This window comes from Bradyrhizobium hereditatis, from assembly GCF_020329435.1.
Taxonomy (GTDB): Bacteria; Pseudomonadota; Alphaproteobacteria; order Rhizobiales; family Xanthobacteraceae; genus Bradyrhizobium; species Bradyrhizobium hereditatis.
On record NZ_JAGKJK010000020.1, the window covers coordinates 57672 to 115342 of the forward strand.

The following is a 57671-nucleotide window of genomic DNA, read 5'->3' on the forward strand; positions in this document are numbered from 1 at the left end:
TTCGACGATCACAAGCTGCAGGGCATGCTGCATCTCAAGGTGCTGCGCAGCCCACACGCCCATGCGCGCCTGCGCCGTATTGATACGATGGAAGCAGAACGTTCGCCCGGCGTACGGCGCATCATTCGCGGGGCCGACGTGCCACGAAATCTCAATACGCTGCTCAGCCTGATCAATTTCGGCAAGGACGACGAGCCGTCGCTCGCCGTCGACAAGGTGCGCTACAAGGGTGAACCGATCGTCGCCATCGTCGCCGATAGCCCGCGGGAAGCTTTTGAGGCGATGGCGAAAGTGCGCGTCGACTACGAACCGCTGCCTGCGGTGTTCGATGTCGAGGAAGCGATCAAACCGGGCGCGCCCGTCGTCAACGAGGTCTACCCCAAGAACACCTTCATCTATCACGACGTCTACGATCACCAGAAGCTGCGCTTTGGTGACGTGGAGCGCGGTTTCGCCGAGGCCGACCATGTCCTCGAACAGCGCTACCAGATGTCGCCGATCGAGCACGCGCCGACCGAAACCAACGGCTCGATCGCGGCCCCCGACACCAACGGCCGCTACGTCGTCTACACCTCGACGCAGGCGCTGTTCTTCTCGCTCGACACCTGCGCCAAAATTCTCGATGTCCCGTCCAACACCTTCCATTTCATCGGCGGCACGGTCGGCGGCGGTTTTGGCGGCAAGGTCGATACGCTGACCGAGCCGCTCGCGATTCTCGGCGCGATGCTGACCGGACGTCCGGTGCGCTATCAGCTCGGGCGCGAGGAGGAGATGCAATTCGGCTCGCCGCGCGGGGCGGAACGCATTTATATCAAGGACGGCGTGATGCGCGACGGGCGCATCGTCGCCCGCAAGATCCGAGCCTATTTCGACAGCGGCGCCTATACACGGCTTTCAAGCTACGCCGTCGTCAAATGCGTGGCCCACCTGCCCGGCCCCTACACGATTCCGAACGTCCATGGCGACGTCTATTGCGTCTTCACCAACCGGACGCCGGCAACCGCCATGCGCGGCTTCGGCGTCACGGCGATGGATTTTGCGCTCGAATGCCAGATGGACAAACTCGCCCATCTGGTCGGGATCGATCCGATGGAGTTCCGCATCCTCAATGCCTATCGCGACGGCGACATGAAGGCACACCGGCGCGAGGCCAAGAACACCGCACTAATCGAATGCGTCCAGGTCGCCGCCGAAAAAGCCAAATGGCCGCTTCGCGAGGAGATGAAGCGCATGTCCTCGCGCAAGGATGGCGGTGGCAGCCGCGCGGCGATACCCGCAACGCCGCTCGAAGCCGTAGCGCAACGCGCCGCGGTGTCGCAGCAGCGTACCACCTATGATCGCGCGCAGCCAGCGACGATTCAGCAACCGCCACCGCTTACGCCGACGCCGCCTCCTCCGCGACCGCCGGCTCCGTCGCCATCGCATGGCGCAACCCGCTTCTCATCCGTCTTCGGCACCAGGAGGCGCTGACCATGGCCAAACATCGCGGACGCGGCATCGCCTCGATCAACTACCCCATCGGCATGAATCTCGGCGGCGATCCCAGCCAGGCACTGGTTCATTCCAACCCCAGCGGCAAGTTCACGGTCTCGATGTCCTCGATCGATCTCGGCCAGGGCATGAAGTCGGTGACGCGGCAGATCTGCGCGGAGACGCTCGGCGTGCCGGTCGAAGACGTCTATGTCGACACCGCCGACTCCGACACCGGGCCGCATTGCATGGGCTCGTTTGCCTCGCGCGGCACGCACCGCGTCGGCAATGCGGTGATGGCGGCGGCCAGGGAGGCGCGCGGCGTCATGATGGAAGCCGCCGCCGAAGAGCTGGAGGTCAACGCCGCTGACTTAGAGACCGACGGGCGCGGCAACATTCACGTCAAAGGCGCGCCGCACCGCTCGATCTCGACCAAGGATGTCGCCATCGCCGCGCAGTTCAAGCAGGGCAAGACGATCTCGGGACGCGGCATCTTTCTGGTGCCGCTTTCCGAGGTCAATCCCGAGACCGGCGAGATGTCGCCGGCTACCTGTTACGCGCATGCCTGCCTCGTCGCCGAAGTTGAGGTCGATGACGAGACCGGCGAAGTCGCGATGGTGCGCATGGACAGCGCGTATGAGCTCGGCCGCGCGCTCAATCCACGGCTGGTGGAGCAGCAGCTCGTCGGCGGCGCGTGGATGGGTATCAGTCACGCGTTGTTTGAAACGCCCGAGCCTTACTATCCAAATCCGGCGCACGGCCCACGCGACTTCGTCGAATATCTGATGCCCGGCCCCGGCGACATCTGCCCCCATGATATCGCGGTGCTGGAACGCCCTGCCGCCGACGGGCCGTTCGGTGCCAAGGGCCCCGGCGAAATGTGCGCCAACCCGGTGCTTCCTGCCGTCGCCAACGCGATCTTCAATGCCGTCGGCGTGCGGATGGATGAACTGCCGATCACCCCGGAAAAAGTCCTACGGGCGATCAAGGCGCAGGGCGGCGCGCGGCCGCAGGCGCGGCGCTGAGGTCTTTCGATGACGGTCCGCTCCAACATCGCCGGCATCGATAGCCCCGAGGCACTCGAACGTGCCTTGCGGACGGCGTATTACCTTGCCGATGAGGGCCTCGCCACCGCTGCCTATCTGGCGCTGGCGCTCGGCAAGCCGCTGCTCTTAGAAGGCGCACCGGGCGTTGGCAAGACGGAAGCCGCCAAGGCGATCGCCGCCGTGCTCGGCCGCCGTCTGATCCGCCTGCAATGCTATGAGGGCATCGACGCGTCAGCCGCGCTCTATGAGTGGAACTATCCGCGCCAGATGCTCGCAATCCGCCAGGCCGGCGAGGAAAGCATCGACATCTATGGCGAGACTTTTCTGATCGAACGGCCGATGCTGGCCGCCCTGCGCGCGCCCGATTCCACCGTGCTGCTGATCGACGAAATCGATCGCGCCGACCAGGAATTCGAGGCGTTCCTGCTCGAATTCCTCTCCGACTTCCAGATTTCGATTCCGGAGCGCGGCACGGTGCGCGCGATGGAACGTCCCGTCGTCGTGCTGACCTCGAACCGCACGCGCGATCTGCACGAGGCGCTGCGCCGCCGCTGCGTCTATCACTGGATCGATTACCCAACCGCCGAGCGCGAGGCGCGTATCGTGATGATGCGGGCATCGAGCGTTGCCGAATCCACCGCACGCGCCGTCGTAGCCGCCGTCGGCAAGCTGCGGCGCGAGCCGCTCAGCAAAGCGCCGGGCATCGCTGAAGCCGTGGACTGGGCCGAAGCCGCCACGCTGCTGCACGCACGCGACGCGCGCTGGCCCGATGCCTTCAAGCGATCGATTGGCGTTGCGCTGAAGGACGAGGAGGATCTCACCTTCATCTCCGGGCGGCTCGATGCGCTGATTGCGGAGGCTGCCGCGTGAGCGACCAGCTTCAACTGCCGCATCCGGTCCGCGTCTTCGTGTCCTTTGTGGCGTTGCTGCGCGCCAACGGCTTTGCGGTGGCGCCGGAACAGACCACGGCATTTCTCGCGGCAATCGAGCTGCTCGGACCGCGGAGCATTGAAACCGTCCGCCAGGCAGGGCTGGCAACGCTTGCGCCGCCACCCGAGCGGCGCGCGACTTACGACCGGCTGTTCGATCTCCATTTCCTCGGCAGCGAAGCGATCGATCAGCTCGGAGCTGAAGACGAGGAGATCGTTCGCCTGCAAGAGGAAGGCCGCGGAGAGGACGAAACGCTGCTGGCTGATGAAGCCAACGAGTCCGGCCTTGTCGCAGCGCGTGCAGAGGCGCTGGTCGAGCGCCGCTTTGCACCGGGCGCGATCAGCGATGCGCTACGCCGGCTTTCGCGCGAGGCTCCTGCCCGGTTGCCGCGACGTCGCGGCCATCGCCGCATGCGCGCGCGCCGCGGGCCGTGGGCGGATCTGCGCCGCACTTTGCGCGAGAGCGTGCGCAACGATGGCGAAGTGCTGCGGCTCGGGCGGCTGAAGCGACGCACCCGCCCGCGCAAGGTGTTGCTCCTGATCGACGTTTCCGGATCGATGAAGGGTCGCACCGACGACAACATGAAGCTCGCCCACGCCGTGGTGCATGCAGCCCCCAACGTCGAGGTGTTCACCTTCGGCACCCGCCTCACCCGCGTCACCCGCGCGCTCCGTCTCAAGCGCCGCGAGCAGGCGCTGTCGGCCGCCGCCCATCTGGTCAGCGATTGGGACGGCGGCACACGGATCGGCGATGCGCTACAGGCGTTCCTCGCGGTGCCCCGATTCGGCGGCTATGCGCGCGGCGCCGCGGTCGTCATTCTCTCCGATGGCCTCGAACGCGGCGATCCCGCTGCCTTGCGCGATGCCGTCGCCAACCTTTCCCGGCGCGCTTGGCGCCTGAGCTGGCTGACGCCGCTGGCGTCAGGGCCCGGCTTTCAGCCGCAGACCGAAGCGCTGATCGCGATCCGCCGATTCGTGGATGATCTCGTTGACGGCGGATCAGCCGCCGCGATCGTTTCGCATGTGCTCTCGCTCGGACAAAGGAAAGCCGCGTGACCGAAATCGTCGATGCCCATCATCATATCTGGCGTCAGGCCGACCTGCCCTGGCTGATCGGCCCGATGCAGCCACGCATCTTCGGCCCCTACGAGCCGATCCGTCGCGACTATCCGATCGAAGAGTATCTCGCTGACCTCGCAGGCTCCGGCGTCACGCGCTCAGTCTATGTGCAGACCAACTGGGCCAATGATCGCTTCGAGGACGAAACCGCCTGGGTTCAGGGAACAGCAAAGGATCACGGCTGGCCGCACGCCATCGTCGCCTACGCCGATTTCAACGTTGATGACGTCCGCCCGCAGCTTGACCGTCTCGCGCACTATCCCCTTGTGCGCGGCGTACGCATGCAACTGCACTGGCACGAGAATCCGCTCTATCGTTTTGCGGCGCGACCTGATCTCTGCGCCGATCCAAAAATCAGGCGCAACATCGCTTGTCTCGCCGACTATGGCTTCAGCTTCGACCTGCAGGTATTCGCGCCGCAGATGGAAGATGCCGCCAGCCTCGCCGAATCCTGTCCCGATGTCACCTTCGTTCTGCAACACGCCGGCATGCTGGAAGACCTTTCGCCCCAAGGCCGTTCGGCGTGGCTCGATGGCATGACCCGGCTCGCCGCCTGCCCGAACATCGTCTCCAAACTTTCCGGCCTCGGTACTTTCATTCACCGCAACGATCCCGCGCACATCGCCTCCATTCTTACCGATACCGTGGCGATCTTCGGCGCCGATCGCTGCCTGTTCGGCTCCAATTTTCCGATCGAAAAACTATGGACAAGCTATCGCGAACTGATCGACGCCTATCTTGCCGCGACAGCCACGCTAAGAGCGGATCAGCGCGACGCCGTTCTGCGAAAGACGGCTTTACGCGTCTACCGGCTCGACCGATGACGGCGCACGCCAATGAAAAGAATATGGGAGGGACCAGATGCCGCTTGAGATCAAGATCCTGGACTATGGGGATATCGAACTGGAATCGAGCTTTCTCGTGCTCGGCCGCGATTGCGGCCGCACCCGCCGTGTCCTGACGCTCGGCTTCCTCATCGTTGGCGGCCCTTATCCGGTGGTGATCGACACCGGCTACCGCTCCAACCAGATCATGGAAACGCTGGGCATGCGCGGCCTGCAGTATCATGAAAACATGATCGAGAACCAACTTGCGCGCCATGGCGTGCGCATGGGCGACGTCCGCTTTGTCTGCCACACGCACTTGCATATCGATCACGCCGGCAAGGACGACCTGTTTCCGATGAACACGACGGTCGTGCTCAACCGCAAGGAGCTGGAATATTCCGTCTCCGGTCTTATGCATCCGCAATATCCGGCGCCCGATATCAAGCATTTGATCGACCGCCTGCACACCAAGAGCGCACTGCGTTTCCTCGATCTCGAAGTGACCGGCCCGATCGAGCTGATGCCGGGCGTCTATTGCGAGGCCGCCAACGCCCATACCGAAGGCTCGATGAACATCCATGTTCATACCGCCGACGGCATCGCCACCATCTGCGGCGACGTGATCTACGATTTCAACGACCAGATCGTGAATCCCTTCAACGAAATCCATGACTGGGAGCCGCGCACCACAGGCAATCACGGCACCAGCAAGCGTGCGGAAAAGGCCGCGATCAAGAAGCTGCTGAGCAATTCGCGCTACCTGCTCCCGGTGCACGACCGGCCGGCCAAGATCGAAGGCGGCATGGTGGTCGGCCGCTTGCACGATCAGGTGCCCGGCCCGATCGTTCAGAGCCTGCCGCAGCGCCATTGGTTTCCGGCTTGAAGCGCTGAGAGGACTGACCGATGACGCACGTCACGCTGCGCCCGGAATTCGAAACCCTGATCGATCCCTATGCGCCGGTCGGCCAGGTCGGCACCGGTTTTGAATTCACGGAAGGGCCGATCTGGCATCCGGTCCACCACTTCCTGCTGTTTTCGGATATGCCGGCCGACGTACGGCGGCGATGGGATGCCAGGCGCGGCGTCGTCGAGGTCAAGCGTCCCTCGAACAAGTGCAACGGCATGACTTATGATGCCGAGCTCAATCTGATCGTCTGCGAGCACGCCACCTCGTCCTTGATCCGCGAACGTCCCGATGGAAGGCGCGAGGTCATCGCCTCGCATTTCGAGAACCAGGAGCTCAACAGCCCGAATGATGTCTGCGTGCATTCGAGCGGCGCGATCTATTTCAGCGATCCCTGGTACGGCCGCATGCCGGTCTATGGCGTCGAGCGGCCGCGCCAGCTCGGATTCCAGGGCGTCTATCGCGTTCCACCCGGCGGCGGCCCACCAAAACTCGTCGTCGATCGCCATTTGTTCGATCAGCCCAACGGGCTCTGCTTCTCGCCCGACGAGCGCCTGCTCTATGTCAACGACACCACGCAGGCGCTGATCCGTGCCTTCGATGTCGAGGCCGATGGCTCGCTCTCCAATGCACGCGTCTTCGCCAGCGGCATCCGTTCCGAGCTCGAGCCCGGCCTGCCCGATGGCATGAAATGCGATCAGCGCGGCAGTGTCTGGGTCACCGCGCCCGGCGGCGTCTGGGTCTATTCGCCGGCTGGCGAGTTACTCGGCAAGGTGCGCGTGCCCGAACTGGTCGCCAATCTCGCCTGGGGCGGCGCTGATTTTCGCACGCTCTATCTCACCGCAACCCATTCGGTCTATGCAATCCCGGTCAAGGCGGGACCGCGCCACGAGCCCTATATGAGTGGGCGGATTTCGACCGGGCCGGACACCGGCTCCGCGCAGCCGGCCGTGCCGCAACTGGCTGCCGGTGACATGCAGCTCGATCCGCGGCGCTGCGCGATGATCATCCAGGATCTGCAGAACGACGTCATCATGGAAGGCGGCGCATTCGCCGATTCCGGCTCGCCCGCGCATGCACGCCAGCAGCGGGTCGTCGACAATGTCCGCCGCCTCGCGGAGGCGGCGCGGGCGCGCGGCGTCGTCATCATCCATGTCTGGTTCATCGTCGAGCCGGGCGCGCCCGGCGTCACGCTCAATGCGCCACTGTTCGAAGGGTTGGTCGACAGCGGCGCGATGGTGCGCGGAAGCTGGGGCGCTGCGCCGGTGCCGGGGCTCGAGCCGCGCGCCGGCGATTTCATCGTCGAGAAGATGCGGATGAGCGCCTGGGAAGGCACACGCCTGGAAACCATCCTGAAGGCGACCGGTCGCGACATGATCATCAACACTGGCGCCTGGACTAACATGTCGATCGAGCACACCGCCCGCACTGGCGCCGACAAAGGCTACTTCATGATCGTGCCTGAAGACTGCTGCTCGACCATGAACGCCGACTGGCACAACGCCTCTATCAATTTCGCGATGCAGAACGTCGCCGTCGTCACCAACGCGGATGCCGTCATCAGGGGGCTGGGATGACCAGGGCCCGGCCATGCCCAAGCTCTTTCACCTGAGCTGCTCGCCGCGCGCGGACTCTGAATCTTCAGCCGGCGCGCGGGTCTTCATTGAGCGGTTCCGCGAGGCACGGCCGGACTGGGACATCGACGTGATGAACCTGTGGCAGGATCACCTTCCGGAATTCGAAGGCTATGTGCTGGAAGCAAAATATGCCCGCATCAACGGACGAGCCTTCACGGATTCGCAGCGCGATGCCTTCGCCGTCGCCGAGCGCATCGCGATCCGTTTCGCGCTCGCCGATCGCGTGTTGATTTCGACGCCGATGTGGAATTTCGGCATTCCTTATAAGCTGAAGCAATGGATCGACGTGATCACGCAGCCCGGGCTGGCGTTCCGCTACGATCCGGCGCAAGGATATCTGCCGCTGTTCAAGGACAGACCGACGGTTGTCATCTTGGCCAGTGGCAGTGATTTCGTCACCGGCATGAATCGCGGCCGCATCGACATGGCAACACCCTATCTGCGCGAGGCGCTGCGCTTTATCGGCGTCAGCAACGTCCGCTTCGTGCCAATTGGACCCACAACCGGACCGGCGGAGCCGATCCGCACCGCACGCGAAAGCGCGCATCGTCGGCTGGCCGAAATAGCTGCGAGATTCTGACGCCGGCATGCTGGCGGCGCCGGAACCTTTGCGGCAATATAGCGCTTACCCGACTGAGCCGAAGGAGATTCCGTTGAAGTGCTACGAGCTACAGGGACCGGGCGGAATCGATGGGCTCGCCCTCGTGGACAAGCCGGTGCCGGAGCCCGGCGAGGGCCAGGTATTGGTGCGGCTGAAAGCAGCCACGCTGAACTATCGCGATCTTCTCACCGTCAAGGGCGGCTACGGCTCGCGCCAGAAATTTCCGCTGGTGCCCGTTTCGGACGGCTCGGGCGTTGTCGAGCGGGTCGGTCCCGGCGTGCGGGAATTCGCAGCCGGCGATCGCGTCATCGGCAGCTTCTTTGAAAGCTGGATCGCCGGCGAACCCAGCGAAGCCAAGATGCGCGCGGCCCTCGGTGGCTCCGTGGACGGCGTCCTGACGCAGTACCGGATCTTTCCAAAGCACGCGCTGGTCAGAACGCCGGAGCACCTCAGCGACATCGAAGCCGCCGCGCTCCCCTGCGCCGGCGTCACGGCCTGGAGCGCCGTCGTCAAGCTCGGCGGCATCAAACCCGGCCAGATCGTTCTGACACAAGGCACCGGAGGTGTTTCTCTCTTCGCCCTTCAGTTTACGAAAATGTGCGGCGCGCGTGTCATCGCAACTTCCTCGAGCGATGCCAAGATCGAGCGTCTCAAGCAGTTCGGCGCAGATCTTACCTTGAACTACAAGGCGACACCCGACTGGGGAAAGAAGGCCCGCGAATGGAGCGGTCAGGGCGTCGACCTCGTCGTCGAGGTGGGCGGGGTCGGTACGCTGAACGAATCGATTAGAGCGACCAGGATCGGCGGCACGATCGCCTTCATCGGCGTGCTCGCCGGACCGCCACCGTCAGACCTGCGGCTGCCCTTGATGGTGATGCAGCAGCAGCGGCTGCAGGGCGTCACCGTCGGATCGGTCGAGGATCTCAGGGCGATGGTCGAGGCAATCGCCGTTCACCGGATGAAGCCGGCGATCGACAAGACGTTTCCGTTCGATCAGGCGAAGCAGGCGTTTTTCCATATGGAGAGCGGCGCACATTTGGGGAAAGTGGCGATCGAGATCGACTGACCGCGACATTTCGCCATGCTGGCGCGAGTCACGATGGGTCGTCACGGCCTCAGATTGGTCGCCGACGCTGGCTCCTGCGACAGGTTCCACTGTAGGATTTACCCAGTTTTGAGCGTACTGGGCGTCGAAGATCGTCTACGCGGAGGATTCTTCGTGTTCATGGCCACAACTGGCAACACGGCGCACAACTCCTACTGGTTCCAGGAATTGCTTCCGTCATCATTAGGCTCTAAATTCCCGCCATTCACCTCGCCGAAAAACCGGCGCCGCCTGGCGCTCGCGAGTGCTGAACGGGGTTTGCAACCGAGCTGGGGTCACCGCCTCACCGAAAGCTGAGGGCCCGCCCCTACGACCGCGAGACATGTAGACCGGCTGTGAGCGAGGCTACCTGCGCGAGAACGATGCCGCCCGCGCGGAAGCAGCAAGCGAGCAGTCGGATGGAAATGAGCTATGACCAAAGACAAGAGCGAACTCTTGAGATCGCTGACCATCGATCGCAGCGCCGACAAGGTGGAACGGTCCGGTCGCCGCTGGTTGCCGATCGCCGCGACCGCTGCCGTTTGCCTCGTCGTCGCGTTCGCTGCCTTTGGCGCGTACGAATTCAGCCGGCAGGACCAGCCGAGGGAGACCACGCCCCAGCCAACGGCGCAGCCGCAGACACCGCCGCCCGCTCCGCAGGCCGCCACGAATAACAAAGCCGCCGGCAGTCTCGCCGCCTCCGGCTATGTGGTGGCGCGCCGCAAGGCGACCGTGGCAGCCGAGATCACCGGCAAGGTGGTCGAGGTCTTCATTGACGAAGGCATGACGGTTACCGAGGGCCAGGTGGTCGCGCGGCTCGACAGCGTGCTAGCCGAAAAGGACTATGAACTGGCGCGCTCGCGCGTCGAGACGGCCGATGCCGCGGTCGCCGCGATCACCGCCGACCTGGAAGACGCGACCCGGATCATGATGCGCGTGCAAACGCTGTCGCAGAAGAATTTTGCGACCGAGGCCGACCTGACCAAGGCGCAGGCGCGCGTCGGCGTGCTCAGCGCGCAACTGCGCCAGGCACAGTCGCAATTCGAGACCGCCAAGATCGATGCCAAGCGCTCAGGATCGATGCTCGAAAAGCACCAGATCAAGGCGCCGTTCTCCGGCGTCGTCATCGACCGCAGTGCCCAGCCCGGCGAGATGATTTCGCCGATGTCGGTCGGCGGCTACACGCGCACCGGCATCTGCACCATCGTCGACATGGATTCGATCGAAATCGAGGTCGATGTCAACGAAGCCTTTATCGGCCGGGTCGTGCCCGGCGGGCCCGTCAACGCAGTGCTAGATGCCTATCCGGACTGGACGATTCCCGCCTCGGTGATTGCCATCGTGCCGACCGCGAACCGCGAAAAAGCCACGGTGAAGGTGCGCATCCGCTTCGAGAAGAAGGACCCGCGTATCCTGCCCGATATGGCGGTGAAGGTGAATTTCATGCGCGAGGCCAAGGCGAATGGCACGGCTGAAGCCGCTGCCGCGAACTAACTCCCGGCCGATATAGAAGAGGAGACAAACGTGACAGCCGAACACCCGATGGTTCGCCTTGCTGGCGTAGCCAAGCGTTTCACCAAAGGCAAGGAAACGATCTCGATCTTCGATCATCTCGATATGGCGATCCCTCGCGGCGATTTCATCGCCGTGATGGGACCGTCCGGTTCGGGCAAGACGACGCTGCTCAATCTGCTCGGCGGCATCGACCGCGCCGATGCAGGCGAAATTTCTGTCGCGGACCGGCGCATCGACGGCCTTTCCGAGGGCGAGCTGGCGGCCTGGCGCGCCGCCAATATCGGCTTCATCTTCCAGTTCTATAATCTGATGCCGATGCTGACCGCGGCGCAGAACGTCGAACTGCCGTTGTTGCTGACGAAACTACGCAGCAAGGAGCGCGCCGCCCGCGTTCAAACCGCGCTTTCCGTGGTCGGCCTCGCCGACCGCATGAAGCACCGCCCGCGCGAGATGTCCGGCGGCCAGCAGCAGCGCGTGGCGATTGCGCGCGCCATCGTTTCCGACCCGAATCTCTTGCTCTGCGACGAACCGACCGGCGACCTCGACCGGCAATCCGCCGATGAAATCTTGTCTATCCTGCAACTGCTCAATGGCGAACTCGGCAAAACCATCGTGATGGTGACGCACGATCCCGCCGCGGCGAACTATGCCAAGCGCGTGCTGCATCTCGACAAGGGCCGCTTCGTCGAACGGGAGCTTGCCGCGTGAACGACTTCGATCTGGTACGGAAAAACCTGTTCCGCCGCAAATTGCGCGCCAGCCTGATGATCGTGTCGATCCTGATCGCCTTCATGATCTTCGGCGTGCTCGCCGGATTCTACCGCGCTTTCAACGCCGGCGAGGATCGCGCCGCTGCCGATAGGATGATCACGGTCAACAAGATCAACTTCACCCAGCCGATGCCGATCGCCTATTTCAATCGGGTCAAATCAGTCGAAGGCGTGCGGCAGGTGACCTTCGCCAACTGGTTCGGCGGCTATTATCAAGACCCGAAAAACTTCATCATGGCGCTCGCGATCGAGCCGAATACCTATTTCGACGTGTACCGCAGCGAATTCGAGGTTGCGCCCGACCAGCTTCAGGCCTTCATGCGCGACCGCGGCAGCGCGGTGGTCGGCGAAAGCCTGGCGCAGAAATGGGGCTGGAAGATCGGCGACCGTATTCCTCTCAATAGCAATATCTTCAGCCAGAAGAGCGGCGGACACACCTGGGACCTCACCATTGCCGGCATCGTCAAGGGCAAAGCGGAGCATGTCGACACCAACTTCCTCCTGTTCCAATACCCCTATTTCGACGAGACCCGCAGTTTCGGCAAGGACACCATCGGCTGGATGATCCTGCAGACCACCTCGCCCGAGAATAACGACCGCGTCGCAAAGGCGATCGACGCGATGTTCGCCAACTCCACCGCCGAGACCTCGACCGACACGGAGAAGGCCTTCGGCAAGGCGTTCGCGGCGCAGTTCGGCAATATCGCGCTGATCGTGCTATTGGTGGTCGGCGCGGCCTTCGTCACCATCCTGATGATCGTCGGCAACACCATGGCGCTGTCGATCCGCGAGCGCACCCGCGAGATCGGCGTCTTGAAAACGCTCGGGTTCTCAGGCCCGCGGATCCTGACGATGGTGCTCGGCGAATCCGTGTTGCTGGCGCTGCTCGGCGGCATTCCTGGCCTCGCGATTGCGGCGCTGATCGCGATGGCGCTGCGCAACAGCCTCGCTAACGTCGCGCCCGCCTTTTCGGTATCGCCGACCATCGCCCTTCAGGGGCTGGGGCTGATGATCGCACTTGGGTTGATCACCGGGATCATTCCGGCGCTCAACGCCATGCGGCTTAGAATCGCAACTGCGCTTGGACGGGGATAGGTATGCGCTCGCTCTGGCTTCAGGTGGCGGCGGTCACCACCATCAATCTCAAGAGCATTGGACAGCGGCGCTGGCTCTCGCTCTCGACCGTGATCGCGATCGCACTGGTCGTGATCGTCCTGCTCGCCTTCCTCGCAATGGCCAACGGCTTCCAGCGCACCATCGCGGGCTCCGGCGCCGATGACATCGCGATCGTGCTGCGGGCCGGCTCGCAGGCTGAAATCAACAGCACGGTGAGCCGCGATCAGGTGCGCCTGATCGAAGACGGTCCCGGGATTGCGCGCGGCAGCGACGGCAAGCCTCTGATCTCGCCGGAACTCTATCTCGTGGTCGACGGCATCAAGCGCTCGACCAAGACCAAGGCCAATCTGCCGCTGCGCGGGATCGGCGAACAGGGTTCGGAGTCACGCAAGGGCATCACCATCACTGAAGGCCGCATGTTCAACCGCGGCAGCAATGAGGTGGTGGTTGGCAAGGCATTGCTGCGCGAGTTCGAAGGGCTCGATCTCGGCTCCACCGTTTCGTTCGGCGCCACGCGTTGGAACGTCGTCGGCATATTCGAGTCCGGCGGCAGCGTGTTTGAATCCGAGATCTGGGCCGATCTCAACGTGGTGCAGAGCCTGTTCAACCGCAACAACATCGTGCAGACCGTGCGCGCGCGCCTCACCGGCCCCGCTGCGCTGAATGAGCTCAAAAGCTACAGCGACAACGATCCGCGGCTGAAGCTCGATGTCAAATCCGAGGCAGCCTACTTCGCCGAACAGGCGTCGCAGACTTCCGACCTCATTCAGAAACTGGGCTGGCCGCTCGCAATCGCGATGGCGCTCGGCGCCATCGCCGGCGCCCTCAACACCATGTACTCGTCGGTCGCGTCGCGCGCGACGGAAATCGCAACGCTGCGCGCCATCGGCTTCGGCGGCTTTCCCGCCTTTGTCGGGACGCTCGCCGAATCGCTATTGCTCGCCGCCATCGGCGGCCTGTTGGGAGCCGCCGCCACCTATCTGATCTTCGACGGCGTCACGGCGTCGACCCTTGGCGGCAACTTCACGCAGGTGGTTTTCGACTTCAAGCTCAGTCCTTGGCTGATCGCCGAGGGCGTTGCGCTGGCGCTGATCGTGGGCTTGATCGGCGGGCTGTTTCCGGCGCTACGAGCCGCGCGGTTGCCGATCGTCGAGGGGCTGTACGCGAACTGATGCCGGCAAACACCTGTCGCGGCTTTGCCGGCCGGGCACGTCGATGAATATTTACGCCCGCCCCGCGCGCCAACCCATTTCCCAGAAATCTGCCTCGAGCCGGGTCGCTTCCTTGAAGATTGCGATCAGTTCGGCCTCGCGGGCGGGCGTGACGTAGCGGTCGGCGAGGCCATCCAGGTGTGCCCGCGCCTTCGCCGCGACCTCCTGGTACGGCGCACCGGCATATTCGGCGATCCAGCCATGATAGGGATTCGTCGCCCCCATCGCATTGGGCTTTGCGGCAAGCCGCGTCGCGATCTCCGCGTAGCCGATCACGCAGGGAGCCAGCGCCACTTTGAGCGCCAGCAGATCGCCGCGCATTCCCGCGTCGAGCACGTAGCGTGTATAGGCCAACATCTCGATCGCCGGAGGGGCTCGCTCGAGATCGTCGGGCGACAGACCCCAGCCGGCGCAGAGCTTCACATGCAGGTTCATCTCGACGTCAAGAATCGCCGAGAGGCCCGCCGCCGCCTCACGCATGTCGGCGAGCCCGGGCGACTTGTAGACCGCGAGGGCGTAAGCGCGGGCGAACTCGATCAGGAACAAGTAGTCCTGAACGAGGTAGTGACGAAACGCCGCCTCAGGTAGCGAGCCATCCGCCACCCCCTCCGTGAAGGGGTGTTCGGTGTAAGCCCGCCACTCCGCGGATGCTTCTTTCTTGAGACGCTCGAAGAAACTCACGATCGCTCGCCGGCTCCCGCCTTCCAGGGTGTCTACGCGTTTCTAACAATAGTGCTTCGATATGGAGCCGGCCACTGCAGTTTCGGTAACAATTCTAGGACAGCTGTTTCGGCCGTCATTTCGCCGTTGCAGACCCAGAACATTGGTCGCCCTAAAGTTGCACGACGCTTCAAATTGAGGGCTGCCAATTTCTGAAGTTCAGGTCACGAAAGCAACGCCGACGTATTCTTCCCTCGCATAACTGGCCTATTCTCCCTTGAGGCCGGTCGCGCGGATCAGGTCGCCCCATTTCCGCGTCTCGTCGTCGATGAACTTGCCGAAATCGGCGGCGGTGCCGGGATGTGCTTCCAGCCCCTGGGCGAGCAGCTTTTGCTTCACCTCAGGATCGGCTAGCGCGCGAATGATCTCGTTCTGCATCCGCCCGATGATCAGCTGCGGCGTGGCCGCTGGCACCATGAAGCCGAACCAGCCGGATGCAATCACATTGGGAAATCCCTGCTCGCGCAAGCTCGGCGCATCCGGATAGATCGCGCTGCGCTCGGCGGAAGCGACCCCAAGCACGCGGAAATCGCCGCTCTGAATGTGCGGCAGCGCCGTGCTGATCGCGGTCAAGGTAGCGTCGACGCGGCCGGCGAGCAGCTCCGTGTAAGCCATCGCATCGCCGCGGTACTGCACGTTAAGGCCCTTGACGCCGGCGTCCCGCAGCCACAGCTCGGCCGCCAGATGCGGCTGCGAGCCCGCGCCCGGAGAGGCGAAGGTCAGCCCATCGGCCTGCGACTTGCCGCGCGCGATCAGCTCCTGCAGGTTCGTGATACCCGCCTTGGCGTTGACGATCAGAAACAGCGGCGCCATCACCGCCATCGCCACCGGCTGCAGATCCTTGCGCTCGTATTTCAACTTTCCGAACAGTGCCTCGGCGGTGGCATAGGGCGCTGCCGCGTAGAGGAAGGTGTATCCATCGGGCATCGCACGCGCGACCATTTCGTTGGCGATGCGCGTGCCCGCTCCCGGCCTGTTCTCGACTATGAACTGCTGGTTGAAGCTGCGGCCAAACTGCTCGGCGAGAATACGCAGGGAAATGTCGTTGGATCCGCCAGCGCCATAAGGCGATATCAATCGGACCAGCCGCGACGGCCAATCGCCCTGGGCAAATGCCTCGTATCCGGAACTTGCGACAAAGCCGGCGGCAACGGTCCCCAGCATGGTTCGGCGTGTGATGTTCATGAATGCCTCCCGGGAATGAGCTACGGCGCGATTCGGCGCGTCCATCCCATTTTCATCGAGCCGCATTGATACGATCGCGTCGCCGCTTCGCCTGGCCCTTGTTATCGAGGGCGCAACGATAGAGACGCGATTTCTATTGAACAATGCGTACTTTTTGACCGATTAATAAGCCTGGCCTATGAATTCCGAAACAAGATGAGGCGCGGGCGATGGCGATGGATGTGACACTGCGGCAGTTGCGCGCCTATCTGGCCGTGCTTGACACCGCGAGCTTCTCGGAAGCCGCCAAGGCCATGCACCTGTCGCAGGCCGCGCTATCAGGCCTGATCAAGGAGCTCGAAAGCCGCGTCGGCGTCCGCCTGCTCGACCGTACCACCCGCAAGGTCTCCGCATCTGCCGTCGGCGAGATCTTCGCGCCGATGGCGCGGCGCGTGCTTTCAAATTTGGATGACGCGCTGGAGAATCTCACTAATCTCAAGGAGCTCCGCCGCGGGCTCGTGCGCGTCGCGGCACCCGAGACGCTATCCTGCACGCTGCTGCCGGAGCTGATCTCCGCGTACAATGGCAGTCATCCCGGCGTGGACGTCCGCTTCGACGACGTGCCGATTCAGGAGGTGTTGGCCGGCCTGCAGAACGGCTCGGTCGACATCGGCTTCGGGCCAGCCGGTGTCGTTCCTGATCAATCCGTCGAGATGCACATGATTTGCGCCGATCCGCTCTGCGTGGCGCTCCGCAGCGATGACCCGCTGTCAAAAGGCAAATCGGTCAGTTGGAAGGATCTGCGCGAGCGGCCGCTGCTCAACTACATGCCCAACATCACCATCAACGTGTTGAGCCACGTGCCGCCGCGGCATCACCCTAAGGAATTGGTGGCGGTGCACCGGGTGAACACCGCGCTCTCGATGCTTCGGGTGAGGCAAGGCGCCGTGATCTGCCCTTCCATGGCGGAGCCGCTTGTGCGCGGTTTCGGACTGAAATTCATGCCGCTCACGCAACCCATCGTCAAATGGAAGATCGCGATGTTCGTGCGGAACAGCACATCGCTTTCGCCTGCCGTGGAGAGTTTACGCGACTTCACGCTCGACTTCAGTCCGAACTGGGCGGCCACTGGATTCGAGCGCCGCCGCGCGACCGAGCGCTAGACAACTGCCTTGCGAAGTGCATCGTCCGACAATTCGGCACAGTGGCACGGCATCACAGCTTACGAACACGCGGCGAGCTTCAGGCCAGGAACTCCACCGCGCCCGTTTCGAGATTGTACATTGCTCCGGCAATATCGATGCTGTCTTTGGATTCCAGCTCGGCAAGGATCGGGCTGCCCTTCCGAATGTTTGCGACAGTCATCTCAACATTCGTTCGCGCGACAGCGTTGACGAAGTCGTAGTTCTTCGCGGAACGCTCGCCCGCGTATTTCGTCGCTTCCACTGCCGGTTTAATCTTGCTGAGCAATCCCGTTAGGTTGCCCAGCTCGGCATTATCGATCGCGCCCTTGATCGCACCACACGCGGTGTGGCCCATTACGAGCACGACCTTCGCGCCGGCAAGTTTGCAGGCAAACTCGAGGCTGCCGAGAATATCGGCGTTTTCGACATTGCCGGCAACGCGGCAGTTGAAGATGTCGCCGATGCCTAGATCCATAATCACCTCGGCCGGTGCACGGGAGTCGATACAGGTCAGCAACGCCGCGGCAGGATATTGCCCCGATGCGCTTGCCTTCTGCTCACGAAGATAGTTGCGCTCCTTTCTTTCGCCTCGGCGAAAGCGCTGGTTTCCATTCTTCATGACCTGGATGATTTGATCCGGCGTCATTCTATCCCGCTGCGCCTTGGACAGCGCGTCGGCATAGGCCGGAGCCAAAAAGCCGCCGGCTCCGGCTAGCCCCAGAGCGGATGCGCTACCCGCCATGTTGAGAAAATTCCGGCGACCTAAACAGTTGCAGTCCCGAGGATGCTCGTATTTCTGGCGCATAGGTTATCTCCCACGAGTGGCTATGCTGTCAGCCACGGTCGCCTTCACCCATGACCGCAGCTCCAACCCTCCAACCTAGTTTAGCCCTGAGTGTCCGCTCAATACCGGCGCTTTTTTCACGTGCAGCAGCAAGGCTTGTGCGCACAAGTGCATCACGTGCGGAGCGATACTGAACCTTGGCAGATGATGGCGCGCGCTCGAATGGAAATGACGCGCTCACGGAACTCTCCATTCCTCAGCGTCGACGAGCCAAATACCAATAAGACAACTTATCAGAACTTCGCATAGCACTTCAATGGAAGTGAGGGAAAGCCTCGCGGCCCTGCTCGGTGGCGCCTGCAAAACATAAAGCTTGTCAAAGCGCGTCGGCAGGAAGCTACCGAAGATTGAATTTGGCCTGATGACAAACTGGCCATGCGGCAGTAGCCTACCCGCAAACATAAAACACACGGAGGAGTGGCATGCCAGACGCAGCGGTCGCAGCACGTTCTTCTGAAACGACCAACAGCGGCACAACGCAACAGGTCGATGTCGCCGTGGTCGGCGCCGGATTTGCCGGTCTTTATCTCCTGCATCGCTTGCGCAAGGCCGGCTTCTCCGCGGTCGTAATCGAGGAAGCCGGCGATGTCGGCGGCACCTGGTACTGGAATCGCTATCCCGGCGCGCGCTGCGACATCCAGACCATCGACTACAGCTACACCTTCGATCCGGAGCTGGAGAGTGCGTGGAAATGGTCGGAGAAATACGCCACCCAACCGGAAATCCTGCGCTATCTCGGCTTCGTCGCCGACCGTTACGATCTGCGGCGCGACATCCGCTTCGACACCAAGGTCATATCGGCCAATTGGGATGAGAGCGCGCAGCGCTGGCAGCTCACAACAAGCAACGGCGCCAGCGTTTCCTGCCGCTATTACATCATGGCGACCGGCTGCCTCTCCGCGCCCAAGCCGCCGGAGATCGACGGCGTCAAGGATTTTAAGGGCGAAGTGTACTTCACCGGCCGCTGGCCGCATGAAGAGGTCAAGCTCGCCGGCAAGCGCATCGCCGTGATCGGCACGGGATCGTCGGGCATCCAGGCGATTCCGCTGCTCGCGGAGCAGGCGGCGCATCTCACGGTATTCCAGCGCACGCCGAACTTCGCCATGCCCGCCCATAATGGTCCTGCGCCGGCCGATCGCCTCGCGATGCTGGAAGGCGACCGCGCCGCGTATCGCGAGCAGGCGCGCTGGTCGCTCGCGGGCGTCCCCTACCCGCAACAGATGGCGGTGAGCTGGCAACTCACCGATGCCGAGCGCCGCGAGCGCTTCGAAAAGGCGTGGGCCACCGGCGATCTCGTCTACATCCTGACCCAGCTCTGGGCCGACCAGGGTGTCGATGTCGACGGCAATGCGCTCGTCGCCGACCTGATCCGCGAAAAAATCCGCGAGATCGTCAAGGATCCCGAGACGGCCGAAGCCCTGACTCCGCGCGACCATCCGTTCGGCGCCAAGCGTCCCTGCCTCGATACCAACTACTACGCCACCTATAACCGCCCCAACGTGACGCTGGTGAATTTGCGGCAGGAGCCGATCACGACAATCACCGCATCCGGCATCACAACCGACAAACGCACGTTCGATGTCGACATGATCGTGTTCGCGACCGGCTTCGACGCGATGACCGGCGCGGTCAAGGCGGTGCATCCGATCACCGGCCGTGGTGGCAAGTCGCTGTCCGACGTCTGGGCCAACGGCCCACAGACCTATCTCGGTCTCACCGTCGCGGGCTTCCCCAACCTGTTCCTGATCACCGGACCGGGTAGCCCGTCGGTGCTGTCGAACATGGCGGTCTCGATCGAGCAGCATGTCGACTGGGTGGTCGACAGGCTGGCCGCAATGCGCGAGGCCGGCTTCACCACCATCGAGGCAACCGAAACAGCGCAGGCTGGCTGGGCGCAGCACATGGCCGACTGTTCGATGCTCACGCTGCATCGGCTCGCCAACACCTGGTACACAGGCGCCAACGTTCCTGGCAAGGCGTGGGGCGTAATGCCATATTGTGGTGGCGTCGGCCCATACCGCAGCATCTGCAATGAAGTCGTCGCGCGCGGCATGCTCGGCTTCCGGATGACCGGTCCTGATGTTGCCGAACAATGCAACGACGGCAAGGTTGTACACCTGCAGCCGGACGTACGGCTCGTGCTTGGCATGCTGACGGAGATGAACCTTCCGGTCATCGAGCAGCTGGGCGCGCAGGGCGCGCGCGACTTTCTCACCGAGTTCAACAAGGGCCGTCCCGCTGGACGGCCGGTCGGCGAAGTCGGGGACGGCGTGGTGCACGGCGCCGATGGTCTGTTGCCGTATCGACTCTATCGGCCGGCAACGCCTGGGCCGCATCCGATCGTAGTCTATTTCCATGGCGGCGGCTGGGTGCTGGGCGACGAGCAGTCCGATGATCCGTTCTGCCGTGACCTCTGCCGGCGCAGCGGCATGATCGTCGTCAGCGTCGGCTATCGTCATGCGCCGGAGCATCGTTTCCCGGCGGCAGCCGAGGATGGCTATGCGGCGACGCGCTGGATCGCCGAGCATGCGGTTGAACTTGGCGGCAGGCCCGGACCGGTACTGGTCGCAGGCTGGAGCGCTGGCGGCAACATCGCGGCCGTCACCTGCCAGCTCGCGCGCGACCGTGGCGGGCCGGAGATTGCGGGCCAACTCCTGATCTGCCCGGTCACCGATTGCAGGTTCGACCGCCCCTCCTACACCGAGAATGCGGTCCGCTATTTCCTGACGCGCTCGATGATGTTCTGGTTCTGGGACATCTATTGCTCGCCAGCCGACCGCACCGATCCGCGCGTTGCGCCGCTCCGCGGCAATCTCGCCGGCCTGCCGCCGGCATTCGTCGCTACCTGCGAGTTCGATCCCTTGCGCGACGAGGGCATAGAATATGCGGAAGGACTGGCGGCGGCCGGCGTCCCGGTCGAGCAGCTGCAGGCGCGCGGCCATATCCACACCTCGCTCATGATGGTGGACGTGGTGATCACCGGCGTCAGCGCACGCGTGAAAATGGCCGAAGCCCTGCGCGGCTTTGCGGGGCTGCCGAAGAAGCTGGAGGAGACCGACCAGGACCTCTCGCCGATCGCGGTCAACGCGGCTGCGGAGTAACGCGCAAGGCAGCGCGGGCCGCTCGGCTAATTCCGAGCGGCCGCAAGCTCGCGAAGGAGAGCGCCAATGGCGACGACAGCGGAGCAAGTATCCCCCTGGCTCAAGGGACGATCGTTCGCTTCCTGGCGGGAAGAGTTCGACCAGCGCGGTTACTTGATCTTTGAACGCGTTCTTGCGCCCGATCGCGTCGCCGAAATCCGCGCGGCGCTGGCGCCGCATCTGGCGCGCGAGCTGTTCGGCCGCAACGACTTCGAAGGCACGAAGACGAACCGCGTGTACGCCCTGCTGGCGAAATCGCCGATTTTCGCCGAGCTCGTGATCCATCCGCTCGCCCTCGCCTTTGTCGAAGCTGAACTCGGCGAGAGCTGCCTGTTGTCTGCCCTGCTCGCGATCAATCTGCATCCCGGCGAGACCGTGCAGCCCTGGCACTTTGACGACAGTGGCATCAAAATTCCGCGGCCGCGGCCTGCGCTGGGCATCAGCACGTTCTGGGCAATTGACGACACGACCGAGCAGAACGGCGCCACCGAAATCATTCCGGGAAGCCATCTGTGGGATGGGGAGTATATCGAGGGCGCGGTGAAGCCCGCTCACTTCACCAACGAAGCCGCTCACGAGGAAGGCGATCGGCCGGACGCGATCAAGCTGGTCATGCCGTCCGGATCGCTCGCCATCACCAAGGGAACGCTGTGGCACCGGGGCGGCGCCAACCGCTCGGACCGTCCGCGCCTCATCATCACGCCACAATACTGCGTCGGCTGGGCGCGGCAGCTCGAGAACATGGCGCTCGCTGTCCCTGCCGAACTGGCTAGCCAATTGCCCGAGCGCGCCCGCGAGCTGATCGGCTATTCGATCCATCCGCCCTTCATGGGCTACGTCGACGGCGTCCATCCGCGTCGGCTGCTGCACCCGCAGTGACGGTACGGACGGCGAAGTCCGGATCAGACAGACGAAATCACTCGGCTGCCGTTGCCTTCGCTGACCGCGCCTCCGTCTCGAACACAATTCCCTCATATCCCTTCTGCGCCACTTCCGTGATCGCAGCGACGTATTTCGGCGTGCCGCCATTGTAGACGAGGTAGCGCGTCTTTCCGTATTCATGGCCGGGGACGTTGGAATTGTAGCCGGTAAACCAGGACTTGGCTTTGCGCATCAGCATGATCGCGTACATCTTGGTCACATGCGCGGTCCAGCGCGCCTGCGCCTCGATGGTCGGCTCGGCGCGGGTGTAGCCGCGGCGCCAGATGTGCTCGAGCAGGCCCATGCACCAGCCGACGCCGTTCTCGATGCCGCGCGGAAAATTCGTCGAAGCCGAACCGCTTTGCGGTCCGGTCGGCATCAACAGGTTCGGAAAGCCGTGCGCCATCATGCCGAGAAAGGTCGAGGGCCCGTCTCGCCATTCGTCTGCCAGCTTCATCCCGCCGACACCTGTGATATCGATCGCATCGAAAGAGCCGGTGATGGCGTCGAAGCCGGTGGAATAGACGAGGATGTCGAGCGCATAGTCGCGCGCGCTGGTGCGCAGGCCGGTTTCGGTGACGCGCAGAAGCGGCGTTTCGCTGATGTCGACGAGATGCACATTGTCGCGGTTATAGGCCTCGAAATAGTTGGTCTCCAGCGGCACCCGCTGCACGCCAAAACCATGGTCCTTCGGAATCAGCTTCTCCGCGGTCACCGGATCCTTGACGCGCTGCCGGATACGGTCGGCGATGTAGGCGGAAAATTCCGCATTGGCCACCTCGTCGGTAAAGATCTCGCGGAAATTGCTTAGCCAGATGCCGAAGCCGGGCTCGTCATAGAGCTTGTCCCACAGCGCGATCCGCTCTTCGCGCGTGACCTCGTAGAAGCCGCGCCTGTCAGGTTCATGTTCGAAGCCGCCGGGCGTCCGCGTGCAGGCCGCGAAGATCTCGTCATAGCGCGAGCGGATGTCAGCCATCTCCTGTTCTGAGATCGGGCTGTTGTTGAGCGGCGCGCTCCAGTTCGGCCGCCGCTGAAACACGGTAAGCTCGCCGACCTTGTCTGCGATCTCGCCGATCACCTGGATGGCGGTAGCGCCGGTGCCGATGATGCCGACCTTCTTGCCCGCTAGCTCGATCGGCTCATGCGGCCAATAGAACGTGTGGAAAGAGCGTCCCTTGAACGTGTCCATGCCTTCTAGCCGCGGCAGCGTCGGCGTCGACAATAGTCCCACCGCAAGAATCAGGAAGCGGCAGCTCAGTTCACGGCCGTCGTCGAGCCTCAGGCGCCAGAGATGACCGGCCTCGTCAAACGCCGCCGCCTCGAGCCTGCGGCCAAAGCGCATGTATTTGCGAAGGTCGAACTTGTCGGTGACATAGTTGAGGTAGCGGAGGTTCTCCGGCTGCGCCGAAAATCGCTCTTTCCAATGCCACTCCTCAAGCAGCTCCTTCGAGAAGGAATAGCCGTAGGTATAGCTCTCGGAATCGAAGCGCGCGCCGGGGTAGCGGTTCCAGTACCACGTGCCGCCGAGATCGGGCGCGGCATCAAGCACAAGGGCATCGACGCCTAAATCTGCCAGCCGCTTGATCTGGTAGATGCCCGAGACGCCTGCGCCAACGACGACGACCTCATAATGCGGCTTGATGTCCCCGGTCATGCGCGGTTTCCCAATTTATTGTTCTTGCTGCCCGCGATCTCGGCGCGACCGGACCGCACTATAGCAGTTCGCCGGGGGCTGGCACTTGCGTCAGCAAGCCGGGCTGCGTTGCGAAACCGGCGGTGGATCATGGAGATCCGGCAGGCGCATCCACACACTCTTGTCATCCCCCGCGCATGCGGGGGATCCAGTACGCCGCGGCTTCTCCGCGTCATTGCGAGCGAAGCGAAGCAATCCATCCTTCCGCGCTGAGGTGACAATGGATTGCTTCGCTGCGCTCGCAATGACGTGGATATAGTTCAGCGATCTCGCGACATGTTTGCCCGAGGTTTGCATCTTTCTTCTTCCGCCCTCTCCAATTAGAGGGCGCAGGGAAGACCGGGTGCGCGCCGCACCCGCGGTCTCGTGTGCCGTTGCGCATAAGGAAACGCACACGAGCATACAGGTTCGGCGGGAGCATCCCGGCCTTCCCTGCGCAATGGCTTTACGGCTTATACGTGATCTCCCCGGCGAACGGCTCTTTTGCCACCGTCGCCTCCGAGAAGCTTCGCTTCTGCTGGAGACTTAATGCCAGCACCGCGACATCAGGACCACACGACTTCACCGCACGCCTCCGGCGCGCAACGTCTCTCGCGCCTTCCGCGTCCATCGCATCTCACCGCGCGTTCGTGACGTTCGCGAGCGCCCCTCATCTTGCCGTGAGACGAGTGGTGTTATGCGACTGATTTGGGTGAAAACGAAAGCGGAATATTTTTGATTCCGGGACTTGACACGATTTCTGAAAATCAGAAGTGATTTGCCGGTCGGGCAGTCACATATGTTCGACCTCATCCTGAGGAGCAGGCGAAGCCTGCGTCTCGAAGGATGAGTGGCACCGGCCGGGCAACATGGCTCGAGACAGCGCTCACGCGCCTGCTCACCATGAGAATTGAAATCGTAGGGTGGGCAAAGCGCAGCGTGCCCACTTCACAGCGCGCTCGCTGATGGATGGTGGGCACGTCGCTTGCGCTCCTTTACCCACCCTACGCAGCTGTCGCGCCTTGCTGACCGCCGGCCGCAGCGTTGACGGCAAATGCACAGCCGATCGATACTCCTCACGGGGTCAAACCGGAGTTAATCGTGCAAGGACCAACCGCCCAGGCCGCCGCGCTGGTGATTTTTGGCAACGACATTCTTCGCGGCTATCAGCGGGAGAATTTCTGGCCGGCCGCGACTGTGTTCAAGTTCTGCAAGGCCGTGCGGTTCGTCGCCTTGGGCGGCGAGCCGGCGAAGCCGACCGAACACCCCTTCGCAGAAGATCCGATGCAATGGATCTCGCGGTTGAGGGATGAAGGCACGATCAGCCTGCGTCTCCACGACGTTCCGCGCAACGATCCAAGGATCAGCGATCGCATGTCGGTCGGCTTTGTCGGCGGCGGCGGGCGCTGGGTGATCGAGACGCGGCAGGCGCAGGCGTCCGATTTGTGGGAAGCCAGATGGCAGGTCATGAACAAGGACGATCCCGATCGGAAAATCTGGGATGTTGCCTATTTCCGGACGTTCCACGGCGGTGCTCATATCCCCTTGCAGCCGCGCAGCCTCGGGGCACTTCGACACGATCTGTCGATCGTATTGGCGAAGATCGAGGCATTTGCAGCCAGACAGAAGCTTGAGCACTTCGCCAATGCATTCCGCAATGCGGCCGACAAATTTTCGTCCGCCGAGCCGCTCGCCGAGACCTACCATTCCGATCTTGCCCCGACACCGGCCATGCCGCTCGAAGCCAGACAGCTTCTCGGCGCCGTCCTGGCGTCTTGGGTGTTCGGTGGAATGGGCTCGTGGAACGACCTGGGACTCGATGGCAACGACCAGCAGGAATATATGGAGCTTTCCGACGAGCTGTTCGCGCTGCTCAATCAGGCGATCGCTGTCGCCGTCAACTCAACGAGCGAGGCTGCCAGCCCATAGATAAATTTGTCGGAAGGCTAGAGCATGATGATTCTTGGTAGATCGAGTTGGCCGCAGACCTCTCCCGCTGGCGGGGGAGGCGTAGCACCTTCGGTGGCCGTCCTCTGAGACGCCGAGGCAAAGCCTCGGCTATAGCGAAGCGCCGGGTGGGGCTCTCTCCACTCGGGCAGTGTCGCCCGCGGAGACACCCCCACCCCAACCCTCCCCCGCAAGCGGGAGAGGGAGTGCACCTTTTTCGTGGTCGCAATCACATCTAATTTCATCATGCTTTAGGTCAGACAGCCGGACCTGCACCTATCTGCGCATGCAGCTGTTCGACATACGGATCCTCGATTCCCAACGCTTCGAGCTGCGTCGCCAGTTGCACGAGATATTCCCGGTTGGTGCCGAGGACGCCCTTCCCGCTCGCGATTATCGCCGCGGTCTTGACAAGCGGCAGCTCGCCGACATAGCTCGGGTGTGTGGGGTTGGAGACGAAGGCGAGCGCCGTGATCGGCCCCTGCGGCGTCGTCATCGGCACCATCGCCGGGGCATAGCCGCCGCGTATCATCTCGCGGCGCCAGAGGATCGCGGTCTCGGTATGGACCGCATCAGCAGCGATACGGAATGCCAGGCCATGGCAGCGTCCCTGCTGCGGCTCCAGTGACAACATCAGTGCCGGATAATCGTGCGATCCGCGGCCGAGATTGATCTTCAGGGTGAAGCGGCGCTGATAGTTTTTGACGTCGGCAAGCCGCACCTCGGCGAAATGAAATCCGGGATCCCACATCAAGGAGCCGTACGAGAAGATCCAGAGGTCACAGCCATCAGGATGATCGCCGAGCACCGCGAGCCGCGACGCCTCGATTTCCTCGTCCGACAACCGCCAGTTCACCGGCCATCCCGCGGCCCGCGCGCGCTGCTCCCACATCGAGAACATCTCCGGCGTCAGGCGCAGCAGCGATTTTTCCGGATGCGTCACCCGCGCGCGTAAGTCGGGCAGGTGAATGAATGCGTCCGCGGTCAAGCCTGCATCCCCCTGTGCAGATGTCTCACTGCCCGCCAATCTGCCATCACCGGGAATGGACGCCAATCCAAACCACGCGGCGTTCGCAGGTCATTATCTCATGATGTGCCCATATTTTTAAGGTCTGGCAGCATCCACATCGCAGAGCAGAACTCGTCGGCCATGCGGACGCGTCAGCCCGGTGGCCGATGAGACATCATAGATGCCATCTGACCTATCATTTGCCGCAAATTGTTCATCTCGGCATCGATCTCGCACATCGACTCGCGTAGCGCAGCGGCACTCGGTGCGGTCGTTTTCGTGACGCTGCGGAAATCGCTGTCGAAGCGTCCGGGCGTGCGGTCGACATCAACGAAAAGACAGTCGTATCGCGGCTGCAGGTAGTCGTCGCAGACCTGAATACGCCAATGGGCAGTGCTGCTCTCCCGGTTACGCATCAGTTCGCGCGCCACAGCATGGGCATGCGCCCGCGCTGCCGCGTCGTCGGGAAATTCCTGGCCTTCACGGTCCGGATAGGTATGACAGCCTGCCTTCAGAATAAAGTAATAAAGTGGCATGAGTCCTCCTATCGCAGGTATCTACGTTCACCTGACTAGATCAGGGTGTGTCGGGCCTTGTGTTCGTATATTGACCCCTGTCACGCGTTCACGAGAATCTCCGCCTTCAGTGGAAAATCGATGGTGAACGCGATCCCCTCAGGCGAAAACTCCCGGCGCGCGCCGGCGTTAGGAACGCCGCGTTCGATGACCGAGGTTCCGTACCCAGTGATCGGGCTCCTTCACCTGCGGCCCGCCAAGCTCCTTCCAAACGAATTTCAGAATCTGCTTCTGGTTCCTGATCGATGTTGACCAACCCAAAGAAAATTTGCCCGTAGGCTACGAGAGCGCGCCATGTTCGGCGGCATTGGTTGCCAGCTCGTGCAACACAAAGCCGAACGGACTTGCGAGATCAGACGGCAAGGTAACCGGCTCCCCCTTTGATATTCAGCCGGTCGCGTCCCCGGAACAGGCAGGGCTCGAGTTGCTGACGACCAGTGCGCGGAGATCGACGCCTTGCCATTCGGAATCGACCAGCAGGCCATGTGGTTTGGCCAATACCGACAACAGGCCGTCGAATTGATTGACGAATTCCTGGGAGACCAGGCGACGAACGCGCGCCGCACCCATCTGGCGGAGTCCTGGCGCAAGAAACTCGTCGAGTGCGGGCAGCAAGCCGGGGTCCTGAGGGATTCGATCAGGCGGTTCGATCACTTGGCGTCGCGATCTGCAGCAGTGAGATTACGCTGCCGCCCACGCCACCATCACACGCATCGATCCTTCTGCGTATCCGTCTCTGCGGGCGCGAACACCCGCCGAAAGTGCGATCGAACGGCGTCATCGCATTCGCAGGCGCGTTTGCGTATCTGCTCGATATCGGCGATGTGAAGCCGTCCGCGGCTATAGGAGATCAATCCGGCGTCCTGCAACGCGCCGGCTACCGTCGTCACGCTGGTGCGCCGGACACCCATCATCCGGGCAAAGAACTCCTGCGTCAGCAAGAGATCGGGACCGGCAAGGTCGTGCATGCGTGCCAGCCATTTGCAGGTGCGCGCATCAATATCATGGACCGCATTGCAGGCGGCGGTCTGCTGCACCTGTGCAAGGAAGAACTGCTCGTACTTCACCAGCAGTGCCTTGAAATCCGGCATATCGCTCGCAAGCGCGCGCAGCCTCTCCGGCGGAATGACCGAAGCCCTGCCGCCGATCTGCATCGTCACGAGATTGAGCGACACCTTGTCGTCGAGCGCCTGGCTCGCACCAAAGACGCCATCACGGCCGATCATGCCAGTTTCGATGGTAGAGCCGTCAGCGAGCTCGACGATGCAGGAGATGATGCCGGAATGCGGAAAATAGACCCGCTGGATGCGCTGGTGTGGTTCGGCGATCACTTCTGCCGCAGCTAGATCAACGACTGAGAGATGAGGAGCAAGGCGCGAAAGGGTCGCCGGCGCAAGCTGGCCAAGCAGGAAGTTCGAAGCGTGAGGCATTTTTTTACCCCTCTACGGCGCGCCAACTCGCTGTTGTCCGAGCGACACACCAAGCCAACTTCCCAGTTCCAGAAAGATTGCGCCGTGCCAGAAGCTTGTGCAAGTCAAAAATCGGCTGGCTGCCATCTACGACTTCCGAATGAGGCCCTGCGCGCGAGCCTCTATCGGCATAGCGGAATTTCTTCTATGAGCGGAGGGAACCCGTATCCACGTCGCAAGGCCGGCACAGCAGCAAGTCCGCTGGAGTGCTAGCGGACCACCAAAGTACGCCAATAACAAAGGCAACCTAATGCGCGACCAGTTCTCCAACATCCAGCAAACCCGCAAGCCAGCCGTAAGTTCCAAAGCCGGCGTCGTTGCAGCGCAATCGCGCAGGGCCGCCGAAGTGGGCGCCGAAGTGTTGGCTGCGGGCGGCGACTGCATCGACGCTGTCATCGCGACCACGTTTGCGCTTGGCGTGCTGGAGCCCTGGATGAGTGGGCTTGGCGGCGGCGGCGCCATGGTGCTCTACCGCGCGCGCCAAGATCGCTATGAAGTGATCGACTACGGCATGCGGGCGCCGGCGAGCCTGAATCCTGCGGATTATCCGCTGACCGGCAGCGGTGCGGCTTCCGACATCTTCCCGTGGCCGCGCGTGAAGGACGACCGCAACATTCACGGCCCCGGTTCGATCGCGGTGCCGGGCGTGGTCGCCGGCATGGAGGAGGCGCATCGCCGCCACGCCAAAATGCCTTGGAAGGAATTGCTGGCGCCAAGCGTCAAGCTCGCCGATGAAGGCCTCGCGGTCGACTGGTGGACCACCGTGATGATTTCGAGTTCGGCTGCCGATCTGCGGCGTTATTCGGCGAGCGCCGCCGCCTATCTGGTGGACGGCCTGCCGCCGAACCCGCAATGGGGCATCAGGTCTGAGGTCCGCCTGCCGCAGGACCGGCTCAAGGCCACGATGACACAGCTTGCGAGCGCGGGTGCGCGCGACTTCTACGAAGGCGATATCGCGAAGAGTCTTGTTACGGACATCCAAGGTGCTGGCGGCGCGCTCTCGGTCGAAGACCTCAAGCCATTTCGCGCTCACTTGCGCGAACCGCTGGCGATCCCCTATCGCGGCGGCAAGGTGTTCGCGACGCCCGAGCTCACCGCAGGTCCCACTCTTTCGCGCACGCTCGGGCTGCTGCAAAAAGATCTTGAGCCCGCACGCGGCGGACCGGATGCGGCGGCCTACGCCGCCTATGCATCCGCGCTGCAGGCCGCCTATCGCGAGCGGCTCAAGGATATGGGCGATCAAGACGGCAGGCGCTCGCTCGGCGCCGAAGCGCTGGCGCCGGCCTGCACCACGCATTTCTCGGCGGTCGATCGCGACGGCAACATGGCGGCGGTGACGCAGACGCTGCTGTCGACCTTCGGCTCAAAGTTTGTCGCTGAAAAGACCGGCATCACCATGAACAACGGCATCATGTGGTTCGACCCGACGCCGGGCACGCCGAATTCGCTGGCGCCCGGCAAGCGGTGCCTGACCAATTACACTCCGGTACTGGCGCAGGCTGCCGACGGCCGCCGCGTTGCGGTCGGCGCCTCCGGCGGCCGGCGCATCCTCCCCGCAGTCAGCCAGCTTCTCTCCTTCGTAATGGATTACGGCATGGACCTCGACGCGGCAATTCATCAGCCGCGCATCGATGCGAGCGAAGGCACGATCGTGATCGGCGACAAGCGCCTGCCGCAGGCCACCCACGAGGCACTGGCCGCGCGCTTCGATTACGAGCGAGCGGGCGTGCAGGCGCTGCCGATGAAGTTCGCCGTCCCAAGCATCGTGATGCGCAACGGCGAAACCAACAGCGGCGCCACCGAACCATTCCACGCCTGGAGCGAGGCGGTGGCGGAGGGGTGAGGCCGAATGAAGCAAACTTGTGATCGGTCACCCTGAGACGGCCGTGCGCGAACAGCAAAAAGTGCGGCAACGAGAGTGCTGCACTTTTCCGTTGGCGATAATGGCCCGCCGCAATGGACCGTCAACGTGACGAAGCAGGACTACCGCGGCTGCGGCTCGATCGTCACCATGCAGTCGGCGCCGCTCTGACCTGACACCACGATCTGTCCGTCTGCCGCACCCAGCGCAATCGGCGCGGTCGAGGCGCCACCGGGGACGCGGACCGTGACGCTTATGGTGTCCTGCTGCGCGGCCGTCGAGCCGACGGTCTGCGGCGTCAGTTCGGTGAGATTCCCGGCGGTATCACGCCGCATGATGCGGCATGGCGAGGCGCCACTGGCGGCAGCCGTCGTGCCGGTGTATCCGGCTATGCCGCTCGTCGTGCCGGTGCCGGTCTCGCCGCCGGCGGCGCGAATGCGGGACGCATCACGCGGGACCTGGCTGACGATCCGCTTGGTGCGAGGCTCGACAATCACGATCTCTTCCTCGGTCGTGAAGTAGTCATAGCCCCGATATGCCGGCTCGATCGACACGATGGTGTCAGGCAGGCGACGCACCCGCACGCGCTCCGGAATTCGCTCGCCGACCCGGATCGAGATGTTGAGGTTGCGTTCGGGCGGCGCGAGACGCTCGCGCGTCATGGTCTCGGAAATGCGGACTTGCTTGTCGACCGAGATGTTGGACTGCTGGCTCGTTTGCGTCTGGGTGGTCTGGCTCTGCGTGGTCTGGCCGGAAGGCTGCGTTCGCGTGGTATCGGTCGCGGTAGACGGTCGCTCCGCATCCTTACCCCGCTCCGCAGCGTCCTTCGAGCTGTCGCGCTGATCGCGGCCCTGCTCTTTCTGCGTCGTCGTCATTCCCTCCCGCTCCTTCTGAGCGGAGGTGGTTCCTTCCTTCGACTTTTCCTGCTCCGCCGTGGACTTGCCGCGCGCGTCCTCGCGAGTCATTTCGGCACCGCCCTTGCCCCTATCCTTGGCGTCCTTGCCTTCGCGGGCGGTTTGCGCATCGCGGCCGCCTTGGCGTGAACCTTGGCGGGAATCCTGCGCGCGTTCGCGGGATCTTGCGTCATCGCCGCGGCCACGCTTGTCATCGGCTGCGGTCGCCGGGCGCTCGCCCGATGGCGCCGCCTTGCCTCTCTCCTCGGTCTGCCGGGAACCGGCGCCCTTTTCCTCACGGCCCGCCGCGCCTTGGGTCCTTTGCTCCGCGCCCTTCGCGCGTTCCTGCGTTCGCTCGGCACCGCGTTCCTGCGATGTAGCGCCCTTGCCGGTCTCGGCCGGCCGCATCTGCTTCTGCTCTTCGCCTCTTGCTCCTGGCCCCTGGCCATAGGAAACGGCCGGTGCCAGCATCAGGCAGATAATTCCTGTCGATAACAATAATTGCTTGCGCATCTGGACATCCTCCACATCGGCGTTTCGCAAGCGAACGTTCGCCGATGCCAGAGGTTCCCGCGCGAGGGAATGAAGAAGGCTATATACCGAGCCGATCCCGCACCCGCCCCGCGATGACGGCGGCGGTGACACCGAGCGGCCAGAACGCGTGCAGCGGCATCGGCTTGATTCCGGTGATGGGCATGTCGATTTCGGCATTGTTCCCGCCAATCAGGCGATGCGCCAGTTGCGCGCCCATCGCGGTCGAGAGCGCGACACCGCGGCCGTTGCAGCCGAGTGAGATCAACAGATTCTCCGCCGGCTCATGCACGTGAGGATAATGGTCGGGCGTGATCGCAAGCCGGCTATTCCAGCCGTGGGTCCATTTCGCGCCTTTCAGCTGCGGCCAAAGCCGCTCCGCATAGCGGATGAGATAAGCAACGTCGGCCGGCTTGTTGATCCAGCGCATCGGCCCGCGGCCACCCATCAAGAGGCGATTGTGCTGATCGATGCGGTAATAGACCGTAATGTGACCACTCTCATACAGAACAGGTCGCGTCGGCATGATCGCGCGCGCGACTTCATCGGCGAGCGGCGCGGTGGCCGTGATCGAAGAAAACACTGGCACGATGCTGCGGCGCAGGCCCGGCCAGAGATCATCGGTAAAACCGTTGGTCGCCAGCAGCACTTTTTCGGCGCGAACGGTTGCGCGCGGCGTTGCGATGCGCCAGCCGCCGCGTTCACGCGACAGCGAGAGCGCCGGCGTCTCGCCATGCACGGCAGCGCCGGCCGCGATCGCGGCGCGCGCGAGCCCGCGCGCATAACTCAGCGGATGCAGATCGCCGCCGCGACTGTCCAGCATCGCGCAGAGATAGCGGTCGGTGCCGGTCATCTCGCGCATCTGCTGGCGATTCAAAAGTGTCACCGGCATGCCGCGGCGGATGCATTGCTTCGCCGTGTTCTCGATTCCCGCGGCGCTCGCTTCATTATAGGCCGCGCGCAGCGTGCCGTTCTGCCGCGCCTCGCACGGAATCTGATAGCGGCGTATCAGGTCGAACGTATAGTTCGTCGTGCCATAGGCAAACGCGATCATGCGGCCGCCGAGCTCGGCGCCGAAGTCGGCCTCGATCTGGTCGGGATCATGTTTCAGCCCGGGATTGACCTGGCCGCCGTTGTTGCCCGAGGCGCCCCAGCCGGGCTCACGCGCTTCCAGCACCGTAACTTCGACGCCCTGCTCGGCCAGATGCAGCGCCGTCGAGAGCCCGGTGAAACCGCCGCCGATGATCGCGACGGAAACATTCTTGTCCGCAGCAAGCGGTGGCGTCGATGCCGGCGCAACCGCCGTATCGGCGTAAAGGCTTGGAGGTAGCTGCAGTTGGGCAGGCGCATTCATGCTAATAACTCAAAGCGGATGCAGCACACGCCGCAGGAAATCCTGTGTGCGCGCATGCTGCGGCTGGTTGAGGACCGACCTTGCCGGCCCCTGCTCGACGATCACACCGCCATCGATGAACAGCACGCGGTCAGCGACGTCCCGGGCAAATCCCATCTCGTGAGTGACGACAACCATGGTCATGCCGTCATCGGCGAGCTTGCGCATCACACTCAGTACGTCGCCGACCAGTTCCGGATCAAGCGCTGAGGTTGGCTCGTCGAACAATATTGCCTTCGGCTGCATCGCGAGCGCCCGTGCGATGGCGACGCGCTGCTGCTGTCCACCCGAGAGCTGCGGCGGATGGGCGTCGGCCTTTTCGGCGAGCCCCACCTGCGCCAGTAATGCGCGGCCTCGCTCCAGCGCATGCACACGCGGCTCCTTCTTCACATAGATCGGGCCTTCGATCACGTTCTCCAGCGCGGTCCGATGCGGAAACAGGTTGAAGCGTTGGAACACCATCGAAACCTGCGTGCGGATCGCGACGATCGAGGGCGCGTTGCGATCCACCCGCGCGCCTTCGACGAGGATGTCGCCGCTGTCGTAGCTTTCAAGCCCGTTGATGCAGCGCAGGATGGTGGATTTGCCGGAGCCGGAGGGGCCGATGATGCAGACCACCTCGCCCTTTTCGACGGACGCCGTGATGCCCTTGAGCACCTCGACCTTGCCAAAGCTCTTGTGAACGTTTGACAGCTCGATCATTTCTGGCCCGCGCGCTTCTCGAAGTGACGAACCAGCAGAATGAGCGGAATGCTCATGGTGAGATACATCAGCGCCACCAGCGTGAATACACTGGTGTTCTTGAAGGTCGAGGACGCGATCAGCTTGCCCTGAAGGGCGAGCTCGGCGACCGTGATGGTCGAGGCCTGCGAGGAATCCTTCAGCATCATGATCATGATGTTGCCGTAGGGCGGCAGCACGATCCGAACCGCCTGCGGCAGCACCACGCGGCGCATGGTCTGCCACCAGCCCATGCCGATCGCCTGCGCCGCCTCGATCTGTCCCTTGTCGATCGCCTCGATGCCGGCGCGAAAATTCTCGGCCTGATAGGCCGAGTAGGCGATGCCGAGGCCGAGAATGGCCGCCTGCAGCGCGGTCAGCGTCAGGCCGAGCTCGGGCATCACGAAATAGAGATAGAACAGCAGCACGATGATCGGGATGCCGCGGATCACGTTGATCAGGCCGGCACTGAAGCCTGTGAAAATGCCGATGCCGGAGACCCGCATCAACGCCCAGATCAGGCCGAGCACGGTCGACAGCAGCAGCGATCCGATCGTGACGATGATCGTCAGCGCGACGCCGTTCATCAGGATCGGCAGGAACTCGACGGCGTCGCGCCAAAAGGCTTGCATCAGACCCCCTGCGCCTTCAGGCCCCATTTATCGAGAATCTTTGCCACGGTGCCGTTCGCCTTCAGCTTCGCCAGCGAAGCGTTGATCTTGGCGAGCAGTTCGGTGTCGCCCTTGCGCACGCCGATACCGACCGAGCCGATCGTCGTCGGCTTGTAGCTCTCGACAATCCGCGCCTCGGGGAAACCGCCCTGCTTGAGGTTGTAGGCGAGGATCGGATAGTCAGCGAAGCCGGCCTTCAGCCGCCCCGCGTTCACGTCACGCAAAATATCAGGGATGGTGTCGTAGGCTTTCACCTCGCTGAAGAGACCCGACTTCTTCAGCGCGTCGACGAAGGCAGTGCCGACCTGCGCGCCGACCACTTCGCCCTTGAGGTCTTCCTGACTGGTGTAGGCCTTGCTGTCGCTCTTCGGCACCAGCAGCCCCTCGCCATAGCTATAGAACGGTTCGGAGAAATCGATCACTTCCTTGCGCGCCGGGGTGACGAACATCGCCGCGGAGATGATGTCGATCTTGTTCGAGGTGAGCGAGGCGATCAGCGTGGAAAATTGCATCGGCTCGATCTGCACCTTGAAGCCGGCATCCTTGCCGATCTCGGTGATGAGATCGACCATGATGCCCTGAATGCTGTTGGTCTTGGTGTCGAGGAAGGTGAAGGGCACGCCGGTCGGCGTCGAGCCCACCTTCAACACCTGCTGCGCGGATGCCGGCATCGCGGCTGCAAGAACGAACGCCGCCATCGCGGCCTGAATGAGACGCTTCAGAGCCATCGCACCACCTCCCGGATTGAACCCCGGCTTGAACTTTTCGCCCGCCTTGAGACCAAAGAGTTGCAGGCGATGCCGTTCAGGCCTATTTTCACCAGTATGAAATTGTGGTCACACTTGAGGGCTTATTGCAAGCAATTTTCATGCACATGAAGGAAGCAGCCTGACGTGAGCGGCGGCAAAAGGATCAAGAAACCGGCCTCCAGATTGGCCCTTAGGTCGAGGGTGAAGGCCGGCAAGGCAACGCGCAAACTGAAGCAGGCCGCCACTCAACCGGCCGAGCCGGCAATGGATATTGCGGTCGGCCGCCGCATTCGCGACCTGCGCCGTGACCACAAGCTCTCACTGGAGACGATTGCCGAGCGGACGGATCTGTCGATCGGCTTTCTCAGCCAGATCGAGCGCGGCCTGTCGTCGCCATCGCTGCGCGTGCTGGCGACATTGGCGGATGTGCTGGGCGTGGGCATCGCCGCGCTGTTCGGCGCCAAGCCCAGTGAGGATGCAGCGTCCGGCGGCGTAGTGACGCGCCAGTTGCAGCGCGCCGAACTGAAACTCTGGCGTACTGGTATCTCAAAACAATTGCTGAGCCCGGCGGGAACGGAAAGCCGCCTCAACCTGTTCCTCGTCCACATGGAGCCCGGCGGCAACACCGGCGACGAACTCTACACCCATGACGGCGAGGAGGCCGGCTTGGTGCTCGAAGGCGAGATGACCCTGACGGTGGACGCGGAAACCTGGACGCTCAAGCAAGGCGACAGCTTCCGCTTCGCCAGCCGCAGGCCGCACCGCTTTTCAAATCCGGCGGAAGATGCGAAAGCGGTCGTGCTGTGGGTGAATTGCGTGACGCAGGCGGGGTGAGCCGCAGTCTGGAGTAGATCATGGATCAGGCCGCAGACGATTGGGCTCCGCACAGTGCCCATTGGGGCGCCTTCTCCGCACGATGGAACGGCGCCACTCTCGACATCATGCCTTACGAGGGTGACCCTGCGCCCTCCCCGCTATTGCAGAACTTCACCACCGCGATGCGTCACAAGGCGCGCATCCTGCGGCCGATGGTGCGCAAGGCGTGGCTCGACCGGCGTGCGCGTACCGAGCGCACATTCGACCAGAAGTTCGTCGCGTGCCCCTGGGACGAAGTGCTTGACCTGCTCGCGAGCGAATTGTCGCGCATCAGAACCGAATATGGCGCTGCCGCGGTCTATGGCGGCTCCTATGGCTGGTCCAGCGCCGGACGTTTCCATCACGCGCAGAGCCAGGTCCACCGCTTCCTGAACATGGCATTCGGCGGCTATGTGCGCTCGGTGAACAGCTACAGCGCCGGAGCGTCAGCCGTGATCCTGCCGCATGTGATGGGCGGCTATGAGGCCATCTCCCGCCATAACGTGACGTGGGATCAGATCGCCGAGCACACCGATACGGTGCTGGCCTTCGGCGGCATGGCGGTGAAGAACTCGGATGTCGCAAGCGGCGGCATCAGCCGTCATATCGAGCGCGACGCGATGCAACGAGCCGCACGCCGCGGCGCTGTCTTCTACGGCATCGCGCCGTTGCGCGACGACATGCCGGAAGAGGCCGGCGCCCGGTGGCTGCCGATCCGCGTCGGCATGGACGTCGCGCTGATGCTGGCGCTTGCGCACACGCTCCGCGTCGAAAATCTCTGGGACAGCGCCTTTGTCGCGCGCTATTGCACCGGCTTTGACATCTTCGAACGCTACCTGCTCGGCCGCGATGACAATACGCCGAAGGATGCAGCATGGGCGGCCGATATTGTCGACATTCCCGCAGCCACCATCGTTGACCTCGCCCGCCGCCTGCCGCGCGGACGCACCTTGATCACGGTCTCGCATTCGCTGCAGCGGGCGCAATATGGCGAGCAGCCGGTGTGGATGGGCGCGGTGCTCGCGGCCATGCTTGGCCAGATCGGCCTGCCCGGCGGCGGATATCATTATGCGCTCGGTGCGCTCGGCCACACCGGCCGCCGGCCCAATGCCGTTCCAATCCCGACACTGTCGCAAGGCAAGAATGGCGTCGCCGACTTTATCCCGGTCGCACGTGTCGCCGACATGCTGCTGCATCCGGGCGAGAATTTCGAATACAACGGCCGCTCGATGCGATATCCCGACATCAAGCTGGTCTATTGGGCGGGCGGCAACCCGTTCCATCATCACCAGGACATCAATCGGCTGCGGCGCGCCTTCAATGTTCCGCAAACCATCCTCGTGCACGAGAGCGCCTGGACGCCAATGGCGAAGTTTGCCGATATCGTGCTGCCGGCGACGATGACGCTGGAGCGCGACGATATCGGCGCCGCCGGCACCGATCCAAGGCTGATCGCGATGCGCAAAGCCGTCGAACCTGTCGGCGAAGCGCGCGACGATTTTGATATCTTCGCCGCGCTGTCGCGGCGATTGGGCGTCGAGCAGGCCTTCACGGAAGGACGCAACAGCAGGCAGTGGCTCGCTCATCTTTACGAGCCGACACGGCGTGCGCTTGCCGACAAGGGGTGGGATGCACCTGACTTCGAAGAGTTCTGGCGGCGCGGCGAACTCGCGCTGCCGTCAGGCCCTGACGACGGCGGCTTCCTGCGCGCCTTCCGCAACGATCCCGTAGGCAACAAACTGCCGACGCCAAGCGGCAAGATCGAGATCTATTCGCAAACCATCGCGGGCTTCGGCTACGCCGATTGCCCGCCCCACCCGGCCTGGCTGCCCTCGACCGAACAACCAGCTTCGCGCCATCCGCTGACGCTGATTGCGAACCAGCCGGCGACCCGGCTGCACAGCCAGCTCGACTTCGGCGCTTACAGTCAATCAAAGAAGATTGCCGGCCGCGAAGCCGTCCGCCTCAACCCCGCCGATGCGGCGCGCCGCGGAATCGATAGTGGCGATATCGTCCGCCTGTTCAACGATCGCGGCGCGTGCCTGGCCGCCGCCGTCGTTTCTGGCGACGTGATGCCCGGCGTGGTGCAACTATCCACCGGCGCCTGGTACGATCCGCAAGCCGGCACCGCAGACCGTCCGCTCTGCATCCACGGCAATCCGAACGTGCTCACCCGCGACATCGGTACATCGCGATTAGCACAAGGCTGCTGCGGTCAGGTGACAGTGGTCGAGTGCGAGAAGTATCAGGGATCGCTGCCGCCGATCCGAGCCTTCGATCCTCCCGAGCTGGATTGATGCGCGCTCCTCTCCCTCTCCCCGTTCTTCACGGGGAGAGGGTCGGGGTGAGGGGCTGCTTCCGCAAATTAGATAGAGGTGAGTGCGCGGAGAGTCCCCTCACCCGTCGCTTCGCGCCGGCCTCTCCCCGCGTGCGGGGAGAGGCTAAGCACCACCTCACCCAAACCGCTGATCGTAGCGGCTCACGTTGAGTTCGCTCACATCGATCTCCGGCTTCCGTCCCGAGATCAGATCCGCCATTACCCGTCCCGAGCCGCAGGCCATGGTCCAGCCGAGCGTGCCGTGGCCGGTGTTGAGATGCAGATTGCTGTAGCGCGTCGCGCCGATCACCGGCGGGCCATCGGGCGTCATCGGTCGCAGGCCGCACCAGAAGCTCGCCTTCTTCAGATCGCCGCCGCGCGGAAACATGTCGGAGAGCGAGTGATCCAGCGTCGCCCGCCGCGCCGGGTGGAGTGTATTCGAATAGCCGGAGATTTCCGCGGTGCCGCCGACGCGGATGCGATCCCCAAGCCGCGTGATCGCGACCTTGTAGCTTTCGTCCATCACGGTCGAGACCGGCGCGCCGTCGGGATCGATGACGGGCACAGTGATCGAATAGCCCTTCACCGGATAGACGGGCACGGCAATGCCAAGGGGCTTGAGCAGCCGCGGCGACCAGCTGCCGAGCGCCGCGACATAGGTGTCGCCCTGGAACAGCCCCGCGCTGGTGACGACGCCAGTGATCCTGTCGCCATCCGCGACCAGCCGCTCGATGCTGGTATTGAAGTTGAACTTGACGCCGAGCCTTGCAGCTTCCTCAGCCAGCGCCTGCGTAAACATGTGGCAGTCGCCGGTCTCGTCCTGCGGCAGCCGCAGCCCACCGACGAACTTGTCCTTCACCGCCGCTAGCGCAGGTTCGGCGCCGATGCAGCCGTCGCGATCAAGCACCTCGTAAGGCACGCCATATTGCTTGAGCACCGCGATATCGTCGCCGGTTGAGTCGAGCTGCTTCTGCCTGCGGAAGAGCTGCAGGGTGCCCTGGCTGCGCTCGTCATACTTGATGCCGATTTCGGCGCGCAGCGCGCGCAGGCAGTCGCGGCTATATTCGGCGATCGGGATCATCCGGCTCTTGTTGACGGCGTAGCGCTCTGCCGTGCAGTTGCGCAGCATCTTCAGCCCCCAGATCCACATGAACGGATCGAGCTTCGGCCAGATCACCAGCGGTCCGTGCCGCATCAGCAGCCATTTGATCGCCTTGACCGGCACGCCCGGCCCCGCCCAGGGCGAGGAATAGCCGGGCGAGACCTCGCCGGCATTGGCAAAGCTGGTTTCCTGCGCCGGCGCGGCCTGGCGGTCGATGACGACAACTTCGTGGCCGGCACGCGCGAGATAATAGGCTGTCGTGACGCCGATCACGCCACTGCCGAGAACGATGACTTTCACAATTCCTCACAGATCTGCCGCGGCAATTTTGCCGCGGTTTCTGTTTTTCTCAGCCAGCAAGGATCAGGCCACGCGCTTGATCGCGTCGCCGAGGATCGAGACGATGTCGTCGATATGGCTCTTCTCGACGATCAAGGGCGGCGACAACGCAAAGCTGTCGCCGCTCATGCGCAGGTAAAGCCCGCGGTTGAAGCAGTCGACCATCACGTCATAGCCGCGCGCGCCGACGCCGTCGCTGCGCGGCGCGACTTCGACCGCGCCCATCAGGCCGACATTGCGGATGTCGACGACGTTCGGCAGGCCCTTCAGCGAATGCAACGCATCGCGCCAGTATTCGGCCATCGACGCGCCGCGCGTCAGAAGCTTTTCGTCCTTGTAGATGTCGAGCGTCGCAAGGCCGGCGGCGCAGGCGGTCGGATGCGCCGAATAGGTGTAGCCGTGGAACAGCTCGATCGTCCCCTCAGGCCCCGTCATCAGCCCGTCATGGATCTTGCGGCTCGCGAACACCGCGCCGCAGGGCACGGTGCCGTTCGTGATGCCCTTGGCGGTCGTCATCATATCGGGCGTGACGCCGAAATAATCGGCCGCAAACGGCGTGCCGAGACGGCCGAAGCCGGTGATCACCTCGTCGAAGATCAGGAGGATGCCGTGCTTGTCGGCGATTTCGCGCAGGCGCTTCAGATAACCCTTGGGCGGCGGCAGCACGGCGGTCGAGCCCGGCACCGGCTCGACAATGACGGCGGCAATGGTGTCGGCGCCGTGCAGCGCCACCATCCGCTCGAGATCGTCGGCAAGCTCGGCGCCATGCTCCGGCAGGTCCTTGGCAAAGGCGTTGCGCGTGAGGTCATGGGTGTGGCGGATATGGTCGACGCCGGGCAGATGGGTCGCAAACGCACGGCGGTTCGCCACCATGCCGCCAACCGACATGCCGCCGAAGCCGACGCCATGATAGCCGCGCTCGCGGCCGATCAGGCGCGTCCGTGTGCCCTGCCCGATGGCGCGCTGATAGGCCAGCGCGATCTTCAGCGCGGTGTCGACCGATTCAGAGCCCGAATTGGTGAAGAAGACGCGATCCAGCCCCTTCGGCGCGATTTCAGTGAGCCGCTCGGCGAAATCGAACGCCATCGGGTGGCCCATGTTGAACGAGGGCGCAAAATCGAGATTCATCAGCTGCCGCTCGACGGCGGCGGCGATCTGGCGGCGGCCGTGTCCGGCATTGACGCACCAAAGGCCGGCGGAGCCGTCGATCACCTTTCGGCCGTCGACGGTGGTGTAGTGCATGCCCTCGGCGGAGGCGAACAGGCGCGGCGCTTTCTTGAACTGCCGGTTGGCCGTGAAAGGCATCCAGAACGAGTCGGTCTGCAGGGTGTTCGGCTTTTGGTGAACGGTCACGGGTAGCTCCTTTGCTGGCAGCTCAAGCTGCCACCGGGCCACGCTCGGGAAGCCATAACAAGTCCTTTTCTGCGCTCCCGCAACCCATTGATTTTGCTGACCCTGCCGGGGCATATTTGTTCGATCCGAAACACCTGCAACAGGGATTTACGATGAGCGTCGATATCGGTGGGCGACTCCGCTTCGTCCGGGCCCGGCACAAGCTGTCGCAACGCGAGCTCGCCAAGCGCTCCGGCGTGACCAATTCAACGATCTCGCTGATCGAATCGAACCAGATGAACCCCTCCGTCGGTGCGCTCAAGCGCATCCTCGACGGCCTGCCGATGGGACTTGCCGAATTCTTCGCGATCGAGCCGGAGCGGCCACGCAAAGCGTTCTACCGCTCGGACGAGTTGACCGAGATCGGCAAGCAGCCGATCTCCTATCGCCAGGTCGGCGACAATCTGTTCGGCCGCGCGTTGCAGATTCTGAAAGAACGCTACGAGCCCGGCAGCGACACCGGCCGCGTGCCGCTGACCCACGACGGCGAGGAAGGCGGCATCGTGGTGAGCGGACGCCTTGAGGTCACCGTCGACGACGAGCGCCGCATCCTCGACCCCGGCGACGCCTATTATTTCGAAAGTCGAAGGCCGCACCGCTTCCGCTGCGTAGGCGCAAAGCCGTGCGAAGTAATCTCGGCCTGCACGCCGCCGACGTTTTGAGCAGCGAGGGGCGTCTGCCGTTGCGCTGCAATGGTTGCGATCTCCGTCTTTGACTGGGAAGTGGACGTCGGAACGGCTGCCGATATGTCTGGGTTGGGGCCAGGACCCGACATGCCGCTTAGGCAAACGCAGCGGCAAGACTCTGCTCAATATGCAAAGGCCCCGCTCGGCTTTGGGCGCAGCGGGGCTGGTCTAGAGGCGGTCTCATGCAGTGGTGACAAGGAGGCTCGGTTTCCAGACACGAACAGCAATGGCTACCGCGCTTCGCAAATCAGAGTTGGTATGCTTCACTGCGTCTTCTTGCGGGGATCGTCAGCCGGGTCAATGTAGTCGATGCCTCCTGGGCCGACGAACTGAACTTGGATGATCGCCTCCTCGTTTCCCGTCCAAACAAAGTGAGCGTGCTTTGCCGGCAGCGCGTGCAAGGCACCCGCCTTGATCACCTCGCCTTTCGTAGTGTCAAATTTTTCGCCCATGCCAAACCCGATGCTACCGCTGATCACGGTGACGGTCTCGGCATAGGGATGAGTGTGCGGCGGAACTTTATAGTTGGGCGGAAACTTGACGCGCTGGACCACCACGCTGCCAGCTTTCGTTGGATCGCCTACCAGGACCGCGGTTTGGCCACCCTTCGGAATGTTCGGATTGTCCTTCCACGTCAGCGCATCTGGTTTGACCATGGTCACGGCATCTTGCGCGAGTGCCGAACCCGCCAGTGCGATCAAGGCTGCCAAGGTCAGAAGCTTTTTCATGAGGTTCTCCCTACGATTGTTGCTCCATTTTTCAGAGTGCTATTGCAACCGCTTCGGCTCAGTGTTCTGCCAGGAACGTGAGCACGGCCTCACCAAAGGCGAGATTCCCGCGACATAGGCCGGATCGATGCCGTTGGCATGGATTTGCTTGATTCGCAGGGGCTCAGTCGCCGCCGCAAGGCCCAGTGCGAAGCACGCGACGATGGGAATGCTGAGTAGCCTGATGAGCCCCGCCGAGACCAGCGATAACGTTTCGTTGCTCAAGCATAACATGGTGGGCCCTCCGACGACGTTTCAGAGGTCCACAAAAAATCTGGACAAGTTCTTTTGGGATTAGTTTTTACAAGTCAGACCGTACTTGCTTATTTTAGAAGCAATGCCTCGATTGGGATAGGGCGTCTAGAAGCCTGATCTCCGGTCATATTGACGCACAGCCCACATCAGCCGACATCGTGAGACGTGGCCGGACCGCTGAGCTCATTTACGGAAACCGGGACACGATCGAACTGGACCCGCAATGTCTGAATTGGCTCACTTGCGGGCATCCGCCAGAGCCTTGGCCCAAATCGGATACGCTCGTCTAGAGTACACGGCCCGTAGGTGGAAGCATCAATTCTCAGGAGCGTAACAGCATGCGCAAGGTCTGGATCGAGGCAGCGCTGAACGGCTCGTGGGGTCGCGCGCTGCAACCCGGCATTCCCGATACCGTTGAGACCATCATTGCCGAGGGCGTCGCCTGCGCGCGTGCCGGCGCTACCATCGTTCACGTCCATGCCTATGATGGCGGTGGCCCGCAAACCTACGACTGGCAGGTCTATGCCCGCATCATTGAAGGCATTCGGGGTCAGGTCGATGTGCCGGTCTATCCCTCCTATCCGGCATTCATAACCACAGGCAGCGACGACAGCCCGCTCGCCGACGTCGCCACTCGGTTTGCCGACATCGAAGAGCTTGCCGCGCGCGGCCTTCTGGATTTTGCCGTCATCGACCCCGGCAGCGTCAATCTGAGCGTGACAAAAATCACGGCGGACACGCTGCCTGGCGGCACCTACATGAATTCGGAATCCCAGATCCGGCATGTGCTGAACCTCGCGGCGCGCCACGGCCTGCATACCGATTTTGCAATCTACGAACCCGGCTTCTTGCGTGCCGGCGCGGCGCTGGCGCGCGCGGCCGGCGTCAAGGTGCCGATCTATCGTCTGATGCTCTGCAATCTGATCGCGGTCGGCCTTCCACCCAAGCCATACGCGCTTGCGGCCTATCATGCGCTACTGGAGGAGGAAGCGCCCGGCGCGCCCTGGATGATTGCCGGCGTCAGCGCCGATCTTCGTCCGCTCTTTGCCGACACGATCGCGCGCGGCGGCCATATTCGCGTCGGCCTGGAAGATGCGCCGCTTGGCACCACCGCAAGCAATCTCGAACTGGTCGAAGAGGCCGTCCGCCTTGTACGCGAGCAAGGTGCCGAGCCTGCTACTCCGGCCGAGATGCGGCAGGCGCTGGCTGCGACCTCGGCCCAAAGCCCTGCGAGTTGATCTCAGCCTAGGACATCCTCGTTCCGGGGAACACGCAGGTTCTGATCCCTCTCAGATTCGCCGCGCCAGCGCCGCGCTTGCGCACCTGACAAAAAAGCTGAATAGTTTCCGTCATCCGACGGAGAGATCGGAGGCGTGCGGCCGCACGCGTGCAGCCGCTTGTTGGAGCTTTTCCAATGTCGAAGCTCACCGAGCACGGCGCGTGCCTGCTGTGGAAGCCGGAACTGATCTGGCTGAATGTCGTTTCCGACGCGATGGTCGCCGGCGCCTTCTTTACTACGGCCTTCGTCCTCGCGTTCTTCGTGTGGCGGCGCCATCGGGAGCTTATGTTCCAGGGCGTGTTCGTGATTTTCGCAATTTTCGTCGCGGTCTGCGGAGTTACCCGCCTGCTGTCGATCTACACGCTATGGGTGCCAGCCTATGAGATCGAGGCCCTGACCAAAGCTTTCCTGGCATTGATCTCGATCGCGGTCACGGCAGCACTCCTCGTGGCGCTGCCGCGGATCCTGGTGCTGCCGACGCGCATTCAGCTGGCGAACGCCTATGCCGCGCTTGAGGAGGAAGTCAGGCAACGCCGCGAGGCCGAGGCCATGGTCAAGCGTTTTGAGGAGAAAGAGGCCACCGAATCCAAGATCCAGCAAGCGCAGAAGATGGAAGCCATCGGCCAGCTCACCGGTGGCGTCGCGCACGACTTCAACAACATTCTGACTGTCATCACCGGGACCATCGAAATCCTCGACGATGCTGTCAAGGATCGTCCACATCTCGCTCAGATCACCAATCTGATTAGCGGAGCTGCGGCAAGGGGGGCTGAGCTGACGAAGCATTTGTTGGCTTTCTCTCGTCGACAGCCGCTGCAGCCGCGCAATACCGACGTCAATGCGTTGGTAGTCGATGCAGCGAGTCTGCTGCGACCGACCCTCGGCGAGCACATCGAAATTGAATCGATGCTGGCGCACGATTCCGCGCCGGCTCTGATTGACCCCAGTCAGCTCTCGACCGCAATCCTGAACCTCGCCCTGAATGCACGTGACGCCATGCCTGACGGCGGCAAGCTGACGCTAGAAACAAAGAACGTGGTGCTCGATGAGAACTACGCCCGCGCAAATAGCGAGGCCAGACCCGGCAACTACGTCATGATTGCAGTGAGTGACACCGGGCAGGGAATCCCGAGCAACCTGCTCGAAAAGGTGTTTGAACCATTCTTTACCACCAAGGAGGCCGGCAAAGGATCGGGGCTCGGCCTCAGCATGGTGTATGGCTTCGTCAAGCAGTCGAATGGACATATCAAGATCTACAGCGAAGTGGGGCACGGCACGACCGTCAAGCTATACCTGCCGCAGGCCACGAGTGGTGGTCCGGAGGAGCACGCCGGCACGACGGGCGGCTATGCGGGCGAACATAGCGACCAGTCCATCTTGATTGTCGAGGACGACCCGCTTGTCCGCGAATACGTCATGGCGCAAATCACCCGTTTCGGGTTCCGCACGCTCGCCGCCAGCAATGCTGCCGAGGCGCTGGCCATCATCGATGGACCGGAGCGCGTTGACCTCTTGTTCACTGATGTCATGCTTCCCGGAGGAGTGAATGGGCGCCAGCTCGCGACCGAGGCAGTCAAGAGACGGCCGGAGCTCAAAGTGCTTTACACCTCCGGCTATGCTGAGAATGCCCTTGTGCATCATGGCCGTCTCGATGCTGGCGTGCTGCTGCTGCCGAAGCCTTACCTCAGCGCCGACCTCGCGCGGATGCTTCTAACCGCGCTGGCATCGTGAGTGGATGGACAGTGTTTCCTTGAGGAGTCACGGAGCCGCCATCACGTGACCGGCCGCAAGCGGCTTCGGCATTACTTCTCCAGCGCGCTGGACAGTATGAGTTCAAGCTCCTGCCTGACATCGTCGAGCGGCTGGGCGCTGCGCGCGGCGCGGCACATTGCGACCGTGCCTTCCGTCGATGCGATGACGAGCGCGGCCAGGCGCCGGGCGCGCGCGGGCGCGACGCCTTCGCGCCGCAGCGCGTTGAACATGATCCGCTGCCAGTCGGCAAAGATGCCGTCGGCGAGATCAAGCAGATGCTGTTGCGCCGCTTCGTCAGGCTCGCCGTCCTTTTCGGTGGCGTCGTTGACATATTGCTCGACCGCGACCGCGAGCACCGGACAGCCGGCCTGAAACTCCGTCCGTTCCAGCGTCTGGCGCCATAGTGCGATGAAGGTGCGCAAGCCGGCGATGGCGCCGCGCGTCTCGGTCAGATGCTGCAGCGGCCCGCTGACCTGCTTGCCGGCAAAGACCAGCGCATCCTCGATCAGCTGCTGCTTGCCCCGCGGGAAGTGGTGGCCGATCGAGCCGCGCGGCGTGCCGCTATGGCGGACCACTTCGCGCATACTCGTGGCGTTGACGCCGCGGCGGCTTATCAGGTCGGCGGCGCCGGCCACCATTTTTGCGCGGGTATCTGACGTCATCGGGAACCTCAGGGCTGAATGGCTCATCCTCTCCGCCGAAGGCAAGGATTTCACCGCCGGCCTCGACATGCCGAAATTCTTCGGCCCCAGTGCCGAGAAGCGCAATTTCAAAGAAGGCAATGTCGACGTCTTCGGCCTGCAGAAGCGCTGCAGGAAGCCGATCGTCACCGCGGTGCAGGGCATCGTCTTTACCATCGGCATCGAATTGATGCTGGCGGGCGACATCGTCGTTGCCGCCGACGACGCGCGCTTCTGCCAGATGGAATCCAGGCGCGGCATCGCCCCGCTCGGCGGTGTACATTTCCGCTTTCTGTCGCGCACCGGCTGGGGCAACGCGATGTATCATCTGTTCCTGTGCGACGAGTTCACGGCAGCACGCGCCCGCGAGATCGGCCTGGTGCAGGAAGTGGTGCCGGCAGGACAACAGATCGAGCGTGCCATGGCGCTCGCCAGGATCATTGCCGGCAATGCTCCGCTCGGCATTCAGGTCACCAAGGAAGCGGCCCTGAAATATGTCGAACAGGGCGAGCAAGCGGCCATTGCCTATATTCCGAAAGTCCGCGAGCGTGTGCTTGATAGCGCCGACGCACGCGAGGGCATTCAATCCTTCATCGAGCGGCGCGCGGCGGTGTTTCAGGGGAAATGATCGCGGCCATGAAGCCGATTTTGCTCACCCGGTCAGGATCGGTTTCAGCGCGTCGCGCTGCTCGACGATGAAGTCAAAGAACGCGGCAATGCGCGGCACGCGGCGGATGTCGGGATGCGTGAGCAGCCGCCAGCTTCGCGTCAGCTCGGGCACAGGCCCGAGCACGCGGACCAGATCTGGCTCGCCGTCGCCAAGCGCTGTCGGCAGCGGCCCTATTCCGGTGCCGGATTTCACCGCTGAAACGAGGCCGAGCACGCTGTTGTTACGCACCGGCATCCTGGCGTCGGGCGCAACCTCCTTCAGCCACTTCGCGGCGCGGTGACCCGCCAGCGTCTCGTCGAAGCCGATGAGCGGATGTTGCGACAGATCCTCGACCCGGTCGGGCTTGCCGTGACGCTCGACATAGTCACGGCTGCCATAGACGGCCCAGAACGAGTCAGCGATCTTGCGGCCGATCAGCTCATCGTCGGTATCACCTGAGCGGAACGCGACATCGACCTCACCCTTCGACAGATCGAGATAGCGGTCGCTGGTGATGAACTCGACACGCAAATGCGGATGGCGGGCATGAAACCGCTCGATCAGGCCCGACTGCGTCATCCGGATCACGATCGGCTCTGGGCATGTGACGCGGATCGTGCCCTTCATGTCCTGTTCGACATCGGTGGCCCGCCGCTGAAAATCTCCGACCGCGGCCTCGATGCGTTCGGCGAAGGGCAGCAGCGTGGTGCCATATTCGGTGAGGCGATAGCCGCTGGCCTGCCGCGTCACCAGCGCCTGCCCGATCCGGCGCTCGAGCTCTTCGAGCCGGCGGTGCACGGTCGACTGGCTGGTGCCGAGCGCCTTGCCGGCGGCGATCGTGCTGCCATGGCGCGCAACTGCAAGAAAGTATTTCAGATCGTTCCAGTCGAACATGCACCCATTATGCACTTTTGGAGCGGGTCCTCGCAATCTTGCGGCTCCCGCGGCGTGGCCGTGCTGCGTAGGCTCCGGCTTCCAAACAGCGCGATCATTGACGAACAAAGGAGCGATCCATGCGCAGCCATCTTGTCCCGGGCCTCGCCCTGCTCGCCGGCCTCGGCGTCAGCCATCCGGCATCGGCGCAACAGCACGGCGCGCCCGCCCCCAATATCGCCAAGCCGAACATGGTGCTGCAGCAGGTGGTCGAGGGATTGCCGACAGACGACAAGCAGACCGTGCGGGTCATGACGGCAACCTTCAAGCCGGGCGACAAGACCGTCTATCACACCCACCGTTTTCCGGTGACGGTCTACGTCCTCGAAGGCACCTTCACGCTCGAGCTCGACGGCCGCCCGCCGATCACCGTGAAGGCCGGCGAGGCCCTGGTCGAGCCGCCCAAGGTGCCGATGACCGGCTATAACCGGAGCACCACCGAACAGACCAAGGTCGTCATCTTCTATGTCAGCGCCAATGACACGCCGTTTCTCGATCTGATGTCGCATTAAGGGCGCATTGGCGAACCGGCCCGCGCGAAAATCGGCGTCGACGCCGCGAGCCGTGATTTGCGCCGCGATGTATACGCTAGAGCAGCAGCCTGACGGCAGCCTGAAGATTACCGGCTGCTCGCTATTGAAGGCAGGACAGTCCGTCTGAGTTCAGGCCATCGCCAGCCGCTGCCGCGCGCGCATCAGGAGCAGCAGCATGATGACGATGTTGAGCGCGTTCCACGCGAGGCCATTGGCGAATGCCGCCATGTAAGAGCCGGTGGCATCGAAGATCGCACCGGAAATCCACCCGCCGAACGACATGCCGAACACGGAGGCGAAGATCACAATCCCCACACGTGTCGCCGCTTCCGAGGCTGGCATCGCCTCGCGCACGATGATGGCGTAGCTCGGCACGATGCCGCCCTGAAAGAGGCCGAACATCGCCGAGATGATATAGAGCGAGGTCAGGCTGTCGAAGAACAGATAGAACAGGAGCGCCGTGCCCTGCGCGACCGAGCCGATCAGGAGCGTGCGGATGCCGCCGATCTTGTCGGCGAGGAAGCCCGAGCCGATACGGCTGATGATGCCAAAACCCAGCATCAGCGACAGCATTTCGGCGCCGCGCGCGACGCCATAGCCGAGATCGCCGCAATAGGCGACGATGTGAACCTGCGGCATCGACATCGCCACGCAACAGGCGATCGCCGCGAGCGACAGGATTGCCGTCAGCGCATTGGTGGATATCCGCAAGTCCACGCGCGGCGGCGCTGCGTTCTGATGGTCGCGCCGCCCGCCCGCCCCCATCAGCATGCGCAAGCCGATGAGCGCCAGCGCCATCGCCACCGCCGTGAAGATGCCGAGCCCGATATGGGTGCTACGCCAGCCCGCCGTCTCGATGGCGTAATTGACCACCGGCGGCCAGATCGCGCCGCCGATATAATTGCCGCTGGCAGCGACGGCGACGGCAAGGCCGCGGTAACGGTCGAACCAGTGCGAGGCTTCCGCCATCAGCGGGCCGAAGGTGGCCGACGATGACAGCCCGATCGCGAAATGCACCAGGATGAATTGCCAGATCGAGGTCGATATCCCCGCAACCACATAGCCGAGGCCAAGGATGCCGATGCCGAGCCCGATCGCGGTGACGATGCCGTAGCGGTCGGTGATCTTGCCTGTCAGCACCGCGCCGGAACCGAAGCCGAGCATGATCATCGTAAAGGCCAGTGAGGCGGTGCCGCGGCTCGCGGCGAATTCGGTCTGCACCACGGGCAGTGCGACCACCACCGACCACATGCCGACGCTGCCGAGCGAGCCGATCAGCACGGCCACGGCAAGCCGGATCCATGCCCGGCGCGAGTCGGGAATGAACAGGTCGGAATCTCGGGAGAGCTCAGAAGAAATTACCACGGCCGGCGGAACTTCGGGTGCAAATCGCCTAACGTCAAGCCACAATGCCGCGATATTGGGCATGCAATCGCAGGGGAGCACGCGGTCCTCCCACCCGCGTCGTACGAGCGCCACGCCGGGGCCGACACGCTGCATCACCCGCCCAGGCGGACCGAACGCCGACACTTATCCACTACTTTTGTGTGCGCAGCATCTTCCACACAATCTGCAGGAGGGACACCATCTCCGTTTTATCAGACCTGCTTTATTCAATTGCCGGAGGGGCATCATGGACATTGATCATATCGACAAGGCCATCGTTGATAATTATCGCAAGTTAAGGACGCGGATGGGGGTCATCACCCTCGCTTTTCCCGTGGTGGTGATTGCCATGGGCCTGTTTTGGGGAATCGGCATTCAACCGACGCTGAGCGACTATTACTTCGCAGACGAACCCAAGGGCGCACGCGTCGACCTCTTTCCCGTGAGGCTCTGGTTCTGCGGTATCCTGTTCGCCGTCGGCGTCTTCCTGGTCAAGTATCGGGGCTTTTCCAAGAACGAGGATCGCTGGCTCAGCCTTGCAGGCATCTTTGCCCTGGGCGTTGCCATATTCCCGATGACGTCCAAGGACGGCCGCACCGATTGGAAGCTGTTCGAATACCTCGGAATGCCCTGGCTTTCGGTACATGGCGTCAGCGCTGTGCTGGCGTTCGCGTGCATCGCGGTCGTGATTCTCTGGTATTCGGATTCGACCTTGTCGCAACTCAAGGAATCGAACCCGAAGGATCACAAGCGTTTCAAGACCGCCTACTTCCTGATCGGGCTCTACATGGTGCTCGCGATCGGCACGTCCGTGCTACTGCATTACCTGAACGCGAAGCAGGGCTCGTACATTCTGTTCGCGGAATGGTCGGGTATCTGGGCCTTCGCCGCCTACTGGTTCGTTAAGAACCGTGAGCTCCGGATCGTCGCAGAGAAGTTGAAGAAGACCCTGAGCAATACGACAGTAAAGCGGACCGAAGCCGACATCGTCGACAAGATATAGCCGCCAACTTCCGCCTTGGCGGAACTGGCAATTGATACTAGTTTGCCGCCATGTTCGTTCGCCTGACGAGACCTGCGCGCGCCAAGGCAGGGTGGTTTGCCGCCCTGCTCTATCTGTTTTGCGTGCTCGCGCCCGGCGCCGCGCTGGCGCTTGGCGACGCGGCCTCGTGTCTTGCGATGCCCGCTGAAGTGGCCGCGACCGCGCCGATGCACGATGCGTCTTCGCATCGGCACCATCAGGCACATGGCGACCACCACGCCGATGCCGGCGCCGTCAAGCACGAACCAGCCGAGCCGCAGCACCATGGCAAAGGCTCCATGGGCCCGTGCTGCGCCATGCTCTGCGTCTCCGCGATCGCGGCCGACCTGCCGGCAATCGCAAGGCCGTCGCCGCCGATCTCGCTCTGCGTCTCCGAGATTTTGCAGCGCCTGCCGGGTGAGGCGCCCCCTCTGCTCTATCGTCCTCCCATCGCCTGATCTCTGACATTACGACGTGGGCAACCGCGCGTGAAGCGCGCGCATGCCCGCGGCTCATTGCAAAGATCATGGATTCAGTCCGGCGGGCCGCGCGTTGCCGCGGCGCTTCGCTGACAAAGAGGAAAGAACAGAGATGAAGAACATCATGATGGTCGGGCTTGCGCTAATTGGCCTTTCGGCATGGCCGCCACTGGCGCTCGGCCACGACAAGCACGCTCATGAAACCTATTCGGCGGGCGAGCCCGGCAATCCCAAGAAGCCCTCGCGCACCATCGAGGTCGACATGAGCGAGATGAAATACACGCCCGCGCGCATCGAGGTGAAACGCGGCGAGCAGATCCGCTTCGTGATCCGCAACGTCGGCCAGGATGACCATGAGTTCCTGCTCGCCACCACGGAAGAAAACCTCAAGCATGCCGAGGACATGCAGAAGCACCCGCATATGGAGCACCAGGAGCCGAACGCCGTGCGGCTCAAGCCGAGCAAGTCGGCCGAGATCGTCTGGAAGTTCACCAAATCGGGCACATTCGAATATTCCTGCCTGATCCCCGGTCACCGCGAGAACGGCATGATCGGCCAGGTTACGGTGAAGTGACGGCGGAGCGAGATAGGCACCGCGGTCCGTAGGGTCGGCAACGCGCAAGCGTGCCCACCTTCCTTGCCGTGCGCTGATGGTGGGCACGGCGCGATGCGCCTTTGCCCACCCTACATTTCTTTTTCATCCCGGCCATGCGACAAGCGCTGAACGGCCGCGCGGCCGGGATGAAAGCAACGAACGAGACTCCCGTGCGAAGGATTGACGAACCGACGTTCCTGCTCCTGCTGTTTGCCGTCACGCTGGCGTTCGGCTGGGTGCTGTACCCCTTCTACGGCGCCGTGCTGTGGGCGATCATCGTGGCTGTCATCTTTGCGCCGGTCAACCGGAGGCTGCTGGCATCGATGCCCGGCCGGCAAAACCTCGCGGCGCTGCTGACCGTCCTTCTCATCATCGCCATGGTCATCCTGCCCCTGGCCATCGTCGCGACCTCGCTGGTCCAGGAGGCCACCAGCCTGTTCGGCAAGATTCAGTCCGGCGAATATGATCTCGCACGCTACATCCAGCGCGTGTTCGATGCGCTGCCGGCCTGGACGGTCGGATGGCTGGAGCGCTTCAACCTGACCAACCTTTCCGGCCTTCGCGAAACCTTGTCGTCCAGCCTGATGAAGGGCGGCCAGATCCTGGCGCCGCAGGCGCTCACCATCGGCATGAACACCTTCGAGTTCATGATCAGCCTCGGCATCATGCTCTATTTGCTGTTCTTCCTGATGCGCGACGGCCGCGCGCTGGCCGAAAGCATCAAGGAAGCCGTTCCGCTGCGCGCCGACCAGAAGTCGGCGCTGTTCTCCCGGTTTGCCGACGTCGTCCGCGCCACCGTCAAGGGCGGAGTTCTGGTGGCGATGGTGCAGGGCGCGCTCGGCGGCCTCGCCTTCTGGTTCCTCGGCGTTCACGCCCCGCTATTGTGGGCCGTGCTGATGGCGTTTCTCTCACTGGTGCCGGCGATCGGCGCCGGCCTCGTCTGGGTCCCGGTCGCGATCTACTTCCTCGCCACCGGCGCGATCTGGCAGGGCCTCGGCCTGATCGCCTATGGCGTACTCGTCATCGGCCTCGTCGACAACCTGTTGCGCCCGTTCCTGGTCGGCAAGGACACCAAGCTGCCGGACTATGTCGTGCTGATCTCGACGCTCGGCGGCATTGACGTGTTCGGCCTCAACGGTTTTGTGCTGGGACCGCTGATCGCGGCGATCTTCATGGTGAGCTGGGAGATATTTGTCGCGTCGCGGCGGGTGCCGCGTGATGGAGCGGCGGGGGATGCCTAGCGGCCCGCACAGACGCGGTAGCGTGCAGAAGGCCGTAGCACTTATCCCAGCTCAAAGCTGGTGACGCCGAACACCCGATTCAGCCGCAGCGGCGCAATCTCACCCGTGTACATGCGCGCCGTCTCGAACACCGGCGCAAGTCCAAGACTTTCCGCTAGCGCGATGGCCTCGCGATTGACGCTTGGCACATCCAGAAAAATCTCCCCATCACCCGCCTTGCCGAGCAAGGCCGACAGCACAGCTTCGGCCGTCGTGCGGTCGTCCGCCACCAGCGGCCCGATCTTGCGCCCCCTCCGGCATGGACGGATCACTCCCCAGCCCGCAAGCCTGCCATGGCGCACCAGCGCGCAGCCGACGTGCCCAGGCGCACCGATCCACTTCCGCAGGAACGCCGGTCGCGGCGCCGGAAACACCGTCGCGTCATCCGCCGCAACGTCCGCGAACGGCACCTCGTCGAGCGCGATAACATCGGCCTGCGGCGCAATCGGCGCGGCGACCATGCCACCATAGCGGATGTTGGCGTAAGCGAGCGCAAAGCCGGACTTTCTGTAATTGTCCTGCTGCGCCACCACGCCATCAAGCCCGATCACGCGCGGCCTCGCATGCGCGATCGCCGCATTCCATATCCGCAAGCCAAAACCTTTGCCGCGCAAATCCGGCCGCACGATGTAGAAGCCGAGAAAGGAAAAGCGTGCGTCGTAATTGACGCAGGAGGCGGTAGCGGCCGGCGCGCCGTCGAGTTCACCAATCAAGAAGCCTTGTGGATCGACGGACGCAAAGCAGGCGGCGTCCGCAAGGCCCGGATTCCATCCCTCGGCGGCGGCCCAGTCGATGGCGATCGAGATTTCGTCAGGCTGCATGGTGCGGATAGTGAAGTCGCTCATAATGACGATCCTTAAGCTGTCATTGGGAAGCACGGCTCGCGCGAATGCGCGCCAGCGACGAGCGCAATTGCGCTCGCGCAGTGATGACAGGCTCAGCGAAGAAGCAAGCCATCTCTCCTCGCACGCGGAAAGATGGATTGCTTCGCTTCGCTCGCAATGACGGACCACTGGCTACACGTGATCGCATGCGCAAGTTCCTCGATTAGCGACGCGCATACTTTGTGGGCAGTCCAGAAATGGCACACATCTTCGCGCAAAATATCATTGCGCCGCGTGGATTGTTTAGAGAAAATTAACCACGCTGGCTGGCGGGGCTGCGTTGTTGGAGGCTTCACTCATGTACCGATCATCGCTCACGCTGGCCGCTCTTGTCCTGTGTTCGACGGCCGCGGCGGCCAGCGACCTTTCATCCGTCTACGTCGCGCCGGGTGGAATCTACGCTCCATCCGCAAACGTCTATGTGCGTCCGGGCCCAACTCATCGGCCGTACGCAGAACCCGGCTACGGATATCGCTATCGCGCGCCGGCAGCGGTCTATGGTGAATACGGTCCGGCCTACGCCGCGCAACCGGTCTATGTCGACCGCGCACCCGCTTATTCCGAGCGCTACTACGCGCAGGACTACGATTACGCGACGGAATATGCGCCGCGGCCGCCACTGCCCGTGCCCTACCGCGCCCGCGCGCGATGCGACGACGGTTACGGCCGGTGGGCTTATTGCGACTGAGCTACTGCGCGGACCGGAAGACAGAGCGCAGGATGGGTGGAGCGCAGCGATACCCATCCTCCAACTTCCATCGAACGAGGATGAGGGTTCGCTTTCGCTCTACCCCATCCCACGCGCTGTCTCCGCAACGCTGGACTGGCGGATCTACTTGCTTTTCGACGCACGATGAAATTCCCGAAGATGATGTTCGGGAGCTCTCCTCTTTTTGGCGCCCGTAAGCACTACGCTTGTCCCGATCGCGGTACTCCGATCCTTACGCGCAAAACGCCGCCCAGTGTGTGGCTACCAACCAGACATGGTTCACCGCCACAAAATCACTCGATAATCAACAACTTACAGGTAAGCCGGAACGGTCACCCAGGACGGGACCGAAACAAAAATTGATAGTACTTTCGCGAAAAAGCGGGGAAAAACCCCAATGCGGTCTTGATTTGCCTTCTTTCTTTTCGTGGGGCGCTGTGTGAGTAACGAGTATGACCGATCAACAATTGGCAATTCAAGCGATTGGCGAGGCGCAACTCATACTGGAAGAATATCTGCAACCCCGTCCTCAGAACAATGAGCGTATCCTCGACAAACTGGTAGAAGTTCTCGAACGTCCCGATGTGATGGCTGCTGTGAGCCGCTTGCAGCAACGCGGTTGCTTCGAGGCGGACAAATGAGCAAGCAGCTTTCATCAATGGCGCCGACGGCTTTCATTGCCGCGCTGTTATTGTCAGGGATGCCAGAAGCGGAAGCGAAGCAGTCATGCAGCGCCGCGATGCCGTCAAATCCCAACGGAAAATGGTGGTCGTATCGTCTCATTGACGGACGGAAATGCTGGTACGAAGGCAAGCCTGGGCTTTCGAAAGCCTTGCTGGAGTGGCCAAAGGCCGTATCCGCGCCACCGGCGAAAGATGTCGTGAACGTAGTCTCGGAGAAACGCGCCAGTCCACTGAACGCACAAGCATGGGCGCCGAAGGAAGCTGTGCAAGCGTGGGCACCGGAGGAAGCCGTGCAAGCGCGGGCGCCGAATTACGTCCCTGACACTTTCGATGCGTTATGGAGCGGAAGGATCTGGCTCTTAGATCGCTAAAAAAGACGGTGGCGCCCGGTTCTCCGCTTCGTCTCTGCGCGCTGATTTCTGTTGCTGAGTACCCTGACTTCAGCCGGTCGCCCGCCAATCTCACGACAACTCACGCGTTGTTTCATCAAGGGGCTGGCCCGGACGTTCTTGGAACCAATGTGCGCTTGGGTCTTACGTGAGTCTCCGTTAGAGGAGGGGTGCGGTGAGTAACGTGTTAGGTACGAGTGACGCCGGGCGGTATCAGCCGCCTCATCATCAAATTTGCGATCATTGCGGCGGCATCGCGCGGCCCGTGGCGATCCTCGACAGTCGCCAAGGCAAAAACTTTCGCCTCCTCCGCTGCCTCAGCTGTGAGAAAACGAGTTGGGCTGAAGAGCAGCAGTAACCTCCGCAATCGAGAGCACGGCCGTGGCGGACAATAGCGGACATCGATCATTCGAGAGTCAGCTTGGCCTCAGGGTCAGCCATGCAGATAGTCAGTAAGCAATTTGCAGCAGGGCCGAGGGATATCCGCGTAGACGAGCGACCAGTCAGCGACGTTTGCGATCGTGACAAAGCCCAGCTTACAAAGCCGCTTTAGTATTGCGGCACCATCCCGTATTTGGTTTGGCCGAGCAAGGAGACTGGCCTCGATCCAGACCTTCGTCTACACTGCCGCCCTGTTCCGAGCTGGAGGGCGAGCATGGAGTGCCCGAGCTGCGGAAGCGTTCATCAAGGTGACAGCGGATTCTGCGGAAACTGCGGCGCGCCGATGCCGCAGCACTGTGGCGCATGCGGTCGCAAGAATCCGCTCGGCAATAGGTACTGTGGTTTCTGTGGCGCTGCTTTGACTCGTGCCGCTCCTCTGGAGCGAGCCGCAAATACGCCTGCCCAGCCGGCACTAGCCGGTGCCGAGCGCCGGCGTCTCACCGTCATGTTCTGCGATCTCGTCGGCTCGACCGCGATTGCATCTCGGCTTGATCCGGAAGACCTGCGCGAGGTGCTCAGCAGGTACCATAAAGACGTCGCGACGATGGTGAGGAAGTTCGATGGCTTCGTCGC

General features: G+C 62.9%; 53 protein-coding genes and 2 pseudogenes (2 of these 55 cut by a window edge). 35 read left to right on the forward strand and 20 right to left on the reverse strand.

The genetic code is table 11. The annotated features are described in order from the left end of the window. The 13 genes from J6524_RS32110 to J6524_RS32170 all read left to right on the forward strand — a co-directional run. A protein-coding gene (locus J6524_RS32110; RefSeq protein WP_225677901.1) for a xanthine dehydrogenase family protein molybdopterin-binding subunit crosses the window boundary here: on the forward strand, positions 1 to 1470 show its 3' portion. 117 nt of this gene lie to the left of the window's left edge; the window shows 1470 of its 1587 coding nt (coding positions 118–1587); the start codon falls outside the window, past its left edge; its stop codon occupies positions 1468 to 1470. A 2-nt stretch (positions 1471 to 1472) separates the two neighbouring features. Further along, the gene (locus J6524_RS32115; RefSeq protein WP_225677902.1) at positions 1473 to 2495 is read left to right on the forward strand and encodes a xanthine dehydrogenase family protein molybdopterin-binding subunit; all 1023 of its coding nucleotides are present in this window, start codon (positions 1473 to 1475) and stop codon (positions 2493 to 2495) included. Positions 2496 to 2504: 9 nt separating this feature from the next. After that, positions 2505 to 3386, forward strand: coding sequence for an AAA family ATPase (locus tag J6524_RS32120; protein ID WP_225677903.1), 882 nt, complete (start codon positions 2505 to 2507; stop codon positions 3384 to 3386). Then, entirely contained in the window at positions 3383 to 4501 is a 1119-nt protein-coding gene (locus J6524_RS32125; RefSeq protein WP_225677904.1) for a vWA domain-containing protein, read from the forward strand. The genes J6524_RS32120 and J6524_RS32125 overlap by 4 nt, the downstream gene beginning before the upstream one ends. After that, the gene (locus tag J6524_RS32130) at positions 4498 to 5388 is read left to right on the forward strand and encodes an amidohydrolase family protein (RefSeq protein ID WP_225677905.1); all 891 of its coding nucleotides are present in this window, start codon (positions 4498 to 4500) and stop codon (positions 5386 to 5388) included. The genes J6524_RS32125 and J6524_RS32130 overlap by 4 nt, the downstream gene beginning before the upstream one ends. 37 nt (positions 5389 to 5425) lie before the next feature. Next, positions 5426 to 6274, forward strand: a complete 849-nt coding sequence (locus J6524_RS32135; RefSeq protein ID WP_225677906.1) for an MBL fold metallo-hydrolase — start codon at positions 5426 to 5428, stop codon at positions 6272 to 6274. 20 nt (positions 6275 to 6294) lie between these two features. Beyond that, positions 6295 to 7872 (forward strand): isochorismatase family protein, encoded by a 1578-nt coding sequence (locus J6524_RS32140; protein WP_225677907.1) that lies wholly within the window; start codon positions 6295 to 6297, stop codon positions 7870 to 7872. 13 nt (positions 7873 to 7885) lie between these two features. After that, positions 7886 to 8512 (forward strand): FMN-dependent NADH-azoreductase, encoded by a 627-nt coding sequence (locus tag J6524_RS32145; RefSeq protein WP_225677908.1) that lies wholly within the window; start codon positions 7886 to 7888, stop codon positions 8510 to 8512. 73 nt (positions 8513 to 8585) lie between these two features. Beyond that, positions 8586 to 9599: a zinc-dependent alcohol dehydrogenase family protein gene (locus J6524_RS32150; protein WP_225677909.1), complete on the forward strand. Its 1014-nt coding sequence runs from the start codon at positions 8586 to 8588 to the stop codon at positions 9597 to 9599. A 450-nt stretch (positions 9600 to 10049) separates the two neighbouring features. Beyond that, positions 10050 to 11111: an efflux RND transporter periplasmic adaptor subunit gene (locus J6524_RS32155; protein WP_225677910.1), complete on the forward strand. Its 1062-nt coding sequence runs from the start codon at positions 10050 to 10052 to the stop codon at positions 11109 to 11111. A gap of 48 nt (positions 11112 to 11159) precedes the next feature. Then, positions 11160 to 11840, forward strand: a complete 681-nt coding sequence (locus J6524_RS32160) for an ABC transporter ATP-binding protein (RefSeq protein WP_225677978.1) — start codon at positions 11160 to 11162, stop codon at positions 11838 to 11840. Continuing rightward, positions 11837 to 12997: an ABC transporter permease gene (locus J6524_RS32165; RefSeq protein WP_225677911.1), complete on the forward strand. Its 1161-nt coding sequence runs from the start codon at positions 11837 to 11839 to the stop codon at positions 12995 to 12997. Before J6524_RS32160 ends, J6524_RS32165 begins: the two co-directional genes overlap by 4 nt. Positions 12998 to 12999: 2 nt before the next feature. After that, a complete protein-coding gene (locus J6524_RS32170) occupies positions 13000 to 14190 on the forward strand; it encodes an ABC transporter permease (protein WP_225677912.1) in 1191 nt (396 codons plus the stop codon). Positions 14191 to 14241: 51 nt separating this feature from the next. On the opposite strand, the gene tenA is transcribed toward J6524_RS32170, so the two are convergent. Both tenA and J6524_RS32180 read right to left on the reverse strand, forming a co-directional pair. Continuing rightward, complete coding sequence (gene tenA, locus J6524_RS32175) at positions 14242 to 14910, reverse strand: thiaminase II (RefSeq protein ID WP_225677913.1); 669 nt, start codon at positions 14908 to 14910, stop codon at positions 14242 to 14244. A gap of 246 nt (positions 14911 to 15156) precedes the next feature. Further along, on the reverse strand, positions 15157 to 16134 hold the full coding sequence (locus tag J6524_RS32180; protein ID WP_225677914.1) for a Bug family tripartite tricarboxylate transporter substrate binding protein: 978 nt from the start codon (positions 16132 to 16134) through the stop codon (positions 15157 to 15159). 215 nt (positions 16135 to 16349) lie between these two features. On the opposite strand from J6524_RS32180, the gene J6524_RS32185 reads away from it, so the two are divergent. Next, positions 16350 to 17276 carry a LysR family transcriptional regulator gene (locus J6524_RS32185; RefSeq protein ID WP_225677915.1) on the forward strand — a complete coding sequence of 309 codons (927 nt, stop codon included), beginning with the start codon at positions 16350 to 16352 and terminating at the stop codon, positions 17274 to 17276. Positions 17277 to 17355: 79 nt separating this feature from the next. Here the strand turns inward: J6524_RS32185 and J6524_RS32190 are convergent, their stop codons facing one another. Continuing rightward, positions 17356 to 18102: a carbonic anhydrase family protein gene (locus tag J6524_RS32190; protein ID WP_225677916.1), complete on the reverse strand. Its 747-nt coding sequence runs from the start codon at positions 18100 to 18102 to the stop codon at positions 17356 to 17358. A 461-nt stretch (positions 18103 to 18563) separates the two neighbouring features. Between J6524_RS32190 and J6524_RS32195 the strand changes: the two genes are divergently transcribed. Continuing rightward, a complete protein-coding gene (locus J6524_RS32195) occupies positions 18564 to 21242 on the forward strand; it encodes a flavin-containing monooxygenase (protein WP_225677917.1) in 2679 nt (892 codons plus the stop codon). Positions 21243 to 21308: 66 nt separating this feature from the next. After that, positions 21309 to 22160, forward strand: coding sequence for a phytanoyl-CoA dioxygenase family protein (locus J6524_RS32200; protein ID WP_225677918.1), 852 nt, complete (start codon positions 21309 to 21311; stop codon positions 22158 to 22160). Between the two features lie 37 nt (positions 22161 to 22197). On the opposite strand, the gene J6524_RS32205 is transcribed toward J6524_RS32200, so the two are convergent. Then, positions 22198 to 23856 carry a flavin-containing monooxygenase gene (locus J6524_RS32205; protein WP_225677919.1) on the reverse strand — a complete coding sequence of 553 codons (1659 nt, stop codon included), beginning with the start codon at positions 23854 to 23856 and terminating at the stop codon, positions 22198 to 22200. Between the two features lie 1119 nt (positions 23857 to 24975). Here J6524_RS32205 and J6524_RS32210 point away from each other — a divergent pair. Beyond that, complete coding sequence (locus J6524_RS32210) at positions 24976 to 25803, forward strand: hypothetical protein (RefSeq protein WP_225677920.1); 828 nt, start codon at positions 24976 to 24978, stop codon at positions 25801 to 25803. Positions 25804 to 26077: 274 nt separating this feature from the next. Here J6524_RS32210 and J6524_RS32215 read toward each other — a convergent pair whose 3' ends face one another. From J6524_RS32215 to J6524_RS32230, 4 genes are all read right to left on the reverse strand, one after another. Further along, a complete protein-coding gene (locus tag J6524_RS32215) occupies positions 26078 to 26809 on the reverse strand; it encodes a gamma-glutamylcyclotransferase (protein WP_225677921.1) in 732 nt (243 codons plus the stop codon). A 173-nt stretch (positions 26810 to 26982) separates the two neighbouring features. Next, on the reverse strand, positions 26983 to 27366 hold the full coding sequence (locus J6524_RS32220) for a DUF6894 family protein (RefSeq protein WP_225677922.1): 384 nt from the start codon (positions 27364 to 27366) through the stop codon (positions 26983 to 26985). 426 nt (positions 27367 to 27792) lie between these two features. Then, positions 27793 to 28020, reverse strand: a complete 228-nt coding sequence (locus tag J6524_RS32225; protein ID WP_225677923.1) for an HWE histidine kinase domain-containing protein — start codon at positions 28018 to 28020, stop codon at positions 27793 to 27795. An 89-nt stretch (positions 28021 to 28109) separates the two neighbouring features. Further along, entirely contained in the window at positions 28110 to 28835 is a 726-nt protein-coding gene (locus J6524_RS32230; RefSeq protein ID WP_225677924.1) for a Crp/Fnr family transcriptional regulator, read from the reverse strand. 289 nt (positions 28836 to 29124) lie between these two features. Between J6524_RS32230 and J6524_RS32235 the strand changes: the two genes are divergently transcribed. Beyond that, positions 29125 to 30717 (forward strand): gamma-glutamyltransferase, encoded by a 1593-nt coding sequence (locus J6524_RS32235; RefSeq protein WP_225677925.1) that lies wholly within the window; start codon positions 29125 to 29127, stop codon positions 30715 to 30717. 140 nt (positions 30718 to 30857) lie between these two features. Here the strand turns inward: J6524_RS32235 and J6524_RS32240 are convergent, their stop codons facing one another. The 5 genes from J6524_RS32240 to J6524_RS32260 form a co-directional block, all read right to left on the reverse strand. Beyond that, complete coding sequence (locus J6524_RS32240) at positions 30858 to 32141, reverse strand: DUF1236 domain-containing protein (protein ID WP_225677926.1); 1284 nt, start codon at positions 32139 to 32141, stop codon at positions 30858 to 30860. Positions 32142 to 32220: 79 nt separating this feature from the next. Further along, complete coding sequence (locus J6524_RS32245) at positions 32221 to 33513, reverse strand: NAD(P)/FAD-dependent oxidoreductase (RefSeq protein ID WP_225677927.1); 1293 nt, start codon at positions 33511 to 33513, stop codon at positions 32221 to 32223. A gap of 9 nt (positions 33514 to 33522) precedes the next feature. Then, positions 33523 to 34254 (reverse strand): amino acid ABC transporter ATP-binding protein, encoded by a 732-nt coding sequence (locus tag J6524_RS32250; RefSeq protein WP_225677928.1) that lies wholly within the window; start codon positions 34252 to 34254, stop codon positions 33523 to 33525. Further along, complete coding sequence (locus tag J6524_RS32255) at positions 34251 to 34904, reverse strand: amino acid ABC transporter permease (RefSeq protein ID WP_225677929.1); 654 nt, start codon at positions 34902 to 34904, stop codon at positions 34251 to 34253. The genes J6524_RS32250 and J6524_RS32255 overlap by 4 nt, the downstream gene beginning before the upstream one ends. Then, complete coding sequence (locus J6524_RS32260; RefSeq protein WP_225677930.1) at positions 34904 to 35671, reverse strand: ABC transporter substrate-binding protein; 768 nt, start codon at positions 35669 to 35671, stop codon at positions 34904 to 34906. Before J6524_RS32260 ends, J6524_RS32255 begins: the two co-directional genes overlap by 1 nt. 222 nt (positions 35672 to 35893) lie before the next feature. Between J6524_RS32260 and J6524_RS32265 the strand changes: the two genes are divergently transcribed. Together J6524_RS32265 and J6524_RS32270 are read left to right on the forward strand one after the other, a co-directional pair. Beyond that, positions 35894 to 36526, forward strand: a complete 633-nt coding sequence (locus J6524_RS32265; RefSeq protein WP_225677931.1) for a cupin domain-containing protein — start codon at positions 35894 to 35896, stop codon at positions 36524 to 36526. Positions 36527 to 36546: 20 nt separating this feature from the next. After that, the gene (locus J6524_RS32270) at positions 36547 to 38844 is read left to right on the forward strand and encodes a molybdopterin guanine dinucleotide-containing S/N-oxide reductase (RefSeq protein WP_225677932.1); all 2298 of its coding nucleotides are present in this window, start codon (positions 36547 to 36549) and stop codon (positions 38842 to 38844) included. A 156-nt stretch (positions 38845 to 39000) separates the two neighbouring features. Here the strand turns inward: J6524_RS32270 and J6524_RS32275 are convergent, their stop codons facing one another. Continuing rightward, positions 39001 to 40266 (reverse strand): D-amino acid dehydrogenase, encoded by a 1266-nt coding sequence (locus J6524_RS32275; protein WP_225677933.1) that lies wholly within the window; start codon positions 40264 to 40266, stop codon positions 39001 to 39003. Between the two features lie 63 nt (positions 40267 to 40329). Continuing rightward, positions 40330 to 41658: an omega-aminotransferase AptA gene (gene aptA / locus J6524_RS32280; RefSeq protein ID WP_225677934.1), complete on the reverse strand. Its 1329-nt coding sequence runs from the start codon at positions 41656 to 41658 to the stop codon at positions 40330 to 40332. A gap of 152 nt (positions 41659 to 41810) precedes the next feature. Here aptA and J6524_RS32285 point away from each other — a divergent pair, with 152 nt between their 5' ends. After that, on the forward strand, positions 41811 to 42359 hold the full coding sequence (locus J6524_RS32285; protein WP_225677935.1) for a cupin domain-containing protein: 549 nt from the start codon (positions 41811 to 41813) through the stop codon (positions 42357 to 42359). A gap of 287 nt (positions 42360 to 42646) precedes the next feature. Here the strand turns inward: J6524_RS32285 and J6524_RS32290 are convergent, their stop codons facing one another. Beyond that, complete coding sequence (locus J6524_RS32290; protein WP_225677936.1) at positions 42647 to 43111, reverse strand: cupin domain-containing protein; 465 nt, start codon at positions 43109 to 43111, stop codon at positions 42647 to 42649. A 632-nt stretch (positions 43112 to 43743) separates the two neighbouring features. Between J6524_RS32290 and J6524_RS32295 the strand changes: the two genes are divergently transcribed. Then, the gene (locus J6524_RS32295; protein WP_225677937.1) at positions 43744 to 44643 is read left to right on the forward strand and encodes a beta-keto acid cleavage family enzyme; all 900 of its coding nucleotides are present in this window, start codon (positions 43744 to 43746) and stop codon (positions 44641 to 44643) included. Positions 44644 to 44819: 176 nt separating this feature from the next. Beyond that, positions 44820 to 46415, forward strand: coding sequence for an ATP-binding protein (locus J6524_RS32300; protein ID WP_225677938.1), 1596 nt, complete (start codon positions 44820 to 44822; stop codon positions 46413 to 46415). Between the two features lie 71 nt (positions 46416 to 46486). Here J6524_RS32300 and J6524_RS32305 read toward each other — a convergent pair whose 3' ends face one another. Then, positions 46487 to 47098 (reverse strand): TetR/AcrR family transcriptional regulator, encoded by a 612-nt coding sequence (locus tag J6524_RS32305; RefSeq protein ID WP_225677939.1) that lies wholly within the window; start codon positions 47096 to 47098, stop codon positions 46487 to 46489. Between J6524_RS32305 and J6524_RS32310 the strand changes: the two genes are divergently transcribed. Further along, complete coding sequence (locus J6524_RS32310; protein WP_225677940.1) at positions 47025 to 47744, forward strand: crotonase/enoyl-CoA hydratase family protein; 720 nt, start codon at positions 47025 to 47027, stop codon at positions 47742 to 47744. The genes J6524_RS32305 and J6524_RS32310 overlap by 74 nt on opposite strands. 24 nt (positions 47745 to 47768) lie before the next feature. Here the strand turns inward: J6524_RS32310 and J6524_RS32315 are convergent, their stop codons facing one another. Beyond that, positions 47769 to 48659 (reverse strand): LysR family transcriptional regulator, encoded by an 891-nt coding sequence (locus tag J6524_RS32315; RefSeq protein ID WP_225677941.1) that lies wholly within the window; start codon positions 48657 to 48659, stop codon positions 47769 to 47771. Between the two features lie 119 nt (positions 48660 to 48778). On the opposite strand from J6524_RS32315, the gene J6524_RS32320 reads away from it, so the two are divergent. Beyond that, positions 48779 to 49210 carry a cupin domain-containing protein gene (locus tag J6524_RS32320; protein WP_225677942.1) on the forward strand — a complete coding sequence of 144 codons (432 nt, stop codon included), beginning with the start codon at positions 48779 to 48781 and terminating at the stop codon, positions 49208 to 49210. Positions 49211 to 49274: 64 nt separating this feature from the next. Further along, a pseudogene (locus J6524_RS32325) lies at positions 49275 to 49358 on the forward strand (DUF4864 domain-containing protein); the annotation flags it as partial. A gap of 2 nt (positions 49359 to 49360) precedes the next feature. Here J6524_RS32325 and J6524_RS32330 read toward each other — a convergent pair. Then, entirely contained in the window at positions 49361 to 50560 is a 1200-nt protein-coding gene (locus tag J6524_RS32330) for an MFS transporter (protein ID WP_249789731.1), read from the reverse strand. A 304-nt stretch (positions 50561 to 50864) separates the two neighbouring features. On the opposite strand from J6524_RS32330, the gene J6524_RS32335 reads away from it, so the two are divergent. From J6524_RS32335 to J6524_RS32350, 4 genes are all read left to right on the forward strand, one after another. Beyond that, positions 50865 to 51620 (forward strand): hypothetical protein, encoded by a 756-nt coding sequence (locus tag J6524_RS32335; RefSeq protein ID WP_225677944.1) that lies wholly within the window; start codon positions 50865 to 50867, stop codon positions 51618 to 51620. A gap of 50 nt (positions 51621 to 51670) precedes the next feature. After that, the gene (locus J6524_RS32340; RefSeq protein WP_225677945.1) at positions 51671 to 52096 is read left to right on the forward strand and encodes a hypothetical protein; all 426 of its coding nucleotides are present in this window, start codon (positions 51671 to 51673) and stop codon (positions 52094 to 52096) included. 133 nt (positions 52097 to 52229) lie between these two features. Further along, the gene (locus tag J6524_RS32345; RefSeq protein ID WP_225677946.1) at positions 52230 to 52691 is read left to right on the forward strand and encodes a cupredoxin domain-containing protein; all 462 of its coding nucleotides are present in this window, start codon (positions 52230 to 52232) and stop codon (positions 52689 to 52691) included. 191 nt (positions 52692 to 52882) lie between these two features. Further along, complete coding sequence (locus J6524_RS32350; protein WP_225677947.1) at positions 52883 to 53953, forward strand: AI-2E family transporter; 1071 nt, start codon at positions 52883 to 52885, stop codon at positions 53951 to 53953. 41 nt (positions 53954 to 53994) lie between these two features. Here the strand turns inward: J6524_RS32350 and J6524_RS32355 are convergent, their stop codons facing one another. Further along, positions 53995 to 54837, reverse strand: a complete 843-nt coding sequence (locus J6524_RS32355; protein WP_225677948.1) for a GNAT family N-acetyltransferase — start codon at positions 54835 to 54837, stop codon at positions 53995 to 53997. 337 nt (positions 54838 to 55174) lie between these two features. Between J6524_RS32355 and J6524_RS32360 the strand changes: the two genes are divergently transcribed. From J6524_RS32360 to J6524_RS32375, 5 genes and pseudogenes are all read left to right on the forward strand, one after another. Further along, a complete protein-coding gene (locus tag J6524_RS32360) occupies positions 55175 to 55564 on the forward strand; it encodes a hypothetical protein (protein ID WP_225677949.1) in 390 nt (129 codons plus the stop codon). Between the two features lie 473 nt (positions 55565 to 56037). After that, the gene (locus J6524_RS32365) at positions 56038 to 56226 is read left to right on the forward strand and encodes a hypothetical protein (protein ID WP_225677950.1); all 189 of its coding nucleotides are present in this window, start codon (positions 56038 to 56040) and stop codon (positions 56224 to 56226) included. Then, positions 56223 to 56639, forward strand: coding sequence for a hypothetical protein (locus tag J6524_RS32370; RefSeq protein WP_225677951.1), 417 nt, complete (start codon positions 56223 to 56225; stop codon positions 56637 to 56639). Before J6524_RS32365 ends, J6524_RS32370 begins: the two co-directional genes overlap by 4 nt. 673 nt (positions 56640 to 57312) lie before the next feature. Beyond that, positions 57313 to 57438: pseudogene (locus tag J6524_RS38080) on the forward strand (double zinc ribbon domain-containing protein); the annotation flags it as partial. 105 nt (positions 57439 to 57543) lie between these two features. Further along, positions 57544 to 57671, forward strand: partial view of an AAA family ATPase gene (locus J6524_RS32375; protein WP_225677952.1) — the start only. The gene runs 2977 nt beyond the window's last position; the window shows 128 of its 3105 coding nt (coding positions 1–128); its start codon is at positions 57544 to 57546; the stop codon falls past the right edge of the window.

Excerpts from the sequence above, each read along its gene's own strand:
- J6524_RS32115 (WP_225677902.1), top strand. The coding sequence starts at position 1,473 with ATGGCCAAACATCGCGGACGCGGCATCGCCTCGATCAACTACCCCATC.
- J6524_RS32120 (WP_225677903.1), top strand. The coding sequence starts at position 2,505 with ATGACGGTCCGCTCCAACATCGCCGGCATCGATAGCCCCGAGGCACTC.
- J6524_RS32135 (WP_225677906.1), top strand. The coding sequence starts at position 5,426 with ATGCCGCTTGAGATCAAGATCCTGGACTATGGGGATATCGAACTGGAA.
- J6524_RS32140 (WP_225677907.1), top strand. The coding sequence starts at position 6,295 with ATGACGCACGTCACGCTGCGCCCGGAATTCGAAACCCTGATCGATCCC.
- J6524_RS32145 (WP_225677908.1), top strand. The coding sequence starts at position 7,886 with ATGCCCAAGCTCTTTCACCTGAGCTGCTCGCCGCGCGCGGACTCTGAA.
- J6524_RS32155 (WP_225677910.1), top strand. The coding sequence starts at position 10,050 with ATGACCAAAGACAAGAGCGAACTCTTGAGATCGCTGACCATCGATCGC.
- J6524_RS32160 (WP_225677978.1), top strand. The coding sequence starts at position 11,160 with ATGGTTCGCCTTGCTGGCGTAGCCAAGCGTTTCACCAAAGGCAAGGAA.
- J6524_RS32170 (WP_225677912.1), top strand. The coding sequence starts at position 13,000 with ATGCGCTCGCTCTGGCTTCAGGTGGCGGCGGTCACCACCATCAATCTC.
- J6524_RS32180 (WP_225677914.1), bottom strand. The coding sequence starts at position 16,134 with ATGAACATCACACGCCGAACCATGCTGGGGACCGTTGCCGCCGGCTTT.
- J6524_RS32185 (WP_225677915.1), top strand. The coding sequence starts at position 16,350 with ATGGATGTGACACTGCGGCAGTTGCGCGCCTATCTGGCCGTGCTTGAC.
- J6524_RS32190 (WP_225677916.1), bottom strand. The coding sequence starts at position 18,102 with ATGCGCCAGAAATACGAGCATCCTCGGGACTGCAACTGTTTAGGTCGC.
- J6524_RS32195 (WP_225677917.1), top strand. The coding sequence starts at position 18,564 with ATGCCAGACGCAGCGGTCGCAGCACGTTCTTCTGAAACGACCAACAGC.
- J6524_RS32200 (WP_225677918.1), top strand. The coding sequence starts at position 21,309 with ATGGCGACGACAGCGGAGCAAGTATCCCCCTGGCTCAAGGGACGATCG.
- J6524_RS32205 (WP_225677919.1), bottom strand. The coding sequence starts at position 23,856 with ATGACCGGGGACATCAAGCCGCATTATGAGGTCGTCGTCGTTGGCGCA.
- J6524_RS32220 (WP_225677922.1), bottom strand. The coding sequence starts at position 27,366 with ATGCCACTTTATTACTTTATTCTGAAGGCAGGCTGTCATACCTATCCG.
- J6524_RS32230 (WP_225677924.1), bottom strand. The coding sequence starts at position 28,835 with ATGCCTCACGCTTCGAACTTCCTGCTTGGCCAGCTTGCGCCGGCGACC.
- J6524_RS32235 (WP_225677925.1), top strand. The coding sequence starts at position 29,125 with ATGCGCGACCAGTTCTCCAACATCCAGCAAACCCGCAAGCCAGCCGTA.
- J6524_RS32240 (WP_225677926.1), bottom strand. The coding sequence starts at position 32,141 with ATGCGCAAGCAATTATTGTTATCGACAGGAATTATCTGCCTGATGCTG.
- J6524_RS32245 (WP_225677927.1), bottom strand. The coding sequence starts at position 33,513 with ATGAATGCGCCTGCCCAACTGCAGCTACCTCCAAGCCTTTACGCCGAT.
- J6524_RS32250 (WP_225677928.1), bottom strand. The coding sequence starts at position 34,254 with ATGATCGAGCTGTCAAACGTTCACAAGAGCTTTGGCAAGGTCGAGGTG.
- J6524_RS32255 (WP_225677929.1), bottom strand. The coding sequence starts at position 34,904 with ATGCAAGCCTTTTGGCGCGACGCCGTCGAGTTCCTGCCGATCCTGATG.
- J6524_RS32260 (WP_225677930.1), bottom strand. The coding sequence starts at position 35,671 with ATGGCTCTGAAGCGTCTCATTCAGGCCGCGATGGCGGCGTTCGTTCTT.
- J6524_RS32270 (WP_225677932.1), top strand. The coding sequence starts at position 36,547 with ATGGATCAGGCCGCAGACGATTGGGCTCCGCACAGTGCCCATTGGGGC.
- J6524_RS32285 (WP_225677935.1), top strand. The coding sequence starts at position 41,811 with ATGAGCGTCGATATCGGTGGGCGACTCCGCTTCGTCCGGGCCCGGCAC.
- J6524_RS32290 (WP_225677936.1), bottom strand. The coding sequence starts at position 43,111 with ATGAAAAAGCTTCTGACCTTGGCAGCCTTGATCGCACTGGCGGGTTCG.
- J6524_RS32295 (WP_225677937.1), top strand. The coding sequence starts at position 43,744 with ATGCGCAAGGTCTGGATCGAGGCAGCGCTGAACGGCTCGTGGGGTCGC.
- J6524_RS32300 (WP_225677938.1), top strand. The coding sequence starts at position 44,820 with ATGTCGAAGCTCACCGAGCACGGCGCGTGCCTGCTGTGGAAGCCGGAA.
- J6524_RS32305 (WP_225677939.1), bottom strand. The coding sequence starts at position 47,098 with ATGACGTCAGATACCCGCGCAAAAATGGTGGCCGGCGCCGCCGACCTG.
- J6524_RS32315 (WP_225677941.1), bottom strand. The coding sequence starts at position 48,659 with ATGTTCGACTGGAACGATCTGAAATACTTTCTTGCAGTTGCGCGCCAT.
- J6524_RS32320 (WP_225677942.1), top strand. The coding sequence starts at position 48,779 with ATGCGCAGCCATCTTGTCCCGGGCCTCGCCCTGCTCGCCGGCCTCGGC.
- J6524_RS32335 (WP_225677944.1), top strand. The coding sequence starts at position 50,865 with ATGGACATTGATCATATCGACAAGGCCATCGTTGATAATTATCGCAAG.
- J6524_RS32340 (WP_225677945.1), top strand. The coding sequence starts at position 51,671 with ATGTTCGTTCGCCTGACGAGACCTGCGCGCGCCAAGGCAGGGTGGTTT.
- J6524_RS32345 (WP_225677946.1), top strand. The coding sequence starts at position 52,230 with ATGAAGAACATCATGATGGTCGGGCTTGCGCTAATTGGCCTTTCGGCA.
- J6524_RS32355 (WP_225677948.1), bottom strand. The coding sequence starts at position 54,837 with ATGAGCGACTTCACTATCCGCACCATGCAGCCTGACGAAATCTCGATC.
- J6524_RS32360 (WP_225677949.1), top strand. The coding sequence starts at position 55,175 with ATGTACCGATCATCGCTCACGCTGGCCGCTCTTGTCCTGTGTTCGACG.
- J6524_RS32365 (WP_225677950.1), top strand. The coding sequence starts at position 56,038 with ATGACCGATCAACAATTGGCAATTCAAGCGATTGGCGAGGCGCAACTC.
- J6524_RS32370 (WP_225677951.1), top strand. The coding sequence starts at position 56,223 with ATGAGCAAGCAGCTTTCATCAATGGCGCCGACGGCTTTCATTGCCGCG.